Source organism: Anabaena sp. CCY 9402-a (assembly GCF_963920945.1).
Classification (GTDB): Bacteria; Cyanobacteriota; Cyanobacteriia; order Cyanobacteriales; family Nostocaceae; genus Trichormus; species Trichormus minutissimus.
On record NZ_CAWUDL010000004.1, the window covers coordinates 1 to 57671 of the forward strand.

Below are 57671 nucleotides of genomic sequence, written 5' to 3' on the forward strand. Positions count from 1 at the left end.
GTGCTGAGTGCTGAGTGCTGAGTGCTGAGTGCTGAGTGCTGAGTGCTGAGTGCTGTTAGCGGAGCGGGGCGTTAGCCCGTGCTGTTAGTGGTAGCGGGGCGTTTAGCCAGTGCTGAGTGTTTTTTAGTTTACTCAGCACTCAATAGTGAGTCAGGTAAAAGAAGAGTGCTGAGTAAGATACTCATTACTCATTACTCATTACTCAGCACTCACTACTCAGCACTCATTACTCAGCACTAAATTCACTTAGAAGCCAGAGAAATTGTAGCCAACACCTACTAACAAGCCGATATCTGTTTCATCAAAGAATCCGGCATTGACAGCAGCTGTGGCGGTGAATTGAGCATTGAGGGGTACATCAACACCACCAGATACCAGAACGGCAGTTTGGGAGTTATCACCGGTTTTAATAGCTGCACCGACTCCTATATAAGGAGCGATCGCTAGAGCTTCGCCAAATGGATCTGCTTCTTGAAAGGTAAAATCGTAGGTGACAGGAATTAGAATTGTGGTGTTATCCCCAAATATGGCTGAGGGTCTGACGGAGATGGCATTGGTTAGTCCAATCTTGCTGATAGCCGCAAAATTGCCATCACCCAAAGATGAGTCACCACCACTGATACCAATGTTGCCGGCAACCCCGATATAGCTGCTACCGCCACGGGTACGTCTACCGACATTAATATCGGATTGTGCCACTGTGTTAGTAGCTGGTTGGGCAGTCGGTTGTGTCGATTTTGGGGAAACTAGAGTAGCTGATGTGGTTGCTACTGTTCCTGGGATGGGTGTAATTATATGATCTTCGGTGGTAGTGCTGGAAAACTGTTGTAATGTAGTTGCATCATCAGAGGTGGAACTAAGGATTGTTGCACTGGAGAAAGAGAAGTTTTGCTGTTCTGTTTCTAGTTCAGCACTCGATTGTGTGGAAGACATGGCATCGGTAGCAGCTTCAACAGGAGATACTGTTTGAGCGTTAACAGATACACTAGTACCTACAACAGCTACAGCAGCTAAACTAGACAAGCAATAAAAACCTTTACGCACAAAAATAGTATTCACATTCACTCCTAACAAAATGTTGCCACAACAGATAAATCATTACTGTGGGAATTATTCCCCAAAATTTTTTATTTTAGGGCAATATCCAAACTTTAGCACCAGAAAATGGGTTACTACATCCTGACTTGGACGTAAATACTTGACCTGGCTAAGATATTACATTAATAAACCACAGAGGCACAGAGACACAGAGATTGAAAATACTGAAAGGAGAAGCGATAGGCTACGCCTCGCCTTTGGCGATGGCGTTCTGCCCACTTTTGGCGATCACTTCTCCTACCAAACGAGATGTAAAAGGTAAAATCTGCCGATTTTGGGCGTGGTCTTTGCCTTCGGTGAATACTACCAATAAGTAGGGACGTTGATCTGGTAACTCGATATAGGCTGCATCATGACGTACTTGACTTGTCCAGCCAGCTTTTGACCAGATTTGAGCAGCTTGGGGTAGTCCACCACCCAAAAAACCTGTTACTTGGTCTTCTTCCACATTTTTGGGTAAATCATCTCTTTTGAGGCTGCGTTTGAGCAAAGCCATCATGTTTTGCGATCGCCCACTGGAAACTGCCACGCCTCCGACGATACTATGTAACAAACGCGCGATCGCATTTGTCGTCAACATATTGCGATTCTCAAACATCTCCCCATAAAATGCCCTATCCCTTCCATAAGGGCCATCACCCCAAGTTTTTTGACAGACATTAATTGTTTCCATCTCCTCCCACCCCAAAGATTGGAAGTAGCGGTTAATCATATAACGTTGCTGTTTCCAAGTTTCAAAGGGGCCTGGTGGTAACTCTGGGCCGGATGTAGTTCCAGTCAAAATATCGACAACTAAACTGGTAGCATCATTGCTAGAATCAACAATCATATCGCGTAAAGCCCGTTCCAATTCCTTAGAGGTTTGGATCATGCCTTTCTCTATCCATTCGTTGGCTGCTACTAGGTAAAACAACTTAACTACGCTCGCCGGATAAATACATTCCACACCACGATAATTAAAACCGCGTACAGGATGATGCCAAAAAGCATCAGGAGTTAAAGCCCCACCAGTATTAACTGGGACTGGCGGATCATAAACAATCCAAGTCAACGCTATCTGATTACGGGCTAAGGTCGGAAATGCTGACCAAGTAGCCTCTAAAATGCCATTACCCAGATTTTCTAGTTGTTCGTCTTTGCTAAAAAAAACCATTGCAGAATGCTCTCTAATTCAGAATCTCAAATCCTCAACTTGACCTCAAATGAGTACCAGTGTCTAGCTGATTTGAACTTATATGATTCTCCTGAATGTACCCGCCTAGCAACTCAGTCCGCAGCTGGGCGACATTTGCAGGTAACATCAAATCAGCAAGGTACAGCAGTTGAGGTGTATTTATGTGAGGATAACTATCCAGGGTGGGTATCTTTTAGTGATGTTGGTTTATTACAACCTGCTACTGTACTTTATCAGGCTCAGTCACTTTCCGAAGCTGAAATTCAAAAACGGCTACCAGAGGTGATTGCTTTTACTCAACAAGCCATGCAGCAGTCCAATTATTACCTCTGGGGTGGCACAGTGGGGCCAAATTATGATTGTTCCGGGTTAATGCAGGCGGCTTTTGTTTCCGTCGGGGTTTGGTTGCCTAGAGATGCCTATCAACAAGAAGCTTTTACTCAATCTGTTACTATCGCTGAACTAGCACCAGGGGATTTAATATTTTTTGGCACTCCCATAAAAACCACTCATGTGGGTTTGTACTTGGGAGATGGTCATTACATCCATAGTTCTGGCAAAGAACAAGGGCGCAATGGTATTGGGATTGACATCCTCTCGGAACAGGGAGATGTAGTTAGTCGGTCATACTATCAGCAGTTGCGAGGGGCTGGGCGTGTTGTCAGAAGTTATGAAGGTAGGGGATAGGGGACAGGGGAGACAAGGTAGAACTTTTTAACCAATCCCCAATTTTTAATTTTTAATTTTTAATTTTTAATTGCTTATGAGGAGTGGGTTGATTCCAGAAAGGGTGAATGAGGAGCATGGTTTGATTTGTGCCATTGTTCCCGATGTATCGGTGGTTGTGCCTGTGCGGGATGAGGTGGAGAGTTTGCCTTTATTATTAGAGGCGATCGCTTCTTCTCTTACCGCTAGTCAGTTAAGCTATGAAATCATCTGCGTAGATGATGGTTCTAGTGATGGTTCAGCTAACTTTCTCAAAGAACAAGCGCAAATCCGCCCTGATTTAAAGGCGGTGATTCTGCGTCGTAATTATGGGCAAACTGCGGCGATGGCGGCTGGTTTTAAATATGCGCTAGGGAATGCGATCGTCACTTTAGATGCTGATTTGCAAAATGACCCAGCTGATATCCCCATCTTATTAGCCAAGCTAGAGGAAGGTTACGATTTGGTGAGTGGTTGGCGGCAAAATCGGCAAGATGGGGCATTAAATCGGTTATTGCCTTCTAAAATTGCTAACTGGCTAATTCGTCGGACTACTAGCGTCTATATTCATGATTACGGCTGTTCACTTAAAGCCTATCGTGCGGAACTGGTAGCAGATATGAATCTCTACGGCGAACTGCACCGCTTTTTACCAGCATTGGCATACATCGAAGGGGCAAGAATTACGGAAATGCCTGTGCGTCATCACGCCCGGCGTTTTGGACAGAGCAAGTATGGCTTATCGCGGACTTTCCGCGTATTGATGGATTTGCTCACAATTCTATTTATGAAAAAGTTCCTTACCCGTCCCATGCACGTCTTTGGCTTATTGGGGCTAATTTCGATGATTTTGGGGACAGGTATAGGTATTTACTTGACTTTTATCAAATTAGCGATGGGTGAAACCATTGGCAATCGTCCTTTGCTCATTTTGGCGGTACTGCTTTTAGTTACGGGAGTACAACTATTTAGCTTTGGTCTGTTGGCAGAGTTATTGATGCGTACCTACCACGAATCCCAAGGAAGACCCATATATCGTGTCCGGGAAGTTGTGGCAAAAAAAGATAAATAACGTAACAATCTTATGAAGAATCTAGTATTAATGCTTATACATTAGCCTGTGGGAATTTTAGATTTTGGATGGAAAGGCGATGGCGTACCCGCCCACCGGAGGTGATCGCAAATACTCTCTGCGTTTCCTTCTCTTTAGAGACGCTAACGCGAACGGAACGCTCCGCGAATGCTGCGCTAACGTAAATCCAAAATCCAAACAAACTTAAATTACCCAATACCCCATAAACTAAAAAGGCAAAAGTAAGTTGTTAATTTCTTACCCTTGCCTTTTTCTTTTTGCCGTATCAAACGGGCGAGGAGGGATTCGAACCCCCGACACCGTGGTCCGTAGCCACGTGCTCTAGTCCACTGAGCTACACGCCCCTACAAGAAATATATAGTAACACTCTCTTTGGGAATAATGCAAGACAATTTTCTAAAAAATTCTACAAACCTTACTCACCTTGATAACCAGGGACAAGCACAGATGGTAGATGTCTCAGCGAAAGCCTCCACCGTCAGGCAAGCTGTCGCAGCTGGACAGGTGCGGATGCTACCAGAAACCTTAGCGGCTATTCAAGCGGGGAACACTCCTAAAGGGGATGTTTTAGCGACTGCGCGGATAGCTGGCATTATGGCAGCTAAACAGACTGCTAATCTAATTCCTCTGTGTCACCCCCTACCACTGCAAAAAGTCACCGTCGAAATTACACCCGATCCTCAACTTCCTGGTTATCAAATTCAGGCTACAGTCAAAACTAAAGCTGAAACAGGTGTAGAAATGGAAGCTTTAACTGCCGTTTCTATTGCAGCGTTGACTTTATACGATATGGCCAAAGCCTTAGAAAAATCGATGCAAATTGAATCGATTCGATTGATTAGTAAAATCGGCGGAAAATCAGGAGAGTATCTCAACCCTCATTGAAAAAATCAAACTATGTTAAGTAATGTAAAAACTAGGATTGAGTTCGTAGTAAGGACTTTAGTCCTTTTTTGTTCGCGGAGCGTCCCGCAGGGAACGGAGAGAACGCAGAGAGAACTAAAGTTCTTACTACAAACCTTTAATTATTTACCCTGTTCTACTTAATTATGTTCACCCTACTCTATATCACCTATAGCTTTGTTCAGGTCTGTGGGAGTGTCGTACTCCTCATCTTCTGGTAATTTCTCCAAAAGTGAAATTATATTGCGATCAGCACCTTGCTTTTGCGCGTGTTGAATTAATACTTCCTTATTTGCTGGATAGTCAACACCTTTTAGGTGTTTCTGAATTTGCACTGGGTTTGCTTTAGCCATTTTTACCACCACTAGAGGTTGTTAACATCTTCACTGAGGAATTTGTTAGCTCCCTCTATCAACAAGAAGAACCATTTTTGATTCCTAACAATTCCCAAATCACCCAATTGGTTGATGTAATAATTTTTCAAAAGCCTTGGCAACTAGAAGTCGCGTCTACTCAGACAAAAATCACCTGTACGGGTTAAAAACCTTGGTTTTTTACTAGTCCACTACGGGACGCTACACGAATGCTTGTTTAGTAGCCAATTATATTCGCCCAATACTTTTAACTATGACGCCGTAAGTCCCCCACTGAATTTGGTACTCCGAATCAGTGGCGGGATATCATCTGTGAAAAACCGAAATCGTTCTCAATTAATCCGAGGCATAGCCGAGTCAGAGCAAAGAACATTTGAGGTTTTTCCTTCATATTATTGATGAAATAGATGAAAAATCCCCAGGCTTTCTGATAAGATATCGAGTATCTTGACCACCAATGCCGTAAGCGAAAACCAAGCTAATAGGTAAGTGTCGCAACGAAAAGATTTGGGTCTTGGGAATCAGGACTCCTGCCCTTGGAGGGAATGTCAGACCAATAGAACTACGAAGTTCTGGAGGCTATTCCCGATGAATTGGGAAGCCCACACTGTACCTTCAAGTCAGTGTGGGTAGTTCACAATAGTCAGGTGTATTAAAAATCGTAATAAATATTTATGCCTCCTCGTTGGCCTCGCAAACCCGATCGCAATGACCCTGAATTCCGCAAGTTAGACGATCGCATGAATTTCGCGGTTCATGTAGCCGTTACTGCTACGATTAATTCTGGCTTATGGTTCTTCCATATCTTGAAAACAACTACTTGGGAGTGGTTGCCGTTGTTCACGGCTAGTTGGGTTTTAGTATTGTTGGTGCATCTAATTTACATTGTGGCGATCGCCAATTATTCGCCCACACCCCCCAAATCCACCTAAAGAGGTAATACTCAAGCTGGGGCAATTGTAACCTGTGGTTGTATGCTTGCCTGATGAATTGCGCGATAATGTTAATTATTCATGAAACTCCGCGCTCTTTCTTGATATAAGGTATTTTTATGGCTAAGACTAACACCACAGAATTACTAGAAGCCCTAGCAGCCGAAATTGGCGAAAATGTTTATCTAGATATTGCCAAATGGCATCTCTACTTATCTAATGCCAAGCTGCATACCACTGTTGCCGAACAGTTATATCCTTTAATTACTTCCAAGGCTGTCACGGAAGACCGAGTAATACAAGTGTTGGAATCTATCCCGGTGAAAATTGGCGGTGGTAGAAGAGAACTACCTTTGCTCGATTTATTACCACTACAATGTCAAGTTAACTTGGTGGATATTTTAGAGAGATATCAACGCGAGATATAATTATAGGTGCAGGCAGGAAATTATTACACAGTTTGATAGGCAAGGATTTCCATAAAAGTTTTATTTGTTGAGAGTGATTTCCTGGCTTCAGATATTTGTGTTTGCTTGAGAAAGTTTCAGCAAAATTAATCGCAGATAAACGCAGATAAAGCACATTTACTTTTGTGTTATATTGCCGTGGAAATTTTAGCGATCGCTACAAATATAGTTCTCCTAGATACTTTTTAATCGGAGTTAGTGATATGTTTTTACAAATCAAAAATAGCCAAGATTTAGTCAAAATTCTGGATATTCAAGAATTAATTGATCCAAATCTAGATATAGTTCATGCTCAAGACCAAGAAGGTCAAGAAGAACAAGAACCTGATTCTTTTAAAAAAGAAAATCTTGTCTTCCCTTCGGGAGAAGGTCTACCACGTTGTTGGTTAGATGCAAATTACAGGATGGCTAAAGCTTCTTGAATATAAGAACTCCGATTTCTTAAAGAAATCGGAGTTCTGGGTTTGTATGTTTAGCTTAATCTGACAAACCCTTGTACAGCAATGGACAGAAGCGACAGAGTTCTAGACAGATACTAGGCAGCACACAGAACTAGAGGACGTTCATCGTAAGCATGCTAATTAACGATAAAATAATAGTGAATAAACAGCAAAATTTCAGATATTTTAGTGAAACGTGACTCTATTTATTACTAAATTTTTAAACGCTTTCCTGTCGGGGGCTGATAGCTTTTGATTTGGTTTTGGTGGTTAACAGATTTGAATTTCTGCATTATCTAAACTTTTCAGCATGGCTAACCTTGTATCTAGCCAATCATCATCGAACCAACCATAAGGTAAAACATCACCTACAACACTTGTACTAATTCCCATAACCCAGATATGAGCAGTTTGAACAAATACGGGAATTGATGCTAGTTCATCTTCACTCAACTGGCGAATTGTCTGATAACCTTCAATAAAGCTGTTTCTAACTTCAATGTCTATCTTCATCCTTAGTGCTGCGTGTAAAAACTTTGCAATGTCAAAAGCACGCCAGCTATAACCACACTGATCAAAGTCAAACAATGTTAGTTTATTCTGTTCTGTAAAATGAGCATTACCTGAATGTACATCACCTATACAAATTCCATACTCAGGGGCTTTAAAAGGTAGCCTAAATCCGGCTATTTGGCTGGTAATTTTTTTGATTAATTGTTCGAGGTAGTCTAGATCATGTTCACGATGTTTGTAGAGGGATGTAATTGCTAGTAATGACCTATGAAGTAAATATTCACTATTTAATTTATTCCGAGTAAAACTACTCCTGAAGCAGTTTAATTCCTGGTGAATTTCTGCCAGCACTTTTCCCAAAATATAACTTTGGTCAGCATGAAGCTTTTCATTAACTGCACTTCCTGGTGCATACGTAAACACAGCCGCATAACGTATACCTTCCGGTGCTAAAATCTCTGTAATAAAACCACCATTTTTTCTAAAAAGAGGGTATGCTACTGGCTGATTTTTATTATTTAAAAATGCTAGAAGTTCTAACTCAAAACCAATCTCTTCTTGATTTCTCCAACTACATCTATAAATTCGTAAAATATATCTCTCTTGTTCAGTTTCTATTAAATAAGTATCGTTAAGCCCACGTTTATATAACTTACAACTGAGAGGCTTGTTAATTGGGTAGTTATCAAGTACAGTGACAATTAAAGCTGACCCTTCAGGAATTGAATGAACTACAGGAATAAAAGGTGTGTCCATAAAATTAAATAAAGCGGGAGCAATAGAGGCTAAAGAAGAGAAAACCCATGTAGAAACATAGCAATGCTACGTCTCTACTTTTTAGGAGATGTCTATTAAGTCAACAGATGTGATTCTATCTCTGTTGAGTTTAAATTACGACCAATAAATACTAAGCGGGTTTGCCGTGCTTCTGTTAGTTGCCAAGGACGATCATAAAACTTTTCAAAGCGGTTTCCTACACCTTGCATTACTAGGCGCATGGGTTTATTCTCCACGGCTACAAAGCCTTTAATCCGGTAAATTTCTTGTTGGTGTACTAGTGCTTCTAACTGTTTTTGCAGTTTTTCTGGGTCAAAAGCACGGTCTAAAACTACGTGTGTGGAGTTGATTTCGTCGTCATGGTCGTGGTCTTCTTCAGTGTCGTGATGACTAGGACGACTATCTAAGTTATCTTCAACAGCAGATTGCCATCCTAATAGTATAGATGGGTCGAGTTGACCGCGATCGCTCTCTACCATTTTCACAACTCGCGGTAATTCTTGCTTGACTAATGACTCAACTTGTGATTTTGTGGCGGCATCTATCAAATCAGTTTTGGTTAAGACTACCAAATCTGCACAAGCTAATTGGTCTTCAAACAATTCTTGCAAAGGTGTTTCATGTTCTAGACTATCATCGGCTTGACGTTGAAGTGCGATCGCATCCAAATCACTCGCAAACGTCCCGGCGGCGACGGCTGCACAATCTACCACCGTAATCACTGCATCAACTGTAGCGGCGTTGCGAATTTCTTGCCAGCGAAAAGCTTTAACTAGGGGTTTGGGTAAAGCTAAACCAGAAGTTTCAATTACAATACAGTCAATGCGATCGCGCCGTTTGATTAACTCCTGCATTGTCGGATAAAACTCTTCTTGGACTGTGCAGCAGAGACAGCCATTAGTTAATTCAAAAATATTATTCCCGTTTTCCTCATCTTCTGGGCAAACTTGACAGGATTTCAACAACTCGCCATCAATACCGAGTTCGCCAAATTCATTGACTAAAACTGCAATGCGGCGGCCTTGGTTGTTTTGGAGGAGGTGGCGAATTAGGCTGGTTTTACCACTACCTAAAAAGCCTGTAATCACAGTGACGGGAATTTTTGTAGCCATTCTAATCAATTCAAAATTCAAAATTTAAGAACGACGACTTTTAACCCGCCTAGGTGGGTTTTGCTGGTGTGGTTCTTTCTTAATATATAGCAATCCTAAATCATTCGTGAGAGACAAGATCCCCGACTTCTCAAAGAAGTCGGGGATCTGAACGGCGCAAATTCTCAATAAATAGAAATGAAGCCCTAAAAAATAAATTTCTGACTTGTAAATCAAATTTCTGACTTGTAAATTAAGTTTCTGACTCGTAAATTTAAAAAAAAACTGGTATAAATTTATATTCTAAGTTGTTAATTTCTTTTTTTCTGTCGAGAATGAAGAGTGTTTAGACTTAGCCTAAATCTAAATGAGTGACAGTACATGGTCAAAATACTAAAAAAACTGCGTCATTTTCCCAAAGTGTCAACTAAATCTCATCGAGATGAATTTTATCACTATCCAGGAACTGTACCAGGAACAATCATCATTGATGCAGACGCGCCACCGCCGACGATTTTATTGATTGACTATAACCAAACTGATTTTATTCGCCAACAGGTAGCCACCCCAGAAGAATGTATCCCCTATCTAGATCAAGAATCCGTGTCTTGGGTAGATGTCCAGGGTTTAGGTAATCAGGACATTTTAGAGCGCATGGGGCGAGTGTTTGAATTATCGCCTTTAGTTTTAGAGGATGTAGTTAACGTCTCTGAGCGTCCTAAAGTTGAGGATTACGAAGACCAATTACTATTTATTGCACGAATGGTAGTGCCTAAAGAAAGAACTTATGGTTTTTATAGTGAACAAGTAAGTTTAATTTTAGGGAAACAGTATTTGCTGACAGTCCAAGAAGAACCAGAACATGATTGCTTTGAGGGGGTGAGGCTAAGAATTGAAAAAGGGAGAGGGATAATTCGCCGACAGGGGACTGATTACTTAGCTTATGCTGTATTGGATGCGATTATTGACGGTTTTTTCCCAGTTTTAGAACGTTACGGGGAACAATTAGAAGACTTAGAGGAAGAAGTCATAGCCAAACCTACCCGCAAAACCCTACAAAAAATTTATCATCTGCGGCGAGAATTACTGCAACTACGTCGTGCTATCTGGCCGCAACGGGATGCGATTAATTCTTTAATACGCGATCGCAGTGAACTAATTAGTGAAGACGTACAAATTTATTTAAGAGATTGCTACGACCATGCAGTACAAGTCATGGATATGGTAGAAACTTACCGAGAGCTAGCATCTGGGTTGATGGATGTGTACCTCTCGGCTGTCGGTAACAAGATGAATGAAGTTATGAAGCTACTCACGGTAGTTTCGTCTATCTTTATTCCTCTAACTTTTATTGCGGGTATCTATGGTATGAATTTCAATAGTGAAAAATCACCATATAATATGCCGGAACTGAATTGGTATTGGGGTTATCCACTTTGTCTAGCAATTATGGGATTTATCGGGTTGGGATTACTATTTTTATTTTGGCGACGGGGTTGGCTAGAGAATTCTACGGCCATTAAGCGTGATTAAATATTGGCAGTTGGCAGTAGCCACACAGAAAAAAATTTTTATAGGGAGTCTGGACGCTGAATTATGGCTACAAGTAGCGACCAAAATTTAGTGGTATTGACTATTTACATTATTGGCGTTGCTTACGTCTTTAATATGATGGTTGAATCCATCGACGATCGCATTAAATACGACTTTAAAAAAGGAGTTGTGGACGACAAACTCAAAGAACAAGGTCTGGACGACAAGATTGGCATTTCCTTTAAATTCAAATCCTCAGATCCCATAGACGACCTCAAAGAACTATCAATGAGTATCGACAACAAGTCTGAGAATCTAGCCATCTATGTAGACTGGGACAATAGCTCTTTAATCCTCAACAACAAATCATGCCGAGTCATCAGAAAATCACCAGATTTAACCCGTGACTTAGCCTTACCCCAGAGTCCTAGCTTAATTGTTCCTAAAAAGTCACTATCAGAAGCAATTACCGCCGAAGATTTATTTGGACGAGATCAAGACACTGGTATTTACGCAGCAAAAAAACCGCTAGTTAATATCGGGGGGTTAAAAAATGGCGGGCCACCACAGAAAAAGTTGTATGGCGACTTTATGAATAGAGGCAAAGAGTTAGAATTTTCCCTACAACTGGTACTACGCCTATCGGAATTACGAGCAGGTATAGCTCCCGGTTCAGAATATCCTCCCATCTGCATCATTGATTGTCCCTTTACCGTCAAAAAACTACCGTGGACTTATGCCCTCCCCTGGAATAAAAAGAAATAACCAAACCGCACAGATGATATCATCCAGGACTACACTTGAAAGAGGGAGAGAGTAGGCGTAGGTGGTTGCAGATCAGTTAACCCTGGTTTGAGGAAAGTCCGGACTCCCGAAAGACCAGACTTGCTGGATAACGTCCAGTGCGAGCGATCGTGAGGATAGTGCCACAGAAAGATACCGCCAAGACTAGGGAACAGGTGAGAGGTGAGAGGTGACAGTAAATTTCTGCTGTCACCTATAACCTGTAACCTGTCACCTCTCTTGGTAAGGGTGCAAAGGTGCGGTAAGAGCGCACCAGCAACGTCGAGAGGCGTTGGCTCGGTAAACCCCGGTTGGGAGCAAGGCCGTAGGGACTATGGTTGGTCTTTTACCAGTTCCGCCTGAAAAGAGCCGCTAGAGGCGTTTGGTAACAAACGTCCCAGATAGATAACCGCCATCATGTAGAGTAATCTACATAGAGAACAGAACCCGGCTTACTACCAACTCTCTCCTCTTTTAGTCAATAGTCCATAGTCAAAAGTAACGACTATCAACTGTTGACTAATGATTGATACCTGTCAACTATCAACTGTCAACTATCAACTGTTGACTAATGACTAATAACTAATGAGCCTTGTTTATCCACGTCGTCAGCGACAGCTTGAAAGTTTAGTAAGAAAATTAGGTCTGCCAACCACTGCACCGATTAAGTGGGAATTACTAGACTTAGCTTTAACTCATCCTACGGTTTCCGATTCAGCTAATTATGAACAACTGGAGTTTGTCGGTGATGCAGTAGTGCGATTAGCGGCGGCTGTGGTTTTATGGGAAACTTATCCAGATTGCCCTGTGGGAGATTTTGCCGCCATTCGTTCAGTTTTGGTGAGCGATCGCATCCTGGCACAATTAGCTAGAGAATATGGTTTAGAGTTACATTTATTAGTCGCCGGTAGTGCCACCAGCGATAAAATTGGTCAAGAATCACGACTTGCAGATGCTTTTGAGGCTGTTTTAGGCGCGTTTTACCTCAGTACCAATAATTTAGAATTGATTCACTGTTGGTTAGACCCTCACTTTCGCCAACTGGCGGCTGAAATTCGCCTTGATCCTGCCAGGCTCAATTACAAAGCAGCCCTCCAAGAGTGGACGCAAGCCCAATACAAAGTTTTACCAGAATATCGAGTGGTGGAAGTCAATCAAGCCAACCGCACTCAAGAGCGTTTCATGGCTGAAGTCTGGCTGTATGATAAAAAACTAGGTGAAGGTAAAGGACGCTCGATCAAAGCCGCCGAACAAGCCGCCGCCAAAATAGCATTTTTAGCAGTCATTCCCAAGGAAGATCCTGTTTGACACTCCCCAGCCTAAAGGCGTGGGAATTCTACATTCACAGACTCGCCGTTAGACGACAGGCCGAGGCCAATCGCCCAAGAGGGCAAATCTCCTGTAGCGTAAGTTCCGGTATGCCCTACCGTACTGAGTCCTAGTCTCAAAATGTTGATTGCTGCGTTGATATCTCTGTCTTCCACATATCCGCAATGTGGACAAACATGAGTCCTTGTAGACAAAGATTTCTGCACTTTCTCACCACAGTTAGAACAATTTTGACTCGTGTTATGGGGAGGAACAGCAACTGTCACTTTCCCATATTTCTGACCAAAATATTCCAACCACAGGCGGAAAGTTGACCAACCAGCGTCACTAATTGATTTAGCTAGATGTCGATTACGTACCAACCCTTTGACATTCAAGTCTTCATAAGCTACCAAATCATTAGATTGGATAACGGAGTATGCCAATCTCTTGCAATACTCTTTTCGTTGCCTACTTACTCTTAAATGCTTACGAGCATATCTATTTCTAGCTTTGTGGTAATTGTTAGATTGCCTTGCGCGAGCTTTCTTTTTGTCTTTACTGAACTTTTTAGACTTTTTGCGATTAGCACGGTTTAACTGTTTTTCTGACTTGCGGTAGAATTGGGGGGATGGTTCTACATTGCCTTTATTATCAGCAATGAAATACTTCAATCCCAAGTCAATACCCACTAATTGATGTGAGGGTTGAGTTTCTATCCTTGCATCAGTATCAATTGCAAATTGGGCGTAATAGCCATCAGCACGACGTACCAAACGGACACGCTTAATCTGCTTGATGTCGTAGTAATTCAGGTCGTAAGTCCCCTTTAATTTCAGAGTTCCAATACCTTTCTTGTCTGAAAAAGTTATCGACTTACGAGTAAGAGTTAGCTTCCATCCCGTTGATTTATATTCAACTGAACGGCAGTTTCTCTTAAATTTAGGAAACCCCTTTTTACCTTTGACCTTCTTTTTACAGTTGTCGTAAAACCGAGAAATTGCACTCCAAGAACGTTCAGCAGCAGATTGTCTAGCCATTGAGTTAAGTTCCGAGGCGAAGGGAAATTCCGCAGCTAACACAGCACAATACTTATTCAAAGCATACTTATCTACCTTTGAATCCTTGTTATCCATCCAGTAGCGCAAGCACTTATTCTGAATGAATTGGCTGGTACGGATTGCTTCGTTGATTGCCTGATATTGCTTTTCTTTACCCTTAACTTTAAACTCGTAAACAATCATGGCTTTCCTCTGGCAAAGATGCTACGCAAAGCTACTACGTACCACTTTGTGGTATGACCAATTAACCACATTCTTATGCTACCACAAAAGCATAAAGCCGTCCTATAAGGACGGGGTTTTCAACCCAAATTTTCGATAAATTTTGGATTGCCTCTAGTAGTCTATCAAGTTAGTTTTGAGGGTTCGTAGTAAGGACTTTAGTCCTGATTTTTCTAAGGACTAAAGTCCTTACTACGAACTTGCTTATGCCTCAATTCACATTTGATGATCTACTAGGGGTTGACGCTTGATAATTTACCAATGACTATTAACTAGTGACTATTGACTAATAACTCATGATTAACATTGCTGTTATTGGGGTTGGGCGTTGGGGAGTGCATTTACTGCGGAATTTTTTAGCACTACCTCAAGTTAATGTAGTGGCGGTAGTAGATCCGCACTCAGAAAGATTGGCGGTAATCAAACAGCAATTTAACTTAGATGAAAGTGTTGTATTAACGACCCAGTGGCAAGATTTACAGCAATTGTCAGGGTTAACAGCAGTTGCGATCGCAACTCCTGCTACTACCCATTATGCTTTAGTTAAAGACGCTCTCAACTGGGGTTGTCACGTTTTAGCCGAAAAACCTTTAACTCTAGACCCAGTAGAATGCCAGGAACTTTGCCAACTGGCAGAGCAGAAGCAATTGATACTGATGGTTGACCACACTTATTTATTCCACCCAGCCGTTGAGGGCGGAAAAGCTGTAGTCCAAGCAGGTAAATTAGGTGATTTGCGTTACGGCTATGCAGCACGTACCCATTTAGGACCTGTCCGCCAAGATGTCGATGCACTCTGGGATTTAGCCATTCATGATATTGCCATCTTCAACAACTGGTTAGGTCAACTACCCATCAGCGTACAGGCAACAGGTAAGGTGTGGCTACAAGCTGAAGAGAGTCAGCAAACTAACACCTCACCATCAGGTTTAGCTGATTTAGTTTGGGTAACACTCACCTACCCGAATGGTTTTCAAGCTTTTATTCATCTGTGCTGGTTAAATCCTGATAAACAGCGTCGATTAGCCGTAGTAGGTAGCCTTGGTACTTTGGTCTTTGATGAAATGTCACCATCATCACCCTTAACTTTATTACATGGTGAGTTTGAACAGCAGGGAAATCTCTTTTTACCAGTGAATCAAAGTCAAGAAGTGCTGGAATTACAAAAAGGAGAACCTTTACAAAGAGTTTGCCGCACCTTTGTAACCAGTATCCTCCAGAACACCCCCCCAAAAATTTCATCAGGTTGGGTAGGTACAGAGTTAGTCAAAATTCTCTCTGCACTTACAGAGTCTTTGCGTCAGAATGGTCAATCAATTTTCCTCAAAAATCCCTAATAAACCTGAGTTTGGGTTAATCAAGTTGGGATTACTAAAAGCAGGGTTATGGATAAATATTTCATCAGTCAAACTTTTCAGGAAAGCTATCAGGTCATTTTTTTCAGCTTCAGTTAATTCAAAACCGCTAATAAATTCACTTTTGAAAGGATTTTTGCTGCCTACTCCCGCAAAGTTTCCTGTATGAATCGTTCTCCCACCCGCTTTGTAGTGGTCGATAACTGCTTCTAGAGTTGGGATACTACCATCGTGCATATAGGGAGCAGTCAGAGCAATATTTCGCAGAGTTGGAGCTTTGAAACGTCCCATATCGGAGGGTTTGGTAGTAATTTCATAAACGCCAGTATTATCTGGTGGGTAAGCTCCTTTGCCGTCAATATTATATAGCCCAGTGTTGTGAAAAGCGATTTCCACAAAAGCCAGGCGATCGTGCATCACCGAATCACTAAAATTAATTCCACCGTGACAATGAAAACATTCTAGATGTTCGCTGTTGAATAACTTTTCTCCCCGTTTAGCAGCTTTTGAAATAGCATGAGAGTCGCCACCGAAGCGATAACGATCATAAGGAGAGTTTACAGAAATCAAAGTACGTTCAAAAGCTGCTAAAGCTTTAGTCAGATTACTCAAGCTAATTGCTTCCTGACTTTCTCCAAACGCTGCTGCAAACATCTGTCGATATTTAGAGTCATCCCGCAGCATGGTTAATATTTGTTGTTCCCGTCCTACCATACCCATTTCTACCGGGTGTTCCCCAAACATGGGTACTAAAGCTTGAGTTTCCAACTTAGTCATCAAAGGGTTAGCCCAAGTTAATACCGGGTTATAGCCAATATTAGCGAGACTCATGGAGTTACGGGGGTGTTTTTCGCCAGTTGCTCCCAACGCCACCGTTTTTCCATCAGTAAAAGCTAAAGACTGAATATGGCAAGACGCACAAGAGAATTCACCCGTGATTGATAACCGCTTCTCATAGAAAAGATGCCGTCCCAACTCCACTTTTTGCGAACTCATTGGGTTATCTGCTGGGACAATTGGCTTCGGCATCTAAGTTGGGAGATTCCAGTCATATTCTGAAGTCGGTGATGTGCCAAATGCTTTACTCAGTCCCATTGCAAGACAAAGCGACAACAGACAAATCACAGCTAGAGTCAGCAAACGAGTTAATTTCATGGGAGAATTCGGGGCAATTTCAGAGCTAAGAAGAAGCAGGGGGGGCATCTTGCCTAATTCCCATCACTCAAATCTAAAGAATTTCTGTTCAGAAGCAGGTTGATTACCAAAGGGCAGACCAAAATTAGTCATAATGCCCACACAATCGCCATCATCGGGAGATGACATACAACCTGGAGGGGTCTTTGGTTGGTTGATGGTTAAATTTGTGTTTGTTAACAACGCGGCTAGGTCTGCAACCACTATATTTTTGTTGGGATCAAATTTAGTCAAGACAACCTTCGCGGTATTGGGATTTTTACAAGATGAGGGTTTTTGACTACCTGTTTGAGCTTGACAACCAGTGCTACCCAAATGGATGGGGAAACCCTGCGCCTGATGATTTTGTTCACTATGTTTCGCGCCTGGGCTAGTGTGACTATGTTTCTCTAAATCAATGCGAGCAAATTTGTAACCAGACAGCCAGTTCCACCAGAGGGCGGTTAAATTTAGGGGTGATGGGGCGGTGACGGAATCCTCATGATTGAGATGGAAAGGGATACCCAAGGTAAATTGCAGTCCTTGATAATTGCCTTTGGGGACTTTACCAATCACTTGATTACGTGTTTCTACTGTGCCATTAACGCAAGCACCAGATTTATTTTCAAAGTCTAGCAGGGCGGTATTTTGGTATTGCCATTTACCATCCGGGGTTAAGGTGAGGGGTACAGCTTTACCATTGATATCAATTAAAGCTACATCAGACACATAGAAGCGAAAGTCAGAGAGAGTAAATTTTTTGGCTGGTTTACCTAAAGTGTAGGTTTTGCCACATTCAAAGGGCTGTTGAGCAACTTTACTATTAAATCTAATTATTACTTCTTGAGTTTCAGTAGTAGAAGCTAAACTGATGGCGTAATTCCCCAGAATTGCGGTGCAGGGAATTGTTACTAACGTGAACACCGCTAATTTGGCAGACAATTGCATCACTTCACCTATGGGTTGTTTTAAGGTATCTTCCAATTCTCAGTAATGGATGATCTGCTGTCAAATGACCAATTGTCAAACTTAGGGAAGAGTTTAATTTGGTCATCACTAAGACAGGTTGTCTTTTGACTATGGGAAGAATGAACATGAAAATGAAGTTGTTTAGTTGATCGGCTGTTGTTTCTCTTCATTCCATGAACCGATTCATCTTGAGTTTTAGTATTGCTGTGACGTTTGCTGGTTTTGTTTTCGCTGCACCTGCACACTCATTATCTACAGTTAAAAAGCCAAATACAGCAAGTATATTTCTCCAATCAGGAATAGAGAAATTGTTACATGGCAATTACCAAGAAGCTATCGAAAATTTTAATGCGGCGATTGAGTTACGGAAGGATTCTGCGCCAGCTTATAGCGATCGCTGTCTAGCTTATCTACAATTAGCCGATTATCAAAATGCGATCGCTGATTGCAATCAAGCTCTCAAATTAAATCCTGACAATGTGGAAGCACATCTCAATCGGGGTATAGCATATCACAGACTAGAGGAATATGGGGAAGCGATCGCTGACAATAATCAAGTTATTGCTCTCAAGCCTCACGATTTCCGAGCTTACTATAACCGAGGCATAGCCCATGCAATGTTGGGGAATTATCAACAAGCTATCTCTGATTACAATCTAGCATTAATCACGATTCCTCAAACATCTACTTTACGTCTTGCAGATATTTACAATGACCGAGGATTAGCTTGGTTTGAATTATCAAATTTGCCAAGTGCTATGGGTAATTTCTCCAAGGCAATCCATCTCAATCCCCATGACTATAGAGCTTACTATAATCGTGGTTGTGCTTGTGGTAGAAGCGGTGATGACTCTTGTGCCATTAGGGATTTTACCGCGTCACTTCAACTTCAACCTCACAATGCCCAAGCTTATCTGAATCGAGGTATAGCTAATCATCAACTTGGTCATGAACAAGCAGCGATCGCAGATTTACAAAAGGCTGTAGAATACTTTGCCCAAGAGGGAGCAACTACAAACTATGAAAAAACTTTAAACCTACTGAAAAATCTGCAACAACAACTCTCATCGCAGTTAGAAATTGCTCTCATCTAGAATGGTATTGAGAAGTGACAATAACATCAACATCAGCAAAGCCAAATCACAAGTTTCCCTGAAAATATAAATCAAGTTAAGTTTGACAATATGTCGTTTGACATAAGTAGCAGTTTGACTTATTGTCACAGTATTTACTTTGTGGTGTAATTTACCGTCAACGGTCTGAGGAACAAGGGTGAAACAACATAGTTTATTTGCTTATCTGTGGCTGACTTCTACCATATCAATTTTGAATGCCTTCCCTGCATATTCACAAGAACTAGCTATTAAAGACATACCTCAATTAAGCGAAATAAAGCTTCCTCACACAAGCGTTAAAGAATTATTCGCACAGCAACAAAGTCAAGTTATTCAAGTGACAGGTGTACGCCTCAATCCAACTCCTAACACTTTAGAAATCATATTAGAAATTCCTGCATCTGATAAGTTGCAAATAGTTAACAAGAGTGAGGAAAATAACTTCATTGTAGATATTCCTAACGCGCAATTAAGTTTACCTAATGGTAATTTATTTCGGCAAGAAAAACCATTTGCAGGAATTACAGAAGTAGTAGTCACAAATCAAGATGCAAATAATATTCGGGTGACAGTAACGGGTGAAACCGCTATACCAAAAGTTGAGTTAGATGATAGCGATGAAGGTTTAATTTTCGTCGTCACACCAGTTACATCACCTACTAGCGAAACACCAGCAAATGAACCCATTGAATTGACGGTGACAGGAGAACGTGACACCTATTCTGTACCCGATGCTGTCACCGCAACTAGGACCAATACGCCACTGCGAGATATTCCCCAATCAATTCAAGTTATTCCGCGTCAGGTAATTGAAGATAGAAATGTGGTGCGTCTTTCGGAATTAGCAGATAACGTTAGCGGTGTCCAACCAGAACGGGGATATGGGGGTGTGTCTTCCCAAGGTTATAGAATTAGAGGGTTTTTGACTAACTTTGAAACTCTCAGAAATGGGTTTCCCGACTACGGTTATTTTAGTCCTCGTGATGTGGCGAATATCGAAAGAGTCGAATTTCTCAAAGGGCCAGCAGCCGTACTTTATGGAGGTAGTCCCACACAGTATGCAGGTGGAAGTGGGTTAGTAAATACGGTGACAAAAAAGCCACTAGAAACACCTTACTATAACGCTAGTTTGACCTACGGCAGTTATAACTTTATTCGTCCTACTTTAGATATTACAGGCCCTTTAACAGATGATAAATCAGTTTTATATCGGCTAAATATTGCTTACGAAAATGCTGATAGTTTCCGCGATTTTGTGAGAAATGATAGCTTCTTTATTTCTCCGGTTATCGAGTGGAAAGTGGGAGAAAAGACCAAAATAACTTTTGAGTTTGAACATCAAAAATATAATGTGGTATTTGACCAAGGAATACCCATTCAACCAGAATCGTTGAGGCTTCCGAGAAGTCGGTTTTTAGGAGAGCCAAATTTTGCTAATGGTAATTTTACCTTTAATTCGTTTACCTACACTCTTGATAGCGAATTCAGTAAAGATTGGTCATTTCGTCAAGGTTTTAATGTCCTGGGGGCAAAATTAGATGATGCCAAATACACATATTATGGTTCTTTACAAGACGATAGACGCACCCTGAATCGTTTTATTACTGCATCGGAAGAGGAACACGCAAATATAACTTTTCAAAACCAAATCTCTGGTAAATTCTCTACAGGTGCAATTCGTCACAATGTTTTATTTGGTGTGGATTTAGCCTATAACTTATTTAATTATATATTTGCCCCAGATGAGGAATTACCAATAGATATTTTTAACCCTCAATATGGTGGAACTCCCATTTCAACAGGTGGTGAACCATTTGGACGAAAAATTGTTTCTCAAAATGTCGGTGTATTTGCCCAAAACTTGATTGAATTAACACCAAATTTCAAAGTTTTATTAGGTGGTAGGGTCGATTTTAACGAATACAGTCGGGAAGATAGAGTTACGAATGAATTATTAGATGAACAATCTGATAGTAGATTCTCTCCTAGAGTTGGACTTGTATATCAACCTACGAAAACTACTTCCTTGTACTTTAATTGGACAAACGGATTTTCGCCGCAATTTCAAGCACGTGGCCGCACAAATGAGCAATTTGAACCTCAAAATACTGAACAATTTGAAGTAGGAGTTAAGCAGAATTTTCTCAATGATAAGCTTTCGGCGACTTTAGCATTTTTCCAGGTTACTAAGCAAAATGTTTTAACACGAGATCCAGTAGATTCTAGATTTAGCGTCCAAACAGGAGAACAGGAAAGTAAAGGGATTGAATTTGATATTGCTGGGGAAATTTTACCAGGATGGAAAGTAATTGCTAACTATGCCTATATTGATGGTACGGTGACAAAAGATAATAGGATTCCTGTAGGCGATAGATTAGTTGGTGTACCGGAACATAGTTTGGGATTGTGGACGACTTACGAATTTCAAACGGGAAGTCTCCAGGGTTTAGGTTTAGGGGTTGGTTTGTATTATGTTGGAGAACAGGAGGTAAGATTACCCAATACTTTTGAAGTTCCTAGTTATGTCCGCGCTGATGCTTCTGTTTTTTATCGGCGGAATAACTATAGATACGCTCTCAATTTTAAGAATATTTCTAATGTGAAATATTATGATTTAGACGGTTATAATATCGATCCAGCCGCACCATTTACTGTTTTGGGAACGATATCGGTTGAGTTTTAATTAACAGGCTGTATTCACCACAATTTTTTGATCATGGGAATGCAAAGACATTTTTTGATTGTCCTGGTTTCGCTGCTGTTGGGGTCAGTTTTTGGTTGTGAGGGAAAGGTTGTCTCACCTAATGTCACAACATCTATAGGTACAGAATATACACCTGTAACTATCAACAATTGTGACTTGAATATTACTTATAAACAACCTCCCAAACGAGCTGTAACCATGACTCAATCTGCAACTGAAGTGATGCTGGCTCTAGGGTTAGAAAAACAGATGGTGGGTACAGGTTATTTAGATAATCCGATTTTACCAGAGTATGAACAAGCATATAGAAAAATTCCTGTATTGGCGGCAAAGTATCCCTCGCGGGAAGTGTTTTTAGGTGTTGAACCTGATTTTGTGTTTACTACTGAAGATAGTGCATTTGATAATCAAACCCTTGGCGCACGTACAGAGTTATTAAAGTTAGGGATTAATTCTTATTTATTACCTATTGAATGTGAAAAACTTGAACTCAGACCAGATAGGGTGACAATGGATAATCTCTATCAGGAAATATTAGATATTGGGCGGATATTTGGGGTGGAAGCACGGGCGCAAACGCTGATTAAAGAATTGCGATCGCAATTACAAATAACCCAAGGAAGGCTAGGTAAAATTACTACGAGAAAGCGGATATTCTGGTATGATTCCGAAAATCCTCCACTGACTGTTTCTAACTGGGGAATGCCCAATCATATTATTGAATTGGCGGGTGGGGAAAACATTTTTAAAGATATTCAAAAAAAACAAGCTTGGGTAACAGTTAATTGGGAAGATGTGATTAACCGTCAACCTGATGTAATTGTGTTGATTGATGCTACTTGGTCATCGGCTGAAGAAAAGCGACATTTACTAAAATCTAATCCTGCTTATGCCAAACTCAAAGCTGTGCAGGAAGATAAATTTATTATCCTGGGTTTTAGTTATACAATGCCGGGAATTCGTAATATTGAGGGGGTGAGTAAGTTAGCAGAGGCTTTGTATCCAGAGAAGTTTAAACAGTAAGATTACAGTATGTCACGAACAAATTCAATTAGTAAACCTAATTAGCTAACTATGGAGCAAATAACATTACCAGATGTTCTCACCCTTGAGGAAGCCTCAGCATACTTGCGTCTACCCATAGAAGCGGTTTTGCGTCAAGCCTCCCAAGGAAATATTCCTGGGCGCAAAATTGAGAATGACTGGAGATTTTTGAAGGTTGCAATTGATGACTGGTTACGTTCTCAAACTGGTCGTTCTGTTCTCCTAACTCAAGTCGGTATGCTTGCTGATGATGATTCTCTGGCAGAATTGAGAACAACAATTTATCAACAGAGGGGACGAACTGAAGTTGATGCGGAGTCTGATGTTTGATGCTTTTGCTTGATACAGACACTCTTACTCATCTTTATGCTGGACAGTCAAATGTAGTTAAGCAGTTAAAGTCAACAGAAGATCCTGATGTTGGTATTACCATTATTACAAAAGTTGAGATGTTGCGGGGACGAATTGATTACCTCCTCAAAGCAGAAACAGGAGTTGATTTACTGAAGGCACAAGAGCTTTTATTTCGGACAGAGGAATTGCTACGTCCGCTTTTAATTGTTGGTGTAAGTCAAGCAGCATCAGAACAGTTTAACCGTCTGCGTGTGATTCCAAAGTTACGCAAAATCGGACGGGCAGATTTGTTGATTGCTAGTATTGCTTTAGCAAATCGACCTAAGTTAGTAACACGAAATATTCGCCATTTTCAACAAATTCCTGGTATCCGAGTTGTGAACTGGGTTGACTGATAAAGTTCTTGTTTAACCAAAAGAATGAAACTAAGGAGATTCCAAAAAACACGCTATCAACTACTAATAATTAGCTTAATTATTATACTTATTAGCTCAATCACCTTAGCTGTGATGATTGGCCCAGTATCAATTCCGCCTTTAAGAGTTTGGCAAATAGCACTTGCCCAATTATTCCCCAATTTAACAGGAGATTGGACACCTGCACAGGTGCAAATTGTGTGGTTAATTCGCTTCCCGCGTGTGCTGTTGGCTTTTTTTGTAGGTGCGGGGCTGTCGGTGGTGGGTGTGACGATGCAAGCTTTGGTAAGAAATTCCCTGGCTGACCCTTATATCCTTGGTGTCTCCTCTGGTGCGTCGGTGGGGGCTGTTTTAGTCATTCTGTTTGGGGTTTTCGCTTCTCTGGGGATATATGCGGTATCTGTGGGGGCGTTTCTGGGGGCAATGTTGTCGTTTGTCGTGGTTTTTTTGTTGGCGCAGCGTCAGGGAAGGATTTCTTCGACTCGGTTAATTTTAGCTGGTGTGGCGGTATCTTACTTATTCTCTGCTGTCACCAGTTTTTTGACGTTGAAAGCGGGAAGTGGTGATGCGGCGCGGCGAGTATTATTTTGGTTGTTGGGGGGACTGTCGGGGACAAAGTGGACTGATTTGATTTTACCGATGGTATCTCTGGGAATAGGGATGGTTTACTTATTATTGCAGAGGCGATCGCTTAATGCTTTACTAATTGGTGAAGAAACAGCCATGACTTTGGGAACAGATAGCGATCGCTTCCGTAAGCAGTTATTTTTGGTAACATCACTATTAACTGGTGTGATGGTTGCAGTGAGTGGGGCTATTGGTTTTGTGGGTTTAATGATGCCCCATAGCGTCCGTTTATTTGTGGGTTCAGATCATCGCCGTGTCTTACCTGTAAGCCTGTTACTAGGGGGAATTTTCCTGATTTGGGCAGATGTATTAGCACGCACCATCATCGCCCCAGAGGAATTACCTATTGGTATTATTACGGCACTTTTCGGTACTCCTTTTTTCATTTGGTTAATGCAGCTTTCTCCAAAAACATTGGGAGGGGGACGATGAGGCTGGTAGTGGAGAATTTGTCTTGCCGTATTGAGAAAACGCCGATTTTGCGGGATATTAATCTGGAAGTCGCATCCGGTGAGTTTGTCGGATTGATTGGCCCTAATGGAAGTGGGAAATCTAGCCTATTGCGCTGTATTTACCGCGTTCTCAAACCGGATACAGGACGAATTACTCTTAATGGTCAAGATATTTGGCAATTGAGTCCCCGTGAGATGGCGCAACAGACAGCAGTGGTTTTACAGGAGACACCAACGGAATTTGATTTCACGGTTGAGGAAATGGTGTGGATGGGTAGGAATCCCCATCAAGGAATGTTTGAGCGAGAAACAGCTAAAGACCGAGATATCGTCAGGGAAGCACTATATCAGGTGGGAATGCTGGAGTTTTGTGAGCGTTCCTTTGTTTCCCTTTCTGGCGGTGAGAAGCAGCGAGTATTGGTAGCAAGAGCTTTAGCACAACAAGCACAGTTTTTGATTCTCGATGAGCCGACTAATCATTTAGATATCCGCTATCAGTTAGAACTTTTGGAGTTGGTGAAGGGGTTGGGTGTAACTACGATAGCAGCGTTACATGATTTGAATTTAGCTGCTAGTTATTGCGATCGCATTTACGTGGTAGACAAAGGAACAATTAGGTCTGCGGGATTACCGAAAGAATTGCTCCAACCTGCTTTAATACGAGAGGTGTTTGGTGTGGGGTCAAAAGTGGAACACGATCCCAGCAATGATAAATTGCGTATCAGCTTCTTCCTGGATGGGAAAATTGAGAATAAAAAATAAGTTTAGGTTGAGGCTGAGACAACGGTGAATCAAGCTTTTTGGCATTTGAGACTTCCAGTTAAGTTTGACACTCTGTCTTTTGACATCAACAGTAGTTTGACTTAATTTCGCAGATAATAATTGAAACATCTGGAAAACCAGCAAATCAATTAATTGTTGGTGTGAGATTGAGGAACTAGGGTGAAACAATATAGTTTAACTGCTTATCTATGGCTAATATCTACCATATCAATTTTTACTGCATTCCCTGCATATTCAGAAGAAATAGCTATTAAAGACATTCCTCAATTAAGTGAGATACAGCTGACTCACACTAGTGTTAAAGAATTATTCGCACAGCAACCAAGTCAAGCTATTCAAGTGACAGGTGTACGTCTCAATCAAACTCCTAGCAGTTTAGAAATAATATTAGAAACCCCTACATCTGATCAGCTGCAAGTTTCTAACAAAAGTGAGAGAAATCAATTTATCGCAGATATTTCCAACGCTCAATTGCGTTTACCTAGTGGTAATTCATTTCGTCAAGAAAAGCCATTTACAGGTATTACAGAAGTAGTAGTCATAAATCAGGATGCAAATACTATCCGAGTGATCGTTACAGGTAATGTAGATATTCCCAAGGTCGAGTTAGATGACAGCGATGAAGGTTTAATTTTGGTCATCACCCCAGCAACATCCTCAACACCACAAACACCGGATACATCTCAACCTAGTAGCGAAACACCACCCACACAACCATCATCTAACGCCAATGAACCGATTGAATTGGTAGTCACCGCCCAAAAACGCCCGGAAGCATCACAGGATATTCCTCTGAGCCTCACGATAATTCCTCAGCAGGAACTCATAGATGGACAAATCAATTCTTTGCAAGCGATCGCTAACAACACACCCAATTTTACTTTTCTTCCCACCACAGCAGGGAGTGCTGATTTTAGTTACTACAGCTTGCGGGGGCTAAATAACTTTAACTTTTTAGCCAGTCAAGACACTGTTGGCTTTTATATTGATGATGTTCCCTTTGATTACGGCGGTTTTATAGACGTTGCTTTAATTGATTTAGAACGGGTAGAGGTGTTACGTGGCCCTCAAAGTACCCTCTATGGTAGAAGCAGTCCGGCTGGGGTAGTGAATATTATTTCTCGTTCCCCTAGCAATCAGCCAGAAATTGGCATTACCGCAGGTTATGGAAGTTACAACAGCCGAGAATTTCAACTCTCGCTCAGTAATGCCATTATCCCCGATCAACTTTCGTTTCGACTGGCGGGAGCATACAATGCACGAGATGGCATATTTAACAATATCTTTCTTGACAAGGCAACAGGAGAGCGATCGCAAGTCACTGGACGCGCTCAAATTCTCTGGACACCTACCCCAGAATGGAACATATCATTTAACGCCTATGCCAGCGATAACGACAATGGCAGTCCTACCTTTTCACGCCAAAATGCCGCCGATCCCTTCACCATCTCTCAAGAAGTCGATGGTTTTAATCGCCTCAGCACTAACACCCAGGCTTTGAAAGTGAGCTACAACGGTAATGGCTTTAGGGCTACATCTATCACCACACGGCGATTTAGTAATCAAAATACCTTAGTCGGTGATAACTTCCCCGGTGACTTATTGCAGCAAATTATTGGGATCAATTCTACCTTGTGGTCGCAGGAGTTTCGCCTCCAATCTCCGGAAAATGCGGAAAGGTTTCGCTGGCTGTTGGGTGGATATTACGAGTCACGAGATTTTCAAGTTATTGATGATACTTTTAAATATAGTGAAGCTGGCGCGGTGGCCTTTGGCGTACCAGCACCGGGAAGCGATCGCGTGTCCGCAGAACAATATCGCAATACTTACGCCATCTTCGGACAAGTTGATTACAAGCCAGTTACACCTCTAACTTTGTTTGCTGGTTTGCGCTACGAAACGGCTGATACTGACCTCGACCGTCGTCGTGTGTTTGAAAATACAGACGGTAGTGTAAATCCCCCCACGGCTGAAGTACGCGGTGCGACCCTAAATAATGATGAATTCATCCCCAGGTTTGGCTTACAGTATCGTTTCAGCCAGAATGTTATGGCATATGCCACCATAGCCAAAGGCTATAGACCAAGTGGATTTAACTACCGTGCTGATACAGAAGATACACGGCGATTTCAAGAAGAAACCTCCTGGACTTACGAAACAGGCTTAAAATCTTCTTGGTTAGATGACCGTCTCACGGCCAATCTCTCGGTTTTCCAAACAGACGTAGATAATTATCAAGTGCTGCTTACCGATGATTTTGGCTTTTTTAGAAACGTCACTAATGCCAATGTGAAAGTCACAGGCTTAGAATTTGAACTCACAGCCAAGCCAGTACAAGGATTGAATTTAATCGCTGGTATTGGCTATGTAGACAGCAGATTTAAAAACTACAGAAATCCCCTTACAGGCGGAGACTTTAGCGACAATCGCGTTCCTTTCGCGCCAGAACTTACCTATAATCTAGCGGCGCAGTATCGCAGTAGAGGCGGATTTTTTGCCCGTGCAGAACTACGTGGTTATGGTGTGACTTATTTCGATGATGCCAACCAAGTCAAGCAAGACCCCTATGTCTTGGTCAATACCCGCATTGGTTACGAAGGCGAACAATACGGTATTTATTTATATGCCAATAACTTGTTTGATACTCGTTATATTACCTCTGGGTTTCTGTTCCCAGCACCAAACGTCACAGCCGGATTTGGCGACCCTGTAACTTATGGTGTTCAGGTGCGGGCGCAACTGTGATGATTAACCGATCGCCTCTGGGACGAATAGCGATCGCACTCAACCAACGACTTTTGAACACACCCGTTCTGGCTGCGTAACAGCAGAATCGTCAGAATTAACTGCCAAATTTTCTGAACTTTCTGGTGCTGGGGTAAGCTTTGATATCTCAATTAGAGGTAAAGTAATTTTCACCGACGTTCCCTTGTTTAGACCAGCACTTTCTAGGGTGATCGTACCGCCCATAAGTTCAATTAAGTTACGGGAAATTGCCAGACCCAAGCCTGTACCTTCATGTTTACGTGTGTTGTTTCCATCTACCATCACAAAGGGACGGAATAGCTTTTGTTGTTGCGTGGGTTCAATTCCTAAACCTGTATCTGTGATAGTGACGGTGACTTGAGATTTGCCACTAGTATTATGCAAAGATGTGGAAATTGTAATACCACCTTCATCGGTGAATTTAGTAGCGTTACCAATAATATTGATTAATACTTGTCTGAGTTTGGCTGCATCTGCCTTGACAGGAATTATTTCCGTACCTAAATTAGTTTTTAGCTGCAAACCTTTGTGTTGAACATTCACTGACTGCAAATTGATCACTTCCAGTAAGATTTGCCTAAAATCAAGCGGTTCTGTGACTACAGAGAGTTTACCTGCTTCAATTTTGGAAATATCTAGTAAATCATTAATAATTCCTAGCAAGTGGATAGCTGTCTCATCAGCACGTTCTAGAAATTCGAGTTCTTCTTCCCGACTATCACACATATCATCTTTAACAAAGCGGATAGAGTTGATAATAATGTTGAGTGGATTGCGTAATTCGTGGGAAGTTGTTGCTAAAAATTGACTTTTAATTTGGTTGGCAGTTTTTGCTTCTTTCCAAGCAGTTTCTATTTCTTCTGACCAAGCTTTTAGCCTATCAACCATTTGGTCTAGTGCTTGTGCTAGCTGATTAAATTCCCGAATTTTGAAGTTGTGGGGTATGGGATTGGCGACGTGGTGGCTATGAATATTTAAGGCGTAGTCTCGTAATGTTTCTACAGGATTGGCTAAGTAAGGAGCTAAATATAAAGATGCCAGTAAGCTAGCACCAATTAAACCCACTGTTAACACAATCAAAATCAGTTTGATTTCTTCTAAACCTAATAGGGCATTATCTACGCTTGTGACAGCCAGCACTACCCATTTTTGTCGTTTCTGGATGGTGATGGGGTCATTAATGGCTGTATAACCGACAACTAATTCTCTACCATCTCGAAAATACAAATTGATCGACTCTCTTTTACCTGCGATCGCATTTTTGATAATACTTTTGAGTTGAGCTGCATCTGGGTGTTCTCTAATATTACTCCCCACCAAGTCCACTAATGGGTGTGCTAATATCGTCCCATCTTCAGCAATGACCAGGGTTGAACCAGTTAGCGACCCAGGTTTATTTTTAGTTTGTTGGTATAAGGCTGATTGTAAACTCAAAGCATACCGCAATTGCCCAGAGCCATTGTAAACAGGTGCTAAAAGAACTAATCCTAGTTGTTGTTGGGTTTTTCTTTGACCAGTAGTTCCTGACTTTGGTGGAGGGATGGTTCTGATATCTACCCCGTTACTGGGGAAAGAGAGATTAATTGGCGTAATGGCTTGATTACCGCAGCTACTGGCAACGATGTTATCACTTTGTAAGTTAGTTAATTGTAAACACTCAACGTAGTTGGGTAATTCTTGTGTTAACTGGGTGAGAAATTCTTGAATTTCCGTTGCTGACCCCGACTGGACAACCGTTGTGCGACTGGCAAGTGATAAATTAATTTTGAGATTAGCGATCGCATTTAAAATTTTCTCTCCTTTGATCACAGCACTGTCCGTCAGATTTTGACGAGCTGTGTTCAATAAGCTAGAACGTGCCTTATTCAAAGCCGCTATTTGGCCAATCAATAACACAGGCACAAACAGCAACAAAATTCTCGTTACTAAAATACGTCTAAAGGATGATTGACGGGGATTAGCCATCGAGCGCGTCTCACTTCACAACTGAAAAACCACAACAGTCTAGATATGCAACTAAACCAGCTAAAGGAGACATTTTATAAATTTACCCATATTTTATAATTAGCCCCCAAAGGTATCAAAGATTTAATCCACAAAAAGCAATGTGCTATACCAAAAATTGTAGTGGGTAGATGTGAGATGGACTTGTGCTGCATATTGATCAACTATCGCGGGGAAGAATTTAAAATGAAAAATTTTCAACAGCCATCTTGATGGCAGGCAGAATGTTTATGAGTTTTTAAATGTTTTTGTAACTGAGAACAAAACTATGCGAAAAATCTGAAATACGATATGATCCTATTCCTTAACTGCCTCCTGTCTTCAGTCACACAATCAGACTAGCAACCCAACCTAATGGTGCAAAATCGTCCATATACGACAGTAATTTTAGCCATGAGTGCAGATGGCAAAATAGCAGATTTTAAGCGATCGCCTGCTCGATTTGGCTCAGATGTAGATAAAGCGCACCTAGAACAACAAATTGCTGCTGCTGATGCTGTGTTATTAGGTGCAGGCACTCTGTGCGCCTATGGTACAACACGGACAATATCACAACCGATACTTTTACAGCATCGACAACAAGAAGGTAAAACTAACCAGCCGATTCATATAGTCACTACACAGTCTGGCAACCTCAATCCGGAAATTAAATTTTTTCAGCAAGGAATTACACGCTGGTTGCTGACAACTACGGTAGGCGCACAATCTTGGCAAGGACGATCAGAATTTGACCAGATTTTAGTTTTTGAAACACCAACGGGAAAAATTGATCCTATTGCTGCCTTAAAATATTTAGCCCCTCTAGGTATAGCACGCTTGGCTGTTTTAGGTGGAGGAGCATTGGTAGCTTCTCTGCTGGAGTCAAATTTAATAGATGAATTATGGCTGACTGTTTGCCCTTTAATCTTAGGTGGTGTAAATTCACCGACACCAGTAGACGGTCAAGGGTTTATGTCACAGTTAGCTCCTCGGTTGGAACTTTTAGAAGTTAAAACAATAAACCAAGAAGTTTTTCTCCATTATCGTCTGCAACAACCAATAGATTAGATTACGCTATTCATTGGGTATCAGGGAAAAGGCGAAAGGGTAAGGATTATGCTTTCCCCAATTCCCAATACCAACTTTTGAATTTTGAATTGATTTGTCCCCACTCCTCATCCCCCAACAATGGTAGAACAACTCAAGCCGCGTTATTCTAGCGTTTGGATCAACAAAGTTGCTGAAGTACCCCAAGATGCCTGGGATGCTTTAGCTTTACCCCTCAAAACTCCTTTTTTAGAGTGGGATTGGTTGCATAATCTGGAAAATTCCCAGAGTGCTACAGCTAAAACTGGCTGGCTACCAAATCACTTGACTTTATGGCGAGATAAAACGCTGATTGCTGTTGCTGTGTTATATCTCAAAGGTCATAGTTATGGCGAATTTATCTTTGACCAGCAGTGGGCAGAGTTAGCGGAACGCATCGGGGTGCAATATTACCCGAAACTTTTGGGGATGACTCCATTTACTCCAGCTGAAGGTTATCGGTTTTTAATAGCACCTGGGGAAGATGAGCTGGAAATTACAGCGATGATGGTACATGAAATTGATGCTTTTTGTCTCAAAAATCATATTTCAGGCTGTCATTTTCTCTATGTTGACCCCGATTGGCAACCGGTTTTGGCACAAACAGGTTTTACCCCTTGGTTACACCATAGTTATATTTGGGAAAATTTAGGATTTCAGAGTTTTGATGATTACTTGTTGGGTTTTAATGCTAACCAGCGTCGTAATATCAAGCGAGAACGCAAGGCTGTAGAAAAAGTAGGTTTAAAACTACAACCACTAACTGGGGATGATATTCCTAAATCTTTGTTTCCTTTGATGTACCAGTTTTATGCTGACACTTGTGATAAGTTTGGCTGGTGGGGTAGCAAGTATTTAACCAAACAGTTTTTTGAGCAGTTACACAATAATTATCGTCATCGAGTTGTATTTTTTGCTGCCTATAGCGAACAAGATGAACGTCAACCGGTGGGTATGTCTTTTTGCTTGTTTAAAGACGATAGATTATACGGTCGCTATTGGGGAAGTTTTCAAGAAATCGATTGCTTACATTTTGATGCTTGTTATTATGCACCGATTGAGTGGGCGATCGCTAACGGCATCCAATCATTTGATCCCGGTGCTGGCGGACGGCATAAAAAACGTCGCGGGTTTCCTGCTGCGCCTAATTACAGTCTGCATCGCTTCTATAATAGTCGTCTATCACAAATCTTACTTCCCTACATTAAGGAAGTAAATCAACTCGAACAGCAAGAAATTGAGGCGATTAATGCAGAGTTACCTTTTAGTAAACAAGAGTAGTTGATATTTGGTAAATGATAGCTGAGAAAGATTTACACTTGATATGGAGTGTAAAAACCTTGAATAAATAAATTTAATTTTGAGAACGTTTATGGATTTGATACTGGAAAATTTGGCGGCTATTGATGATAGACTTTCTCACCGTCACATCGAGCTTGATCCTGATGGATATTTTATTATCTATTTGGATCGAGCAGAGGGTTTAATTTATGCTAAACATTTTACAAATGTCATTGATGACCGTGGTTTAGCCGTAGATCCAGAAACAGGAAAAGTTATTCCTGCTAAGGGTAAAGTGGAACGCACCCACACAACAGTGTTTAGCGGTAGAACAGCTAAAGAACTATGCGTTAGGATTTTTGAGGAAACTCAGCCCTGTCCTGTAAGTCAGCTAGACCACGCAGCTTATTTGGGTCGTGAATTTGTCCGCGCTGAAGTAGCTTTAGTCGCAGGGCAAGAGTACATCCAAGATTAAGGATATGGGGGGATTTAATGAGTGGATTTTGGATTCAGTTTCAATCTAAAATCCGTCTTGAAAAGTTTCCTACGGCGGGAAACCCGCCTACAGAACTTTCCGCAAAATCTAAAATTTCCATTTTCCACTCCCTAATTACCCTTCCGATGATGGTTGAACTGCCAAATATATATAGTAAGTCGCCATTGGAATAATAGTGGCAGCGATTAAAAGTCCGACTACCCAAGCAGTGGCGTTACCTTTGTCAGTTTCTTCCGCTTTTTTGAAAGTGCCTTCTACCTGTACTTTGTCAACGATTTCGGGAGGACCGGGATCAGGTTGACCAGAGAGAACCGCAACTAGGCGATCGCTCGTATCCAAAAATGCCTGATTATATTTATTACCATCCCGTAAGGGTGCAGCTAATGTTTCATCAGCCACACTCTTAGCAATATCATCTGTTAGCAGAGATTTGACTTGATCTCCAGAAATAATTGCCGTACCGTTAGTGACTGTATCCAGCACTAACAAAGTTTGATTTGCTTTAGCTTCCTCAGTAGGAAACCATTGGTCAAATAGTGCCTTAGCAAAGCTTTCTGGGGTTTCCCCATAATCTAAGCGGCGAATTATCACAAATCTGACTTCATTACCTGTTTGCTTTGCCAATTCCTCGAAGGTTTTGCTAATCTGACCTTCGTTGATACGGCTGATAACTTCACTTTGATCTACAACCCAGGTAGAATCACCTGGTGTGAGGTTGGGTATCTGATATACACCTGTCGCTAATGCAGAGGTGGTAAATAGCGAAGAAGCTAGAATCACCGTCAGCAAAGGTAAAATCAGCCGGATGAGAAGTTTTTTCATCCTAAAAACTTGGTTGAGGAGCTGTTCCATTTGATGATCCTATAATACCGACTAGCATCAAAAATACTATACAACTAATGTCAAAATCTCTTCTTGTATCGATTTATCTAACTCAGGACTTACACATGGCTTAATCAGGTTTTGAGTGGTACTGAAACTACTTACTCGCCCCACTTTTTAACCTGGAATGGTGGGGGTGAAAAGGCGATGGCGTACCCGCCCACCGGATACTGTTGGCGAATGTAATACATTTTTGTATTTTAAAATATTACGCAAGCTCAAACCTTCAATCTGTGGTTGCGGCTTTTAGTTGTAACACCTTTGTTTATCCGTTTGTAACACTTTCGCCAACAGTATCCCCACCGGAGGTGATCGCAATGACGATGTATATTTAATCGTCAATTCGATGACCTTTCCCTCTCCTGCGAGGACTACGGTGTACACACATCTGGAGTGCTAGGTGCTAAATGTGGCTTGATCCCCCTAAATTCCCCGTTTCCAAGCTATCCATTACCCGGAGCTTTCTCAACAAAACGTAAAAATACTTAGATAAAGCCAAAGGCGTTTTTGTGCTTTAATTCCAACATTCTCTCATTTAAAGTGGATGTTTGAGTGGTTTATCCGAAACACTACGTTTGATTTTCTGTCTCTCCAGATGTACGGAGTTTTTTCAGAAATCAAATACTAGTCCTATAGCAGCGAATGCTATTCATTCAAGCATTTCTATTAGATTGTAGATTTTGAATTCTTACACAAAAACCAGTGATTTTTCCTAGAATAAGAATAGGTAAATTTGTAAAATTACCTAAGTTAAGATTGTGACAACATCTGCTGAGATACTATCACTGGTTAAAGACCCGGAACGCCTGGAAGTGCGTCTGGCAGAAATTCCCCCAGAACCGGGGGTTTATTTTATGCGAGACGGCAACGATCGCATTATATATATAGGTAAATCGCGCAAATTGCGATCGCGTGTCCGTTCTTATTTCCGGGATGGTTACAACAAAACTGAACGTATCGCCACAATGGTGAAACAGGTGACGGAAATTGAATTTATCGTCACTGATACTGAAGCGGAAGCCTTGGCGTTGGAAGCAAACTTAATCAAGCAGCATCAACCATACTTTAATGTGCTGCTGAAAGATGATAAAAAATATCCCTACGTCTGTATCACTTGGTCAGAAGACTATCCCCGCATTTTCATCACTCGCAAACGTCAACTAGGCAAAGAAAAAGATAAGTATTACGGGCCTTATACTGATTCAGGTCTATTAAGAGGCATACTGCACCTATCTAAGCGGATATTTGCCTTAAGACAACGACCGCAACCACTGTTTAAAGACCGTCCTTGCTTAAATTATGATATTGGTCGCTGTCCAGGTGTGTGTCAAAAGCTGATTTCGCCAGAAGAATATCGTAAAACTGTGCAGAAAGTCGCAATGGTATTTCAAGGACGGACGCAAGAACTGATCGATATTTTGACTGAACAAATGCAAACAGCGGCCGAATCCCTTAACTTTGAGTCAGCTGGGAGAATTCGTGATCAAATAGCTGGCTTAAAGTCTCTGAATGCACAACAGAAGGTTTCCTTACCCGATGATACCGTTTCACGGGATGCGATCGCTCTGGCAGCCGACGCACAACACGCCTGTATTCAATTATTTCAGATTCGCGCCGGTCAATTGGTCGGACGTTTAGCTTTTGTGGCTGAATCTCAAGCTGAACCAGGCGCAATTTTACAACGGGTATTAGAGGAACATTACCAAACTGCTGACTCGGTGGAAATTCCCGCAGAAATTTTGGTACAGCATGAATTACCAGATGGGGAAATGTTGGCGGAAGCTTTGACGCAACACAAGGGAAGAAAAGTCACAATTTTAACTCCTCAGCGTCAAACTAAGGCAGAATTAATTGAGATGGTGGAACGTAATGCCCAATATGAATTGCAACGGATGCAAAAATTAGGCGATCGCAATCACCAAGGGATGCAAGATTTAGCAGCGATTCTCGATTTACCCGACTTACCCCACCGCATCGAAGGTTATGATATCTCCCACATTCAAGGGTCAAATGCTGTCGCCTCCCAAGTTGTATTCATCGATGGGATACCCGCCAAACAATATTATCGCCACTACAAAATTAAAAATCCCACAGTCACCATAGGACATTCAGATGATTTCGCTAGTTTAGCGGAAGTGATTCAACGACGGTTTCGCAAGTATGCAGAAGATCCACAATTACCAAGAGTAGATAATCCTGACTGGCCTGATTTAGTGATGATAGACGGCGGTAAAGGACAACTATCTTCAGTGGTTGCTGTTTTGCAGGAGATGAATTTATTAGAAGACTTGCGCGTGGTGAGTTTAGCCAAGAAGCGAGAAGAAATTTTTTTACCGGGAGAATCAACACCTTTAGCTACTGATCTTGAACAACCAGGGGTACAACTGTTGCGACGACTGCGAGACGAAGCGCATCGTTTTGCTGTGAGTTTCCATCGTCAGCAACGGAGTGATAAATTAAAGCGATCGCGTTTAGATGAAATTCCCGGTTTGGGACACCATCGTCAGAAGCTGCTATTAGGACATTTTCGTTCTGTTGACTATCTCCGACAAGCCACACCCACACAAATCGCAGAAGTTCCAGGTATTGGAACGAAGTTGGCGCAAACAATCTATGACTATTTTCATCCCTCATGAAGAAGCTGACTTGATATCCACTTGATTAATCAATCATTAATCTACTTAAAATTTCATTCCATTTCTCTTTGTGAATTTTTTTAAGTTCCGTATCTGATTTTATTAATTTAGAATAACCATCAATGAAATCTGTGATAGACATAATTAATCTTAAATAATATTTAATTGTGGAAATAATTCCATTAAGAATTACTTGACATCCATGTTCTGATGAAATTTCTTTAATAAGTATATTAATCTTATCTGCTTCTGATTGTTTAATATAGTTTGAAGCAAAGATATAATACCGCCCAGGATGGTATTTAAGAATCTTTTCTTTAGCACGATAAACTATTTGCAGAGTTATTTCTTGACCATGTTTTACTTCTATAGATTCAACAAGATGATTATTTTGATCAAATATTTCAATATCTCCAGAAGTTTTAGAAGTTCGGTCAGAAGCTGTATGACTACCTAAGTCTCTTAGTGTACATGAATTATATCTGGAGATTTCTTTAAGTAAAATTTGATAAATGGCATAAAAAGCAATAACAGGCAATTTTGAACCACCATCAGTTTTATAGTTGTAATTAAAATGTTCCTCTAAAGCATTGACTAAACTTTTTATATCTAACTTTTCTGGATTTGTTAATTTAATAATTTCAACTACATTAGCATCCTTAGCTGATTTTATCAACTTAAGAAGCAATTTTAATACATCTTCTGATTTATCAGGATGTGTCTGTACAAAATCAATAATATTGAGAAATGCGGTTTTTAAAGGTTTAGGACTTATATTGCCGTTATAATCTAATGTATAAGGATAAGGTTGCTCAAAAGAACGAGTTAACCAACCACTTTCAGCCATTGCTGGTAAGCCTAACTCTGTTAATGTAGGAGTAATGTACTTTGTATCTATACTCCTCCCAGAGAAACCATTTGGCATTTCGGCTTGGTGGTATCTAATATCTTGGGTTGGATATAAAATTTTATGTACCAAAAGAGTAATTAGTACCGTACAAATTGCTTTTCTTGCAAAGCATTTTTTGGCGATTTCTACAATATAATCTTGATATTTTTGTGGTAATTCAATTTGACTAATTTCAAATTCAGATGTGCTTTGATAAATCTGTATAAGTTTTTCTCTATGACTGTTCATAAACGGAATTTCTAATTGAATAGATTGCTTAACATGACAACTTTGTGTAATATTGATCATGCCACTCATTATCTCTTGATGGTAAAAAACTTGTTTTTTAATTTGATTAGCAAGTTCATACATCACTGGGATAGAGACTGAATTGCCTATTTGCTTATAACACTCTGCTAAATTACTATGGGTTTTAAAACTATCAGGAAAACCCATAATTCTATAACATTCTCTAATGGTTAATTTCCTAACTGCATTTTCTTCTGGTATGTAAATAAAAAATCTCCCTGAAGTCTCTTGAGATGGTATTGTTGGATGCACCCCTTCTATGGAATAGATTCTATTTGGTTGATGATGAACTCTGGACAAATGTTCTGTGTTTGGCCGAATACCTGTTTTCCAAATATTTTTATTACGATATCCTACAAAAATTAAACCTGATTCTTGTTGCTTCGGATTATCTATCATTGTGTATTCTTGAGGATTTAAGTATTCAAATTCTCCTGAAGTACACAAAAATTCTTTTAGATTAGGGAACGGATAAGTTTTTTTGAGCAGTCCAAAATCAAATTTTTTATTTTTCGTAGCAACAAATACTACTCTTTCTCTATTTTGTGGCAAGCCAAAATCCTTAGAGTTAAGTATTTCGTAATTAACTACATAACCTATATCTTCTAAAGAATATAAGATTACTTCTAATGTTCTACCTTTATCGTGATGTAATATATGCTTAACATTTTCGAGAATAACTACAGGCGGATTAATATATTCAATAATTTCGCAAATATGGAAAAATAGAGTACCTCTAGTGTCATAAAACCCTTTTCTTCTGCCGCAAATACTGAAAGGTTGACAAGGAAATCCTGCTGTTAAAACATCAAAGTAAGGTAGATTCCATCTGTCAATTTTTCTGATATCATTTGCAGGTATGTCTCCAAAATTATTCAAGTAAACCTGTTGACAAGCCTCGTTAATCTCACAGGAGAATACACACTCATAGTCAGCTTTTTCAAAAGCTAATCTAAAACCTCCAATACCAGCAAATAAATCAGCAAATTTGAGTTTTAATCCCTCCATAAAAATTCTTAAAATATTTCCTTGAACGACTAAGTTAAACATTATAACAGAATATAATGAGTAAATGAATATACGTATCTTGTCTAGTACAAAATTAAGTGTTTCTAAAATTTCCACACTATTTTTTTCTCGCTAATAAGTAGAACAAGGCGAAAAAACAAACCTGTGTAAAGATAAATAAATACGTATAATGTGTCTACCAAGGAAACAGGGATATGGGAAGCCGTTTAAGAGTGTTTCTGACTCCAGAAAAAGGTAAAATTCTTTTTAACTTGAGAACGGCAGATGTACCCCAGAAAGTGAAAGACGGAGCAGAAGTGATTAAATTGAGTGCAAATGGTTGGTACGGAGAGAAAATAGCGACTCACTTTCATTTGACGGCAAAAACGGTACGAGAAGTTTTGCATAAGTGGGAAAAGCTAGTTATGGAAGGATTTTGGGAGAAACCAGGCGCGGAGGAAAACCAAAGTGGAAAGAAGCTAACATAGTAAATACCGTTAATTGGCAGTTCACCTTTAGTCAGATAAAATTGCTATATTTTAATTGGCTCATATGAAAAGAATTGAAGTTGAAAAAAGAACTATCTTCATTGGTTTAGCAGGTAGTCACGGCTATGGGTTAAATCGTCCTGAGTCTGATTGGGATTTTCGAGGTGTGTTTATTGCACCTAAAAGATATTATTTGGGGTTTGACCGCATTGAACAAAAAGATGCTGGTTGGGATGAACCCGGTATTTTTCCTTTTATTGATGGTAATAAAGACACCGTTATCTATGAATTAAAGAAAGTCCTTCATTTATTAGCAGGGGCTAATCCTAATGTTTTAGAATTGCTGTGGTTGCCTAACTATCCTGTGTTAACATCTGTTGGACAGCATCTCATTAAGCATAAAAAATTATTCTTGAGCAAAAAAGTTAAACATACTTATTCTGGCTATGCTTTTGCTCAAATTAAAAAGATGGAAACTCATCGTAAGTGGTTATTACATCCGCCACAAAAGAAACCACTACCATCTGATTTTGGCATAGAAAATGAAGAACCTTTAATTAAAGATGAATTAAATGCTTTTTTAGAGTATCTTTATATCTTGATTAGGGGCAGAATAGAATTTTTAGAAGAAGCTGAAGAATTATATAAATTACTCACGGCTGATATTGATTTTAAAGGTGTGCTAAAACAGTACGCTTTGCCTGATGAAGTTTTAGATTACATCCAGAAATTAACCAATAGTCGGAAAGATTTTATTCGCTTATTACAAAAAAGTCAAAATTATCAAATAGCCTTAAGAGAATGGAAGGCTTATATATCATGGCAAGAAAATAGAAATCCGGCTAGGGCGGAAATGGAAAGAAAGTCAGGTTTTGACCTCAAACACGGGATGCACTGCATTAGATTACTACGCAGTGGGTTAGAAATATTGCAAACAGGAGAAGTAATTGTAGATAGGAGAATAGCAGGTGATGTTGAGGATTTAAAAGCTATTCTCAAGGGTGAATATTCTTATGAACAGGTGATGCAAATGGCAGATGATTTAGTGGCTCAAATGGAATCTGTCTATGCAACATCAGCTTTACCACATCAACCAGATTTAGAGCAAATTAATGATTTGTGTATGGAATTAGTGGAAATGGAAGGGTGGGAGTAATAGTTATCATTAAAGAGTGTTGATTAAGTCGGCGAAACCGTAGAAACTGATGAGGAGTAATAATATTGCGGTGAGTTGGGTGAGTCTGGTTTGAGGTGAAGGCGCGATCGCTTCTCGCACTAATATAGAAATAGCCGCACCTACTACGAAACTTAAGCCCAATACTAAATAGGGTTCGGCTGGTACAATGATCGCAACGCTTAACATAGCGATCGCTAGCATCAACATTACTAACTCTACAAACCGAGGCGGGTTGTATTGACTAGCTAAAATGAAGCTGTTTAACCAAAATTGACAAAATCTCATAAACAGTTATGAGTGCTGTTAGCGGTAGCGCGGCGTTTAGCCGGTTGTGAGTTGTGAGTGAACAGTAATTACTACAGCTTTTTGTAACTGAGTCAGGAATGTTAAATCAGTTATCACTCACTGTTCACTGTTCACTGTTCACTGTTCACTGTTCACTGAGAATGATTACCGGACACCTGTCTTCATTTGACCTGTACCATTTTTTTGGGTAGTGTCATCTTCTGGTAGTTCTACACCAAAGACACGCGCAAAAGCTTTTTCAACTTTGTAACCAGAGTCTATTGATTCTAGGGGGTCTTTCCGCAGACGGTGACGCAGACATAAGGTAATGACGCGGCGTATATCATCAATTGTAACTTCTGTGCGACCTTCAAAAGCTGCTAAGGCTTTGGCGGCTCGGTTGGTAACGATATCACCCCGCAAGCCGTCTACATCTAATTCTGAACAAACTTCAGAAATTTTCACCCGTGAGTCATAGTCAAGTTTGACTTCTGGTAATAGCTTTTGAGCGTTGACGATTTTTTGTTGCAGTGCTTCTTGCTCAGTTTTATGATGCTCTAGAAATACTGGGGGATTTTGGTCAAATTCTGACCTTTGTTCTACGATTTGCACCCGCAAAGCTGGTTCTTTGACGGTGTGAATTTCGGCGTGCATTCCGAAGCGGTCAAGTAGTTGGGGACGTAGTTCACCTTCTTCTGGATTACCAGAACCTACCAAGACAAATCTTGCTGGGTGGCGAATAGAAATACCTTCCCGTTCTACGGTGTTCCAGCCACTAGCAGCAGAGTCGAGGAGTACGTCTACTAGGTGGTCATCTAGCAAGTTGACCTCATCCACGTAGAGGATACCCCGGTTAGCTTTAGCTAGCAGTCCTGGTTCAAAAGCTTTTACACCTTCAGATAAAGCTTTTTCGATGTCAATAGTACCGCAAACCCGGTCTTCTGTAGCTCCTAGGGGTAAGTCTACCATTTGAACTTTTTTCAGTTCTATAGGAATTTCGACTCCTTGGCCTGTCCTTTGGCGGACTTCATCGCTCATCAGGTCGGGGTCGCTGGGGTCACTATTGAAAGGATCATTGACAACGACGGGGATTTCTGGGAGTAGGTCAGCCAGCGCACGGATAGTTGTGGTTTTACCTGTGCCGCGATCGCCCATAATCATTACACCACCGATTTTGGGATCAATCACGTTCAACAGCAGAGCCAGTTTCATTTCTTCCTGGCCTACAATTGCCGTAAATGGAAATACCACGCGACGCACACTTGCCGTGGATTGAGCAGTTGGAGTCACTAAATTACCTTAACAATATTTTTCTTATTACAGTTCTTTATTGTGCCACAGTTGGGGGTTCGGGGAAGATTAAATCAATTCGCAATACCGCAAGCTGAAGGCTAACGCCAACGCAATTCGCCCCCTTTCTCTTGTGGGATGGGCTTTTAGCCCGTCCTGTGCGGGCTGTCTGTCCCACACCACAAGAGAATTTTAATGCAACATTTCAGTCGTGTTAGTCCACTACATGGATTTGCTTAGTGGATGGATAATTTTTTGGAAGTGCATCGTCATACACGGTCAATGGTATTAAGGTACAGGCTATCATACATAGGAAGTGCGATCGCCTCCGGCGGGCGGTTACGCCATCGCTCTTGTTGGGTGGGGTAAACTCTACAATAGCAGGCAAAGATAAAGATAATGGCTGAACTTAAACTTAGGTCAAAAAATCCAGATTCCCTTAGACGAATTATTCAAAGTGCTTTGTCAGAAAGATTACAAAGTGTAACCGCAGGAATTAAAAGAGCAGAAGAACGTCTTCAGGAATTTGAAACTAAATATCAATTATCGACTGAGGAATTTATCATCCGCTTTAATAATGATGAATTTTCTCATAGTTTTGACTTTGATGAATGGGTCGGAGAAGCTCAAATGTTGGCACATTTACAACAAACAAAAGAATCGATAGAGGAGATTCATTTTGTTGATTGAAGACTATTTTCAGCAGGTTCAGATTTTAATTGAATCCTCGCAAATAGTTCAATCATCTAATATTGAAACCGAAAAAAGAGGAATGTATGAAGGTTTTATCAGGGGAAAGCTCGAATTTCCAGATAATTCATTGCTTCATTTGAGAGAATTTGTTTATGTGGAAATATCTATAGACAGAAAAATGTATAGTTATCAATATATGAGTTCAGAGAATAATCTAATTTTTCGCTATGACAATACTGAGCATCACCGGAAGTTAAATCTTCCTACTTTTCCTCATCATAAACATGAAGGAAGTGAGGATAACGTTGTTAAATCAATTGCTCCTTTTTTAGCTGATGTGCTAAAGGAAATTGAAAAAATATTAGTTCGATCGCCTTCTTGATTATCATACAAAATGCGATCGCCACACACGGTCAATGATTGTAAGGTACAGGCTATCATACATACAAAGTGCGATCACTTACGGTGCAGCGTAGCTCATCGCCTCCGGCGGGCGGTTACGCCATCGCGCTGATCTCACTGTTACAACATTCGCCGGCGTTGACGCTTCTTTTCAAGTTGGGGTCTTCTTAAAGGTACTACCTCGGCTTCGCTACTTTCCCTGGCTACCCGAATTAGCAAGGCTGAACCTATCAAGCTAGCAATCATAGAATTACCACCATAGCTAAACATCGGTAGGGGTAAGCCTGTTGTTGGTAATGCACCTGTTGTCACAGCAATATGGAGCAGTGATTGTCCAACCATGATAGTGGTGATACCAATTGCTACCAATCGGTATATAGGGTTTTTCGCCTTCAGTGCCACAATTAACCCTAGGGTGGCAAATGCAGCTAACATGAGCAACAGTAAAATACTGCCAACAAAGCCAAACTCTTCCGAAAATATAGCAAAAATAAAATCTGTGTCTTGAATTGGTAAATGAAACCGCTTTTGTTGGGACATCCCAAACCCTAAACCCCAAGTTTTGCCAGAACCTACGGCTAAGAGACTCTGTACTAACTGATAGCCATCTCCTGTTGCATCCGCCCACGGATTCAGGAATGACATCACCCGCTTGCGTTGATATTCTTTAATACTGATACTGAGTAACCCTAACGAAAATCCTCCTATTGCTGTTCCTCCTAAATATTTGTAAGGTAAGCCACCTGCTAGAGCAATCATCCAGATAGTCATACCGCAAAGTGCAGCTGTACTTAAGTTAGGCTGGGCGAGGATTCCTAAAATTACTAAGCCAAAAATACCCAGCCAAGTTAAACGCACCCGCCAAGTTAGTCTTTCCCATTGACCGAATAATCGCGCACTTTGCAGAACTAAAAAGGGTTTAATTAATTCTGATGGTTGTATGGGAATCGGCCCAATGGCTATCCAACGGGCTGCATCAAAGGCTTTTTTACCAAATCCTGGAATGAGGGTTACAAAAATTAAGGCTAAAAATATTCCTAGTAACCAATGGGATACGCCGAGAATTTTCTGCAAGGGTTGATTCACAATGATGTTGAATCCAATCAGGGCTGCGAAAACCCAAATAATTTGTCGTTTAAAGTAGAATAAGCCATCGCCTTGACGAACATCAGCTACTACATAGGAGGCTGAAAACAGGATAATCAAGCCGATAAATAGCCAAGTAAATGTTAACCAGCGTAACAACCGCGCTTCTAATGCCCAGCTGGAGACGGAATCATCAAAAATTGGAATTAGGCTGCGTAGATTCACGATGCAGTACAGGTAAAAGTTAGGAATTAGATGATTACCACAGTCATCTTACCCCACCCCTTAATCCCCTTCCCGCAGGCAGGGAGGGGAGACTAAGCGTAGCTTTGGCGGGGTGGGGTTCTTCGGGTTGAATGAGTAATCAAGCAGAAAGAATATTAAAGGTGAGGAATTACACTTATAACTTATAACTCAAAATTCATTATGTGATGCACTGCTGCGATCGCCCCGTTGGTGTAAGTTGGTCTTAACTGACTCTGAGTAACTGTGTCTAGGATTTTTTTCACAGTGAAGAGTGCATCTGGTATGTTGCACACCTGGTTAATTTTGCTAGCTCTTTTGAGTTGGCGATCGTACAGTCGTGGTAGTGCTAATGCTACTAAAGGTACACCCACAGATGCACATTCGTAAACAGTGTTGTACCCCGCACCACCTACAACTACATCAGCTACGGCTAAACATTCTATCCCTGGATGGTGAGATACCCATAAAGTCTTGAGTTCATCTTTAGGGCAATGAGGCGATAAAATTCTCACAGCATATTCAGGAAAGGCTTGATTTAGTTGCAAAGTGAGTTGAGTAAATAAAGGTAACTCTGAAGTTTGCCCAGCTGCACATACTAGGATAATTTGACGATCATTATCAACTTTGAGAATACGCGATCGCACAATTTTTTGAGCCAGTAATTCCTCCGCATTGCGAATTAACCACGGTGCGGTATGTATAACACGAGGTAAGTCGGACAAAGGTAAATCTGTTCCTTCCCCTGGTACAATCACAGCATCGAAATTATTAGTTACAAATGATCGCAAATCTTTAACTTGCACATAACGAGGGTTGATATCTCGATGAATTAAAATTCGGGGTATAGCCTGTAATTGCGGTAATATATTAGCCAACTCACCCCCCAACCCTCTGGGAAAGGTATCAACAATTAAGCAATCATATTCAGTATTTAATAAAATTTCTCGTACTTGCAGACAAGTTGCAGCAAAATCAGCACTATCAGGAATCCAATGTAATAAGCACCCTTCATCACTGATCTGTTTTGCATAAGGACTATTTGTCATAATCTTCACTTTTCTTTGGTTAGCTGCAATTCTCCCCAAAGACAAAGCACGAGTTATATGTCCCCAACCGCCACCAAGGGCGTAAATTAACCAAGTTTTAGTCAATATTCAATACTTCAAATACTCTTGTTGTCGGATTTTGAATTAACTTGCTCCCATATTGCTTTCAAAATCACTATCTCGTTCGCTTTCTAAACTCATAGCGTCAGCTTCTGTAAAGTCTACGTTACCAGTTTCCGGGTCATAGGAATAGCGATCGCGGTTAGAGTAATAGTCATTACCCCAAGAGCTAGACCGATAGTTTCCATAATTAGAGTAATAGGCGTAGTCTTCTTCGTAAGATTGGTTACAGTAAGCACAATCAATGGTGTCAGTACGTCCACAGCGACGTTTGAATAAGAAGCCGATCATGCGATCGCACTCCGCGCCAGTTGTAGCTATAAAATTGATCATGATTTCACAGTTGCCGATTTGGATGCGATCGCCATCTGTGAGGCTACCCGTTGTTAACGGTAAACCATTAATTTGCATCCCATTGCTGGTATTCTGGTCAATAATAACTAATTCTTGATTTTGCCAATTAATCAAGGCATGATAACCTGCAACTAGATCATCTTGAATTGTGGCTCTAGAAACTCTTTGCTCATCAACTTCTTGTGGCATGGCTGCAAATTCTTTACCAATTGCCACTGGTATCTGTAATAATGGTTCGCGGCGATCGCCTGTATTGGGATCTACCCAAGTTAATTTAATTTGCAAAGCCTATCAACCTCCTGTTAAATTCACAGCATAAGCTAAAGCCGCTTGTTGTTCACGGGTGAGTGCATCTAATCCAAAGCAAGTAAATGCTAAGGGAGATATATTTGATTTAGTTGAAAAAACTGTATTTCCAGAGGTATTTCTTAATGATATTTTGCCCTCTTTAATTCTTACTTGATAAACTAATTTTTGATCTGGCGTGGAAATGTCTAATCCAGTTTTATTGGTTTTAATTTGATAAATTTTTTTCTTGTTAACATCCTCTAATTGATAATTGCTATCACTGTTGCGTTTAAGAATATATACAGATTGCTTTTCTGGGTTCTCTATTGTCCAGTACCCATGAGATGTTAATACATATCCCAAAACTTTATCCTGAATATTTTTAATTTTAATTTTCCCAGCTTCATCTGTTTTGATTCTGGCTATTTCTTGTTCATTAGCATTAACTAATTTTGCACCATCTGGAAGTTGTTTGAGAGAAAATAAATCTGAACCTCCTTCAGTTTTAAACTTGATTTTATCTGTGCGATCATTAATTTTAAGTACAGTTGTTTCTGTCGGTTGATTATTTGTGCTAAGTGCGCTATGTGTTGCTTGATTAGCTTGATTACTACTACAACTAAAAATAGATGTTAGTAACAAACCAGAAATTAAAAAATTTAAGAATATTTTTTGCATATCTTTTATTTAGAAAGTGTTTTAGCTAAATTAAGTACCTGATAAATGCTCAAAAACATTGATGCAATTGTTTGATAAACTTTATCTTGACTTTCTGCAAACTGTGGTTCAATTCTGACCCCAAGATACATAACTTTATCTGTAACTCTTAGTCTTTTTAAAGTTGATGATGGGGGTAGCTTTACTGCATTAATCACATCATTTTTCAAAATTTTAACTGCCCCATACCGACGCAAAGGATAGGTTAAACTTAAACTTGCTTCTAAACCAATAGACTTAGTTTTTGATTTATACTTACTCTTGCCACTACTACCACGTTTCCAGCCATATTGTTTTTTCAATAGCTCAGTAGTAGTTAATAAAAATTGACTATTATCTAAAAAACTTCCTTGGATTTTCAACCATTCATTTTGGTAAATATCTATTTTCCATCCCGATTTGTATGGGTGTGGTATCGTACCTGTTTTATTCTCCTTAATTTCGCCTTTATTAAAATCTAACTTTATAGAAATTAAAGCTGTTTCATTCACGTCCCTAGCCAGCATTTCTAAAATTTTTTTACTTACATCATATCGATTATTACTAATATTTAACTTTTTGAATTTAAACATCATAACCAAGGCATAAATCCAGCCGCCCATTAACCCAACACAGCCCAAAAGTAGCAAAATAATAACTACACTAAGGAATCCTATTCCTGGACTTAATGTAGATAACATTATCATCAATATACTGAAACTTAATACCCCTAAAAAATAATAAAGTGCTTTTTTGCCATATTTATTTTGTTTCAATTCTGCGAGTTGATCAAGTGCTGCCAAATCATCTAAATCAGTTTTAATAACACTAATTGGTGCTGTTTCTTGATAAATTAGCTGCTTACGAAATTTTTGTAATTCAATAGGCATATTATCTAAATTCCCTCAACTCAATTTTTTAGCTATGTTTTTGGCTTTTATATAGTTTTATTAATTTTTTTGAATACTAAGTTTTGTTTAAATATATTTAGACAGAACTAATACAAATCGCCGCTAGTATATCAAACAAAAAAAATAGTGTCAACGAAATTAAACATTTATGAATAAGTCAAAAATAGCTTACATTTCCTTTGATACTGTACCCGCACCAAAGGGGGCTGCTATCCATATTGAGGCTTTTTCTGTGGCCTTAGCAGCAGCTTTCAGTCATATACATTTATTAACGGTTTCTCCGACAACAGATTTGATTGATTCTGTACAAATTCATGCACAAGTTATGCAAACAATGTTGCCAGCTTTGGGTGAGAATTTAATTCAGCGAATTTTGTACTTTCGTCGTATATTAAGAGTATGGTTGCAAGGAAAGCAATTTGATACTATTCATATTCGGTCAATTTATGAAGGTTTGGTTATTGCAATTAACAAAAATCTATATTGCGACAAGTTGATATTTGAAGTGAATGGATTACCTTCTATAGAGCTAAAATATCGCTATCCTGCTATTGTTGATGATCAAGAACTTTTACATAAGTTGTATTCTCAAGAGCAAATTTGCTTCTCAGTCGCAGATTTAATCGTCACCCCTAGCGCAGTCACCGCTAAATACTTACAACAACAGAGGAATATCCCAGCAGATAAAATCCGGGTAATTCCTAATGGTGTAGATTTAGATGTGTTTACCTGTCGGTTAGCTCAAAATGCGAATGATTTACCCTTGCAGATGTTATATTTTGGGACACTTTCTCCCTGGCAAGGTGTGAATTTAGCTATCGAGGCTTTAGGGCTGATAAATCGAGATTTTACTGCTTATTTAACCGTAATTGGACAAGCCAGGGAATATCAAATTAAAGCTTTAACACAACTAGCATTAAAGTTAGGTGTGGCAGATAAATTAACTATCTTAGAACCAATGTCACAAAAAGATTTGGTGACAAAAATCCATGACTCAGATATGATTTTATCTCCTCTCACAGCCAACGATCGCAATTTAGTCCAAGGTTGTTGTCCTCTGAAGATTTTAGAAGGTATGGCAACGGGAACGCCTGTAATTGCCAGTGATTTACCAGTAGTACGGGAATTAGGAGAAGATGGGGTTCATTTTTTGTTAGTCAAGCCAGGTTCAGCCAAGGCGATTAAAGATGCGGCGTTACGGTTACATTATGAGAGAGAATTAGCGATACAACTAGCAGTCAACGCCCGTCAGCGAATTGAAAATTACTATACATGGCAACAGGCTGGTGATGCTTTAGTAAAAGCCTATCAAGAATTAGGCATTAAGCGGTCAATCACCGTTTGAAGTTGCTGTTTTTCTTGAGTGATAGAATGGGTAGTTAAGATGCGATCGCGTGCTGCTTGCTGAACTCTATTTTGTTCCTCTAATGGCATTGCTAAACATTCCAGCACAGCCTCGCCCAACTTGTGCAACTGAGAACGAGACAGTAAAAATCCGTTTTCCCCATGCGAGATAATTTCTGGAATCCCACCCGCATCACTAGCAATACAGCAACAACCGCAAGCCATAGCCTCTAACAACGCATTGGGCATTCCTTCCCACAGTGAAGGCTGAAGATAAAGATCACACAACCGCAGATAGGCAGCTACTGTTTCCGGATTAGATAAATGTCCAGTGACAATCACTCGTTGAGCATCTTCTGGCTGATGACTAGCATACAATTGCAATACAGATTCTTGAGCAGCCCTAATTTCACCAATAATTAGTAGACAAGCCGGACGTTGTTGGCGAACCGTAGTTAAAGCATTTAATAAAAACTGTTGCCCTTTCTTTTCCCTCAATTCCCCACAAAACCCCAGTACGACTTCATCAGGGGCAATTCCCAAACTATTCCGAAGATTATCGTTCCCTGTAAACACCTCTTCCTTTGTAGCCGTGGGATTCTGCGAACTCTCATTCCAGGGAAAAAATATTTCTGTATCAACAGTATTTTTCAACACCAACACATCATCACGCCCACTCAATAGCTGAATCTTCCGACCTATATCAGCACTTACCGCCGTGATTACATCGGTATTTTGCAACGTCCACTGCAAACGCGCAAAATCTCCAGGTGGAAACATTTGTCTGTCAATATCATTACCCCGCGCACTAACAGTGCTGACTAGTCCCTGAAGTTTGGCAAACCAAGTGGCTATAAAACCACTAGGAAAAAGATAATGCCCCCATACAGCATCATAATTACGAGTTTGATGTAACCATTCTAGGAAATTTAATGTATGAGGCATAGTCATATCCCAATGCCGATATAACCCTATGCGATAAACACGAGGCTTAATCTCTAAAGATTCTGGTGGCAAAACTTCACCCGGTTGTAAGTAACGACTCCAGGTAATAACATCAACTTCTATACCTAGTTGACACAGTATTCCAACAAGTCGTGTGGCACTACTAGCCAAGCCTCCAAGGTCTGGTGTATATCTTTCTGTAATTATCAATAGTCTATTCATATTAGGGACAAGTAATCTCTTAAACAGTAGTCTCAATATGAGTGTAGAATAATTTTTTAACCTACTTTTAAGAAAATGACTATTAGCTGCCTACATTAAACTTGATAATTAATGTCAGTTCTGGTTAAGAAAATTTATTCCGCGTTGGTTAACTGAAACAACGCAAACACATTGACATATCGCAGAATCAAGCAACGGTACAATCAAGGTTTCATCTTATCCCAAACTCAGGTTAATTAAGATATTTATCCCACAAAAATCAGCGATTTATCTTCGTGAACGACATAGCTACTTATAAATAAGGGAATTTCAATACAGAACTCTGTCCCTTTACCAATTTCTGATGAGCATCTTAGTTTTCCCTTGTGCTTTTCAACAACAATCTGATAACTGATTGACAAGCCTAATCCTGTACCTTTACCTACAGGCTTCGTTGTGAAAAACGGATCAAACAGTCGTTCCTTAATTGCTTCTGTGATTCCTGAACCATTATCAGCAATTCTAATGGACACACAATTTGTTTCTAAGACTTCTGTCGTAATTGTAATTTGATTGTGACTAGCACATCTTTCTATAATAGAACGTTCACTGTAGCAAACATCTAAGGCATCAATTGCATTACTGATAATATTCATGAAAACTTGATTGAGCTGCCCAGGATAGCACTCTATTAAAGGTAAATTCCCGTAATTTTTGACTATTTCTATTCTGGGATGATCAGCTTTTTCCTTGAATCTATTTTGCAAAATTAATAAGGTACTATCAATTCCTTGGTGAATATCAACCTTTTTGATATCTGCCTCATCAAGACGAGAGAAATTTCTTAGAGATAAGACAATCTCCGTGATACGTTCAGTTCCTACCTCCATAGAGTTTAATATTTTTGGTAAATCATCAAGTAGGAAATTTAAATCAATTAATCTAATATAATCTTGAATTTCTGGATCAGGATTGTTATGAAACTTCTGATAAAGATTTACAAGCTGCATCAGATCGTTGATATATTCCCTAATATACTTTAAGTTCCCGTAGATAAAGTTAACTGGATTATTAATTTCGTGAGCTATACCAGCGACTAACTGCCCTAAACTAGACATTTTTTCGGCTTGAATTAATTGGGCTTGAGTTTGCTTTAGCTCTTTTAGGGATTTTTGCAATTCCTTAGCTTGTCTTTGAGCAATTTGAGTTAAATTATCCTTAATTTGCAGCGCACTCCGTAACTGTGCGCGTTGCTGAGTAAGTTCTGCTGTTAACTTTTCAGTATCAGCTAGAGAAGTATTCTTGGCTTGTAATAGAAATAGAAAATCAGCAATTGGATCGTGAATTGCAAAATCTTTTAGTTTAATGCCAAGAGGAGGAAGACTGGCTGTATCAGTAATCCAAGGAGAACCTAGAAAAAATATGACATCCTGTTCTTTATGATACATTATTTGTCCCTTCAGGAGCATTCCATTCTGAATAAACTCCAAAATGAAAAGAGAACGGGATTTTTTGTGAATATTATCGAAATCAACTGGAATATTCGGACGATTAATCTGGAAATGTTGCTCAATCTGACTACCAATCAGTGGTTCAGAACTGATGCGTTCTAGAACATCACCAGCCTGTAAAATTTCTCGCTTCTGGTTAAAAACAAAGTGGAATGGAAAAGCTTGAGCAAAAAGTTCTGGTGAGAGACTTAAGTAAGGAGTAGCCATTCATATATTGCTCAGTTTGGTTTATATTTCACTAAAAATTCATCATGTTCAGCACCATCATCTCGACTCTGAGTTTGGGTAATATCTACTTCTGTATCAAACCGCGTTCCTAATCCCTTAACTAAACCAAGAATCATAGGAGCTAGTCCTTCTCTGTCAGATCGATAGTGTAGATTTAAAGTAGTTTCTTCCATATCACTACACTCAAATGATGGGGGTTGCAATTTAGGAAAACTAACACCCACACGAGCATGAAGATTATCCAGATTTTCTAAAAACTCAGGTAGTGTATCCCCACTCATATCCATCATTTCCCCATAGCCTTCCTCAGATGTGTATTTCACCCAAAATTCTCCAAAAGCTTGCATAATCTCTGATGGAGATAAATTGAGAACAACACTAGCAGCTTTTACTAGCTTGTGGGTAAGGTCATCGGGGTAGCCTTCCATGCTAATGAAAACGTCTACATCTACCTCAGCTTTCTGCTTAATTTCTTTCCATATCTTTTCACCAAAGCGACTACACACCATATCTTGAATTGCCTTGTTCACTAATCCATACATAGAAGCCGCCTCTAAAAACTGTACTTAGCTCATACTTAGTGCTGTTGTCATTACCTACAAAATTTGTTGAAATAAACTAGTTGTCCTCCATCAAAACTTGACTTGATTTAACGAATACATAATTTGATGCGTATATACACAATTGTTAGAGTATGCTCCCCTGAAAGACTAATGAGTGCGATTAAAGTAGTGGGCAGTAAGCTTGTGTTCAACAAAAATTACGAGCCTTGAGCCTCAATCCCCCTTTTTGATACTTGGTGATGTACTAATAAATTAATCAGGGCTGACTAAATTCTAGTGCTACAAGTTGCTATCTCGGCATCAGTGTTTACACCCTTTCTATTCATCTATAGTTATGAGTTAAGAAGAAGTAATGAGTCAGGAAAGAAACTATATTGAGAGTATTTAGAGATTTGACGCTGAATTCCATTGAAAAATTGAACACGAGCATCCATCGCTTCTACAATAGCTAGCTTAACTTTGATATCCTCCTCACTCATGGCAACGATATGAGGCTCAATTACTGCTGCTAGTTTTGCCGCATGACTATCATCTACATCAATATGGACTTCAAAAAAAATGAGTGCTTCTTTCGGGAAAGGAGCAGATCCTACAATTCCCGTATATAGTTGCGTGTACAGAGAACTAACAATCCCTTCAGAAGCATAACAGACTGCACCCAATGCAGCTAAGTAGCCATACTGATGTGGGATTCTCAAGTAAGTTTCTATTAAAGCCAGAGTTTCCGGTGCAGTTGGCAGTGCAGCTAGAGTTTTGTCATCAATTCCTAGTGCGCGGGTAAATCGACGAAATAATTCTGGGTGAGACTGGTTTACATCTCCTTGTCCCATTTCGTCAAATAAGTTTTCTAGGATAACCAACTGAGTGGCTTCATCTTGGCAACAAGATAAGATACTGGCCAGAATGCGATTAAATTCCTTAGAAAATTTGTACATTTGAACAGCTAGTATCTGCACGTCTTGGAGGCACAAGTTACTAGTACGACACCGAGTTAAGAACTCATGCTTCCATAGCGAATGATTAACCGTAATTTCGCGGAAAGAGTTTTTTACTAAAGATGACATAATGTTTTATTTTGATACTTGTATTGCTAGATGTAGGGGTAGGTCAAGTAAAGGGCTAAAAAATGATTCATCTAATGCTATATGCTCCGGGGTAACACGTAATTCCTTTATAACTGGCATCGTATTGAAGCCTGCAACGTTAAGGGAATTAAAGTAATCCTCAAAAGTTTTATGAATCAATTGCACATTTAACCAAGAACCATCTCGTTTCCAAATACGTCCGGGAAATTGCTGATCTCGCTTGCTGAAGTAGCCATTACCATCAACTTGAAAATAGAAAGGATATGTGGCTTCCCGCATATAGGGAAAGGATGGATGAGGAACGCTAAATATGAACCGACCGCCAGGACGAAGAATGCGTGCAACTTCTGCCATACATTCCTGGGTTTGAGCAATAGTCAAATAATTAAATAAGAAAACAGCAACAACTAAGTCTATTTCACCGTTACCAAACTGCTTGAGGTTGGTAGAACAACCGATTTCGTAGTTAATACCGAGAGGATTTTGTTTTTCTTGCAGGCGTGCTGCTTCAATCATCCCTTGGGAAATGTCTATTCCATAGACTTGTGCAGCTCCACGCCGACATAATTCTCTAGTGCAGTAACCTTCACCGCAGCCAAGGTCTAGTACCTGCATTTGATTAATTGGTTCGCAAAGCTCTAATACGAAAGGGCGTGCTGTAAAGTCTGAGAGAGAAATAGGTTGTTCTCTAATCCAATGAGAGGCGGTGTTATTGTATAACTCTCTCGTGGATATTTCATTATTTAGTATTTTCATTTTTGAACATTTTTATTTTAGCTATTTACACAATGCTGGGTGCTTACCTTCAGGGTATTTATGTTTTATCATGGTCTAATTTTATTTTTAATGTTGATATTGCTGATTTTTAATTACTTGATCCTTAGAAAACCCAGAACATGGATATTTTCAAGATTTAAATATTTAAAAGTATTGGCAGCAATGTCTTGCTTATTATTTTCTTTAAAAATCCCATCTAATTTAAATTTAACTTTATGAATTTTTATCTCTTTAATTATATTGTTAGCTTCATATAATATTTTTTATTTAGAAATAGAAAATATTGAATTTTGCTCTTTATCTATAATTTAAAATCTGGTGCAGTCTTTTCTTTTTCTATCAAGATTATGGCAATCTAAAAACAGTATATTTTACGAAGTTAAATAATGAAAAATTTTGGTAGTTTTTAATGAGAGGATTCGTTCAAAAAACGAAATAGCAGTAAGAATACAAGTTATTGAAATAGTTTGATAAAAATAAATGATGCAAGGACTATTAACTGAATCATTGCTACAAGCTCAGTCAGAATATGAACAGGCGATCGCATTTTCCGAGTTGGGCGATCGCCTCTTCGATGAACTGGCTGATAAAATGGCGACAAGGCGAGATTACCGACTGCTGTTTGAACACACATTGCCGCTTGAATTATTCCAACAAATTCAATTTGCTGCCGCAGCTTATATTTCAGCTTGTCTAAATAGTCCCATCATTCTTTCTGAAGCGGAAATGCTGCAAAGGCTATTAGACGCTAGAAACAATCTGCCCAACTATATGGGTACTGGTCTGTTAATGCCCAAGAAAGAACACACTCTAGCTTTTAACTTGTTTCAAAAGACTGTAGCTGAGGCTTTTTACACTCTAGGAGGAAATGACCTGATTGATGCAGTAGATTTACCAGTAAATCTACGCATGGTTTATGGACAGACTGATGCGGAGAAACTGCGTTTGCCCTTTACTAGTTCCAAGTGCCATAGCGACGTGTGGGCAGGTGTTCCAGCAGATGCGACTGTAGTTGTTTTACCGCTATTTGGTGACATTGAGAATATCACCATTGAAGCAGGTGAAATGCCCCACGAAATGGAACTACAGGCGATGCGAGTGATGTCCGACTTTGATGAAGGGCGAGATATTCCGATGGTCGTTTCTTACCAGGAAGCAAAACTACAGCACGGTACTATGTATTTCAATGATGCTCGTGGATTGCACCAGACAGTCAGAAGAAAATCTGAAGGGTTGAGAATTTCCGTTGATTTTCGCTTCCGCAGAAAATTTAATGAAGCTTATCGGGCGATGGTTGCACCCAATGTTGGGGGTGTAGAAGAAGATATGAGTGTACCTTATGAAGACTGGCTAAAGGTTGGTCACGACACTCTCATTGTCTTTGATGAAACTGTTGAGCAGGCGAAAGAGAAGCTCAATCTAGTATCTCCTGTCCCCCTTTATACTAGAGGATATCGCCTTGTAAAGATGTTCGACTTTTAACTTTCAAAACTTTGTCAGCAAGCAAAAATAAAGAGGTCTAATTAGACCTCTTTGACAACTTCTTCTTATAATAAATTTTAAAACTATAGCAATTACAGCAAACCCGCATTAGAACCTTGCTTACCAGTGGCGAGTTCCACCTTAACGATTTTGCCACCCATTTTTTGAATCCGTTGCTGTTCAGAGAACCAGTTTTCGTAAGGAACAAGCTTAGTAAAGTAGGTGTTTTGTAGTTCGCGTTGGGTACGAATCCGGGTTTGGCTAGGAACGCAAGCTGTAATTTTAAATAAGCGAGCCATATCTTGATTCTCCTGTGGTGAGTATGAAAACTTTTTTATTTCAAAAATGGGATGATGAATTTTACCCAGATTTCTAATTAATCTTTCAAAGGCTGGAAATCAAACATCAATACTAGACAGCTAACACTCATAACTCATATTTAGTTAAATAAGCGTCTAGATGTTCTAGCACTCACAGTTGATTTCCAGACCTTAATATAAGCGCACTTAATGACTTAAGTGCAATCTAACTCTTAGCTCAAGCCAGAGGAGATGTAGTCGAAGTAAACGCCCATTTCTTTACCAGCGTCAGGACCAACCAAGCTAGCAGTTACTTCTTTAATTGCTTGGATAGCTTGAACGGTAGCTCCAACTGGTACACCCAAGGAGTTGTAGGTTTCTTTCAAACCGTTGAGTACGCGCTCATCCAAGATGGAAGGATCGCCAGCTAGCATAGCGTAGGTAGCGTAGCGTAGGTAGTAATCCAAGTCACGGATACAAGCAGCGTAGCGGCGGGTGGTGTACATATTACCACCGGGACGGGTGATATCAGAGTACAACAAAGATTTAGCTACAGCTTCTTTAACAATTGCAGCTGCGTTTGCGCTGATGGTGGTAGCAGCACGTACACGTAGTTCGCCAGTAGCGAAGTAGCCTTTGAGTTTTTCTAAAGCTGAGGTGTCAAGGTACTTACCTTGAACGTCAGAGGAGTTAATTACAGAGGTAATTGCGTCTTGCATGTTGTTATTTCCTTATTTCCAACCTTATTGCAATAGATTTCAGTTTCGTGCTTTGGAAACGGTTTCCAACTACTGCATTGCACCAACAACGTAGTCAAAGTAAGCACCAGCTTCGCCAGCGTCTTCAGCAGACAACAAGCCAGCAGCTACGCTCTTCATAGCGGCAACACCACCAGCAACTGCATCGATGGGTGTACCGAGGGATTTGTACATTTCACGTACACCAACGATACCGATTTCTTCGATGGGGGTAACGTCACCAGCAACGATTCCGTAGGTAACGAGGCGGAGGTAATAGTCTAGGTCACGCAGACAGGTAGCTGTCATTTCTTGACCGTAAGCGTTACCACCAGGGGAAACAACATCAGGACGCTTTTGGAAAAGTTGGTCGCCAGCTTGCTTAACGATACGCTCGCGGTTTTCGGTCAATACTTGAGCGATGCGGAGGCGTTGTGCGCCACCAGCAACGAAGCTCTTGATCCGACTTAGTTCGCCAGGGCTGAGGTAGCGGGCTTCTGCGTCAGCATTCACGATGGACTTCGTGACGATACTCATTAATGGATTCCTCCAGTACGAAATAAAACCAGAATTTGATTAAACTGGTGCGACTTTAAAGTTGGTCGGGCTGAGATT

Annotated in this window: 56 protein-coding genes, 1 tRNA gene, 1 other RNA gene and 1 pseudogene; 31 read left to right on the plus strand and 28 right to left on the minus strand. The window is 40.2% G+C overall.

Going from position 1 to position 57671, the window contains the following annotated elements; genetic code table 11:
* Window positions 1-246: 246 nt before the first annotated feature.
* A complete protein-coding gene (locus ACM0OR_RS02550) occupies window positions 247-1059 on the minus strand; it encodes a hypothetical protein (protein WP_414574876.1) in 813 nt (270 codons plus the stop codon).
* Between the two features lie 223 nt (window positions 1060-1282).
* A complete protein-coding gene (locus tag ACM0OR_RS02555) occupies window positions 1283-2251 on the minus strand; it encodes a serine hydrolase (RefSeq protein ID WP_414574877.1) in 969 nt (322 codons plus the stop codon).
* Between the two features lie 6 nt (window positions 2252-2257).
* Between ACM0OR_RS02555 and ACM0OR_RS02560 the strand changes: the two genes are divergently transcribed.
* Both ACM0OR_RS02560 and ACM0OR_RS02565 read left to right on the plus strand, forming a co-directional pair.
* Window positions 2258-2959: an NlpC/P60 family protein gene (locus ACM0OR_RS02560; protein ID WP_414574878.1), complete on the plus strand. Its 702-nt coding sequence runs from the start codon at window positions 2258-2260 to the stop codon at window positions 2957-2959.
* Between the two features lie 76 nt (window positions 2960-3035).
* Window positions 3036-4049: a glycosyltransferase family 2 protein gene (locus ACM0OR_RS02565; RefSeq protein WP_414574879.1), complete on the plus strand. Its 1014-nt coding sequence runs from the start codon at window positions 3036-3038 to the stop codon at window positions 4047-4049.
* A gap of 291 nt (window positions 4050-4340) precedes the next feature.
* On the opposite strand, the gene ACM0OR_RS02570 is transcribed toward ACM0OR_RS02565, so the two are convergent.
* Window positions 4341-4414 (minus strand) — tRNA-Arg (locus ACM0OR_RS02570).
* 37 nt (window positions 4415-4451) lie between these two features.
* Here ACM0OR_RS02570 and moaC point away from each other — a divergent pair.
* Entirely contained in the window at window positions 4452-4955 is a 504-nt protein-coding gene (gene moaC, locus ACM0OR_RS02575; protein WP_190708490.1) for a cyclic pyranopterin monophosphate synthase MoaC, read from the plus strand.
* Window positions 4956-5128: 173 nt separating this feature from the next.
* Here the strand turns inward: moaC and ACM0OR_RS02580 are convergent, their stop codons facing one another.
* Window positions 5129-5326 carry a DUF2795 domain-containing protein gene (locus ACM0OR_RS02580; protein WP_414574880.1) on the minus strand — a complete coding sequence of 66 codons (198 nt, stop codon included), beginning with the start codon at window positions 5324-5326 and terminating at the stop codon, window positions 5129-5131.
* A gap of 695 nt (window positions 5327-6021) precedes the next feature.
* On the opposite strand from ACM0OR_RS02580, the gene ACM0OR_RS02585 reads away from it, so the two are divergent.
* From ACM0OR_RS02585 to ACM0OR_RS02595, 3 genes are all read left to right on the plus strand, one after another.
* Entirely contained in the window at window positions 6022-6279 is a 258-nt protein-coding gene (locus tag ACM0OR_RS02585; protein WP_323265064.1) for a hypothetical protein, read from the plus strand.
* Between the two features lie 119 nt (window positions 6280-6398).
* Entirely contained in the window at window positions 6399-6707 is a 309-nt protein-coding gene (locus tag ACM0OR_RS02590; protein WP_323265065.1) for a DUF3181 family protein, read from the plus strand.
* A 242-nt stretch (window positions 6708-6949) separates the two neighbouring features.
* Window positions 6950-7168, plus strand: coding sequence for an acetyltransferase (locus ACM0OR_RS02595; RefSeq protein WP_414574957.1), 219 nt, complete (start codon window positions 6950-6952; stop codon window positions 7166-7168).
* Window positions 7169-7456: 288 nt separating this feature from the next.
* Here ACM0OR_RS02595 and ACM0OR_RS02600 read toward each other — a convergent pair whose 3' ends face one another.
* On the minus strand, window positions 7457-8455 hold the full coding sequence (locus ACM0OR_RS02600; RefSeq protein WP_414574881.1) for a phosphotransferase enzyme family protein: 999 nt from the start codon (window positions 8453-8455) through the stop codon (window positions 7457-7459).
* A 95-nt stretch (window positions 8456-8550) separates the two neighbouring features.
* A complete protein-coding gene (gene cobW / locus ACM0OR_RS02605; RefSeq protein ID WP_414574882.1) occupies window positions 8551-9588 on the minus strand; it encodes a cobalamin biosynthesis protein CobW in 1038 nt (345 codons plus the stop codon).
* 369 nt (window positions 9589-9957) lie between these two features.
* On the opposite strand from cobW, the gene corA reads away from it, so the two are divergent.
* The 4 genes from corA to rnc all read left to right on the plus strand — a co-directional run bounded on the left by corA (window position 9958) and on the right by rnc (window position 13191).
* Window positions 9958-11100 carry a magnesium/cobalt transporter CorA gene (gene corA, locus ACM0OR_RS02610; protein ID WP_414574958.1) on the plus strand — a complete coding sequence of 381 codons (1143 nt, stop codon included), beginning with the start codon at window positions 9958-9960 and terminating at the stop codon, window positions 11098-11100.
* 63 nt (window positions 11101-11163) lie between these two features.
* A complete protein-coding gene (locus tag ACM0OR_RS02615; protein WP_414574883.1) occupies window positions 11164-11865 on the plus strand; it encodes a hypothetical protein in 702 nt (233 codons plus the stop codon).
* 47 nt (window positions 11866-11912) lie between these two features.
* Window positions 11913-12354, plus strand: an RNA gene (gene rnpB, locus ACM0OR_RS02620) — RNase P RNA component class A.
* A gap of 114 nt (window positions 12355-12468) precedes the next feature.
* Window positions 12469-13191 (plus strand): ribonuclease III, encoded by a 723-nt coding sequence (rnc, locus tag ACM0OR_RS02625; RefSeq protein ID WP_323265069.1) that lies wholly within the window; start codon window positions 12469-12471, stop codon window positions 13189-13191.
* Between the two features lie 11 nt (window positions 13192-13202).
* Here rnc and ACM0OR_RS02630 read toward each other — a convergent pair whose 3' ends face one another.
* Window positions 13203-14435, minus strand: a complete 1233-nt coding sequence (locus ACM0OR_RS02630; protein ID WP_414574884.1) for an RNA-guided endonuclease InsQ/TnpB family protein — start codon at window positions 14433-14435, stop codon at window positions 13203-13205.
* A 335-nt stretch (window positions 14436-14770) separates the two neighbouring features.
* On the opposite strand from ACM0OR_RS02630, the gene ACM0OR_RS02635 reads away from it, so the two are divergent.
* The gene (locus ACM0OR_RS02635) at window positions 14771-15811 is read left to right on the plus strand and encodes a Gfo/Idh/MocA family protein (protein WP_414574885.1); all 1041 of its coding nucleotides are present in this window, start codon (window positions 14771-14773) and stop codon (window positions 15809-15811) included.
* Here the strand turns inward: ACM0OR_RS02635 and ACM0OR_RS02640 are convergent.
* The 3 genes from ACM0OR_RS02640 to ACM0OR_RS02650 form a co-directional block, all read right to left on the minus strand.
* On the minus strand, window positions 15788-16858 hold the full coding sequence (locus ACM0OR_RS02640; protein WP_414574886.1) for an MbnH family di-heme enzyme: 1071 nt from the start codon (window positions 16856-16858) through the stop codon (window positions 15788-15790). The genes ACM0OR_RS02635 and ACM0OR_RS02640 overlap by 24 nt on opposite strands.
* Window positions 16859-16984, minus strand: a complete 126-nt coding sequence (locus tag ACM0OR_RS02645; RefSeq protein WP_414574887.1) for a hypothetical protein — start codon at window positions 16982-16984, stop codon at window positions 16859-16861.
* A gap of 63 nt (window positions 16985-17047) precedes the next feature.
* A complete protein-coding gene (locus tag ACM0OR_RS02650) occupies window positions 17048-17986 on the minus strand; it encodes an MbnP family copper-binding protein (protein ID WP_414574888.1) in 939 nt (312 codons plus the stop codon).
* A gap of 158 nt (window positions 17987-18144) precedes the next feature.
* Here ACM0OR_RS02650 and ACM0OR_RS02655 point away from each other — a divergent pair, with 158 nt between their 5' ends.
* The 8 genes from ACM0OR_RS02655 to ACM0OR_RS02690 all read left to right on the plus strand — a co-directional run bounded on the left by ACM0OR_RS02655 (window position 18145) and on the right by ACM0OR_RS02690 (window position 28211).
* Window positions 18145-19065, plus strand: a complete 921-nt coding sequence (locus ACM0OR_RS02655) for a tetratricopeptide repeat protein (RefSeq protein WP_414574889.1) — start codon at window positions 18145-18147, stop codon at window positions 19063-19065.
* Window positions 19066-19243: 178 nt separating this feature from the next.
* The gene (locus ACM0OR_RS02660; RefSeq protein WP_414574890.1) at window positions 19244-21769 is read left to right on the plus strand and encodes a TonB-dependent siderophore receptor; all 2526 of its coding nucleotides are present in this window, start codon (window positions 19244-19246) and stop codon (window positions 21767-21769) included.
* Between the two features lie 33 nt (window positions 21770-21802).
* Window positions 21803-22813, plus strand: coding sequence for an ABC transporter substrate-binding protein (locus tag ACM0OR_RS02665; RefSeq protein ID WP_414574891.1), 1011 nt, complete (start codon window positions 21803-21805; stop codon window positions 22811-22813).
* A gap of 51 nt (window positions 22814-22864) precedes the next feature.
* On the plus strand, window positions 22865-23164 hold the full coding sequence (locus tag ACM0OR_RS02670) for a helix-turn-helix domain-containing protein (protein WP_414574892.1): 300 nt from the start codon (window positions 22865-22867) through the stop codon (window positions 23162-23164).
* A complete protein-coding gene (locus ACM0OR_RS02675; RefSeq protein WP_414574893.1) occupies window positions 23164-23583 on the plus strand; it encodes a type II toxin-antitoxin system VapC family toxin in 420 nt (139 codons plus the stop codon). Before ACM0OR_RS02670 ends, ACM0OR_RS02675 begins: the two co-directional genes overlap by 1 nt.
* Window positions 23584-23607: 24 nt before the next feature.
* A complete protein-coding gene (locus ACM0OR_RS02680) occupies window positions 23608-24663 on the plus strand; it encodes a FecCD family ABC transporter permease (RefSeq protein WP_414574894.1) in 1056 nt (351 codons plus the stop codon).
* The gene (locus ACM0OR_RS02685) at window positions 24660-25445 is read left to right on the plus strand and encodes an ABC transporter ATP-binding protein (RefSeq protein WP_414574895.1); all 786 of its coding nucleotides are present in this window, start codon (window positions 24660-24662) and stop codon (window positions 25443-25445) included. The genes ACM0OR_RS02680 and ACM0OR_RS02685 overlap by 4 nt, the downstream gene beginning before the upstream one ends.
* A gap of 180 nt (window positions 25446-25625) precedes the next feature.
* Window positions 25626-28211 carry a TonB-dependent receptor domain-containing protein gene (locus tag ACM0OR_RS02690; protein ID WP_414574896.1) on the plus strand — a complete coding sequence of 862 codons (2586 nt, stop codon included), beginning with the start codon at window positions 25626-25628 and terminating at the stop codon, window positions 28209-28211.
* A 39-nt stretch (window positions 28212-28250) separates the two neighbouring features.
* Here ACM0OR_RS02690 and ACM0OR_RS02695 read toward each other — a convergent pair whose 3' ends face one another.
* Window positions 28251-30197, minus strand: a complete 1947-nt coding sequence (locus ACM0OR_RS02695) for an ATP-binding protein (RefSeq protein ID WP_414574897.1) — start codon at window positions 30195-30197, stop codon at window positions 28251-28253.
* 393 nt (window positions 30198-30590) lie between these two features.
* Between ACM0OR_RS02695 and ACM0OR_RS02700 the strand changes: the two genes are divergently transcribed.
* From ACM0OR_RS02700 to ACM0OR_RS02710, 3 genes are all read left to right on the plus strand, one after another.
* Window positions 30591-31283 (plus strand): RibD family protein, encoded by a 693-nt coding sequence (locus ACM0OR_RS02700; RefSeq protein WP_414574898.1) that lies wholly within the window; start codon window positions 30591-30593, stop codon window positions 31281-31283.
* 120 nt (window positions 31284-31403) lie between these two features.
* Entirely contained in the window at window positions 31404-32582 is a 1179-nt protein-coding gene (locus tag ACM0OR_RS02705) for a GNAT family N-acetyltransferase (protein ID WP_414574899.1), read from the plus strand.
* Window positions 32583-32673: 91 nt separating this feature from the next.
* Window positions 32674-33057, plus strand: a complete 384-nt coding sequence (locus ACM0OR_RS02710) for a DUF4346 domain-containing protein (protein WP_414574900.1) — start codon at window positions 32674-32676, stop codon at window positions 33055-33057.
* 135 nt (window positions 33058-33192) lie between these two features.
* Here the strand turns inward: ACM0OR_RS02710 and psb32 are convergent, their stop codons facing one another.
* On the minus strand, window positions 33193-33930 hold the full coding sequence (gene psb32, locus ACM0OR_RS02715; RefSeq protein ID WP_414574901.1) for a photosystem II repair protein Psb32: 738 nt from the start codon (window positions 33928-33930) through the stop codon (window positions 33193-33195).
* Window positions 33931-34459: 529 nt separating this feature from the next.
* On the opposite strand from psb32, the pseudogene ACM0OR_RS02720 reads away from it, so the two are divergent.
* Both ACM0OR_RS02720 and uvrC read left to right on the plus strand, forming a co-directional pair.
* Window positions 34460-34588, plus strand: a pseudogene (locus ACM0OR_RS02720) (IS630 family transposase); the annotation flags it as partial.
* Window positions 34589-34718: 130 nt separating this feature from the next.
* Window positions 34719-36596, plus strand: a complete 1878-nt coding sequence (gene uvrC, locus ACM0OR_RS02725; protein ID WP_414574902.1) for an excinuclease ABC subunit UvrC — start codon at window positions 34719-34721, stop codon at window positions 36594-36596.
* A gap of 25 nt (window positions 36597-36621) precedes the next feature.
* On the opposite strand, the gene ACM0OR_RS02730 is transcribed toward uvrC, so the two are convergent.
* A complete protein-coding gene (locus tag ACM0OR_RS02730) occupies window positions 36622-38919 on the minus strand; it encodes a DNA cytosine methyltransferase (protein ID WP_414574903.1) in 2298 nt (765 codons plus the stop codon).
* 98 nt (window positions 38920-39017) lie between these two features.
* Between ACM0OR_RS02730 and ACM0OR_RS02735 the strand changes: the two genes are divergently transcribed.
* Together ACM0OR_RS02735 and ACM0OR_RS02740 are read left to right on the plus strand one after the other, a co-directional pair.
* Window positions 39018-39290, plus strand: a complete 273-nt coding sequence (locus tag ACM0OR_RS02735) for a hypothetical protein (protein WP_414574904.1) — start codon at window positions 39018-39020, stop codon at window positions 39288-39290.
* Between the two features lie 64 nt (window positions 39291-39354).
* Window positions 39355-40446 (plus strand): DNA polymerase beta superfamily protein, encoded by a 1092-nt coding sequence (locus ACM0OR_RS02740; protein ID WP_414574905.1) that lies wholly within the window; start codon window positions 39355-39357, stop codon window positions 40444-40446.
* A gap of 9 nt (window positions 40447-40455) precedes the next feature.
* Here ACM0OR_RS02740 and ACM0OR_RS02745 read toward each other — a convergent pair whose 3' ends face one another.
* Window positions 40456-40752 (minus strand): hypothetical protein, encoded by a 297-nt coding sequence (locus ACM0OR_RS02745; RefSeq protein WP_190702167.1) that lies wholly within the window; start codon window positions 40750-40752, stop codon window positions 40456-40458.
* A gap of 165 nt (window positions 40753-40917) precedes the next feature.
* Window positions 40918-42042, minus strand: coding sequence for a magnesium chelatase ATPase subunit I (gene bchI, locus ACM0OR_RS02750; protein ID WP_237989711.1), 1125 nt, complete (start codon window positions 42040-42042; stop codon window positions 40918-40920).
* Between the two features lie 243 nt (window positions 42043-42285).
* On the opposite strand from bchI, the gene ACM0OR_RS02755 reads away from it, so the two are divergent.
* Genes ACM0OR_RS02755 through ACM0OR_RS02765 form a run of 3 tightly spaced genes read left to right on the plus strand, consistent with a single transcriptional unit; the run spans window position 42286 to window position 43117 of the window.
* Window positions 42286-42411, plus strand: coding sequence for a hypothetical protein (locus ACM0OR_RS02755; protein WP_414574906.1), 126 nt, complete (start codon window positions 42286-42288; stop codon window positions 42409-42411).
* A 30-nt stretch (window positions 42412-42441) separates the two neighbouring features.
* Window positions 42442-42732 (plus strand): hypothetical protein, encoded by a 291-nt coding sequence (locus tag ACM0OR_RS02760; protein ID WP_414574907.1) that lies wholly within the window; start codon window positions 42442-42444, stop codon window positions 42730-42732.
* The gene (locus ACM0OR_RS02765) at window positions 42722-43117 is read left to right on the plus strand and encodes a toxin-antitoxin system TumE family protein (protein ID WP_414574908.1); all 396 of its coding nucleotides are present in this window, start codon (window positions 42722-42724) and stop codon (window positions 43115-43117) included. Before ACM0OR_RS02760 ends, ACM0OR_RS02765 begins: the two co-directional genes overlap by 11 nt.
* A 140-nt stretch (window positions 43118-43257) precedes the next feature.
* On the opposite strand, the gene ACM0OR_RS02770 is transcribed toward ACM0OR_RS02765, so the two are convergent.
* The 5 genes from ACM0OR_RS02770 to ACM0OR_RS02790 all read right to left on the minus strand — a co-directional run bounded on the left by ACM0OR_RS02770 (window position 43258) and on the right by ACM0OR_RS02790 (window position 47863).
* Window positions 43258-44448: an FtsW/RodA/SpoVE family cell cycle protein gene (locus ACM0OR_RS02770; RefSeq protein ID WP_414574909.1), complete on the minus strand. Its 1191-nt coding sequence runs from the start codon at window positions 44446-44448 to the stop codon at window positions 43258-43260.
* Window positions 44449-44630: 182 nt separating this feature from the next.
* Window positions 44631-45620, minus strand: coding sequence for a UDP-N-acetylglucosamine--LPS N-acetylglucosamine transferase (locus ACM0OR_RS02775; RefSeq protein ID WP_414574910.1), 990 nt, complete (start codon window positions 45618-45620; stop codon window positions 44631-44633).
* A gap of 39 nt (window positions 45621-45659) precedes the next feature.
* Window positions 45660-46274: an FHA domain-containing protein gene (locus tag ACM0OR_RS02780; protein WP_414574911.1), complete on the minus strand. Its 615-nt coding sequence runs from the start codon at window positions 46272-46274 to the stop codon at window positions 45660-45662.
* A 6-nt stretch (window positions 46275-46280) separates the two neighbouring features.
* Window positions 46281-46955 (minus strand): hypothetical protein, encoded by a 675-nt coding sequence (locus ACM0OR_RS02785; RefSeq protein WP_323268258.1) that lies wholly within the window; start codon window positions 46953-46955, stop codon window positions 46281-46283.
* 5 nt (window positions 46956-46960) lie between these two features.
* Window positions 46961-47863 carry a hypothetical protein gene (locus tag ACM0OR_RS02790; protein ID WP_323268259.1) on the minus strand — a complete coding sequence of 301 codons (903 nt, stop codon included), beginning with the start codon at window positions 47861-47863 and terminating at the stop codon, window positions 46961-46963.
* Between the two features lie 169 nt (window positions 47864-48032).
* Here ACM0OR_RS02790 and ACM0OR_RS02795 point away from each other — a divergent pair, with 169 nt between their 5' ends.
* Window positions 48033-49229 carry a glycosyltransferase family 4 protein gene (locus tag ACM0OR_RS02795; protein ID WP_414574912.1) on the plus strand — a complete coding sequence of 399 codons (1197 nt, stop codon included), beginning with the start codon at window positions 48033-48035 and terminating at the stop codon, window positions 49227-49229.
* Here the strand turns inward: ACM0OR_RS02795 and ACM0OR_RS02800 are convergent.
* The 5 genes from ACM0OR_RS02800 to ACM0OR_RS02820 all read right to left on the minus strand — a co-directional run bounded on the left by ACM0OR_RS02800 (window position 49193) and on the right by ACM0OR_RS02820 (window position 54517).
* Window positions 49193-50395, minus strand: a complete 1203-nt coding sequence (locus ACM0OR_RS02800) for a glycosyltransferase family 4 protein (protein WP_414574913.1) — start codon at window positions 50393-50395, stop codon at window positions 49193-49195. The genes ACM0OR_RS02795 and ACM0OR_RS02800 overlap by 37 nt on opposite strands.
* 245 nt (window positions 50396-50640) lie before the next feature.
* A complete protein-coding gene (locus ACM0OR_RS02805; RefSeq protein ID WP_414574914.1) occupies window positions 50641-52092 on the minus strand; it encodes a sensor histidine kinase in 1452 nt (483 codons plus the stop codon).
* 11 nt (window positions 52093-52103) lie between these two features.
* Window positions 52104-52655, minus strand: coding sequence for a heme NO-binding domain-containing protein (locus ACM0OR_RS02810; RefSeq protein ID WP_414574915.1), 552 nt, complete (start codon window positions 52653-52655; stop codon window positions 52104-52106).
* A gap of 353 nt (window positions 52656-53008) precedes the next feature.
* Complete coding sequence (locus tag ACM0OR_RS02815; RefSeq protein WP_414574916.1) at window positions 53009-53740, minus strand: TenA family transcriptional regulator; 732 nt, start codon at window positions 53738-53740, stop codon at window positions 53009-53011.
* Window positions 53741-53746: 6 nt separating this feature from the next.
* Entirely contained in the window at window positions 53747-54517 is a 771-nt protein-coding gene (locus tag ACM0OR_RS02820; protein WP_414574917.1) for a methyltransferase domain-containing protein, read from the minus strand.
* A 501-nt stretch (window positions 54518-55018) separates the two neighbouring features.
* Here ACM0OR_RS02820 and ACM0OR_RS02825 point away from each other — a divergent pair.
* Complete coding sequence (locus ACM0OR_RS02825) at window positions 55019-56020, plus strand: hypothetical protein (RefSeq protein ID WP_414574918.1); 1002 nt, start codon at window positions 55019-55021, stop codon at window positions 56018-56020.
* 92 nt (window positions 56021-56112) lie between these two features.
* Here the strand turns inward: ACM0OR_RS02825 and ACM0OR_RS02830 are convergent, their stop codons facing one another.
* The 3 genes from ACM0OR_RS02830 to apcA form a co-directional block, all read right to left on the minus strand.
* Entirely contained in the window at window positions 56113-56319 is a 207-nt protein-coding gene (locus tag ACM0OR_RS02830; protein WP_190702125.1) for a phycobilisome linker polypeptide, read from the minus strand.
* A 233-nt stretch (window positions 56320-56552) separates the two neighbouring features.
* Window positions 56553-57038, minus strand: a complete 486-nt coding sequence (gene apcB / locus ACM0OR_RS02835; RefSeq protein WP_237989691.1) for an allophycocyanin subunit beta — start codon at window positions 57036-57038, stop codon at window positions 56553-56555.
* A 69-nt stretch (window positions 57039-57107) separates the two neighbouring features.
* Window positions 57108-57593 (minus strand): allophycocyanin subunit alpha, encoded by a 486-nt coding sequence (gene apcA / locus ACM0OR_RS02840; protein WP_237989690.1) that lies wholly within the window; start codon window positions 57591-57593, stop codon window positions 57108-57110.
* Window positions 57594-57671: the final 78 nt, after the last annotated feature.

Bases quoted from the DNA above. Each gene is read 5' to 3' on its own strand.
- ACM0OR_RS02670 (WP_414574892.1), top strand. From the start codon at position 22,865: ATGGAGCAAATAACATTACCAGATGTTCTCACCCTTGAGGAAGCCTCA.
- ACM0OR_RS02590 (WP_323265065.1), top strand. From the start codon at position 6,399: ATGGCTAAGACTAACACCACAGAATTACTAGAAGCCCTAGCAGCCGAA.
- ACM0OR_RS02745 (WP_190702167.1), bottom strand. From the start codon at position 40,752: ATGAGATTTTGTCAATTTTGGTTAAACAGCTTCATTTTAGCTAGTCAA.
- ACM0OR_RS02825 (WP_414574918.1), top strand. From the start codon at position 55,019: ATGATGCAAGGACTATTAACTGAATCATTGCTACAAGCTCAGTCAGAA.
- apcB (WP_237989691.1), bottom strand. From the start codon at position 57,038: ATGCAAGACGCAATTACCTCTGTAATTAACTCCTCTGACGTTCAAGGT.
- ACM0OR_RS02795 (WP_414574912.1), top strand. From the start codon at position 48,033: ATGAATAAGTCAAAAATAGCTTACATTTCCTTTGATACTGTACCCGCA.
- ACM0OR_RS02555 (WP_414574877.1), bottom strand. From the start codon at position 2,251: ATGGTTTTTTTTAGCAAAGACGAACAACTAGAAAATCTGGGTAATGGC.
- ACM0OR_RS02790 (WP_323268259.1), bottom strand. From the start codon at position 47,863: ATGCCTATTGAATTACAAAAATTTCGTAAGCAGCTAATTTATCAAGAA.
- ACM0OR_RS02805 (WP_414574914.1), bottom strand. From the start codon at position 52,092: ATGGCTACTCCTTACTTAAGTCTCTCACCAGAACTTTTTGCTCAAGCT.
- ACM0OR_RS02565 (WP_414574879.1), top strand. From the start codon at position 3,036: ATGAGGAGTGGGTTGATTCCAGAAAGGGTGAATGAGGAGCATGGTTTG.
- ACM0OR_RS02585 (WP_323265064.1), top strand. From the start codon at position 6,022: ATGCCTCCTCGTTGGCCTCGCAAACCCGATCGCAATGACCCTGAATTC.
- ACM0OR_RS02680 (WP_414574894.1), top strand. From the start codon at position 23,608: ATGAAACTAAGGAGATTCCAAAAAACACGCTATCAACTACTAATAATT.
- ACM0OR_RS02755 (WP_414574906.1), top strand. From the start codon at position 42,286: ATGGATAATTTTTTGGAAGTGCATCGTCATACACGGTCAATGGTATTA.
- apcA (WP_237989690.1), bottom strand. From the start codon at position 57,593: ATGAGTATCGTCACGAAGTCCATCGTGAATGCTGACGCAGAAGCCCGC.
- ACM0OR_RS02655 (WP_414574889.1), top strand. From the start codon at position 18,145: ATGAACCGATTCATCTTGAGTTTTAGTATTGCTGTGACGTTTGCTGGT.
- ACM0OR_RS02635 (WP_414574885.1), top strand. From the start codon at position 14,771: ATGATTAACATTGCTGTTATTGGGGTTGGGCGTTGGGGAGTGCATTTA.
- ACM0OR_RS02830 (WP_190702125.1), bottom strand. From the start codon at position 56,319: ATGGCTCGCTTATTTAAAATTACAGCTTGCGTTCCTAGCCAAACCCGG.
- ACM0OR_RS02810 (WP_414574915.1), bottom strand. From the start codon at position 52,655: ATGTATGGATTAGTGAACAAGGCAATTCAAGATATGGTGTGTAGTCGC.
- ACM0OR_RS02735 (WP_414574904.1), top strand. From the start codon at position 39,018: ATGGGAAGCCGTTTAAGAGTGTTTCTGACTCCAGAAAAAGGTAAAATT.
- ACM0OR_RS02645 (WP_414574887.1), bottom strand. From the start codon at position 16,984: ATGAAATTAACTCGTTTGCTGACTCTAGCTGTGATTTGTCTGTTGTCG.
- ACM0OR_RS02685 (WP_414574895.1), top strand. From the start codon at position 24,660: ATGAGGCTGGTAGTGGAGAATTTGTCTTGCCGTATTGAGAAAACGCCG.
- ACM0OR_RS02600 (WP_414574881.1), bottom strand. From the start codon at position 8,455: ATGGACACACCTTTTATTCCTGTAGTTCATTCAATTCCTGAAGGGTCA.
- ACM0OR_RS02695 (WP_414574897.1), bottom strand. From the start codon at position 30,197: ATGGCTAATCCCCGTCAATCATCCTTTAGACGTATTTTAGTAACGAGA.
- ACM0OR_RS02640 (WP_414574886.1), bottom strand. From the start codon at position 16,858: ATGCCGAAGCCAATTGTCCCAGCAGATAACCCAATGAGTTCGCAAAAA.
- ACM0OR_RS02665 (WP_414574891.1), top strand. From the start codon at position 21,803: ATGGGAATGCAAAGACATTTTTTGATTGTCCTGGTTTCGCTGCTGTTG.
- ACM0OR_RS02580 (WP_414574880.1), bottom strand. From the start codon at position 5,326: ATGGCTAAAGCAAACCCAGTGCAAATTCAGAAACACCTAAAAGGTGTT.
- ACM0OR_RS02815 (WP_414574916.1), bottom strand. From the start codon at position 53,740: ATGTCATCTTTAGTAAAAAACTCTTTCCGCGAAATTACGGTTAATCAT.
- moaC (WP_190708490.1), top strand. From the start codon at position 4,452: ATGCAAGACAATTTTCTAAAAAATTCTACAAACCTTACTCACCTTGAT.
- ACM0OR_RS02675 (WP_414574893.1), top strand. From the start codon at position 23,164: ATGCTTTTGCTTGATACAGACACTCTTACTCATCTTTATGCTGGACAG.
- ACM0OR_RS02630 (WP_414574884.1), bottom strand. From the start codon at position 14,435: ATGATTGTTTACGAGTTTAAAGTTAAGGGTAAAGAAAAGCAATATCAG.
- ACM0OR_RS02800 (WP_414574913.1), bottom strand. From the start codon at position 50,395: ATGAATAGACTATTGATAATTACAGAAAGATATACACCAGACCTTGGA.
- psb32 (WP_414574901.1), bottom strand. From the start codon at position 33,930: ATGGAACAGCTCCTCAACCAAGTTTTTAGGATGAAAAAACTTCTCATC.
- ACM0OR_RS02705 (WP_414574899.1), top strand. From the start codon at position 31,404: ATGGTAGAACAACTCAAGCCGCGTTATTCTAGCGTTTGGATCAACAAA.
- ACM0OR_RS02710 (WP_414574900.1), top strand. From the start codon at position 32,674: ATGGATTTGATACTGGAAAATTTGGCGGCTATTGATGATAGACTTTCT.
- ACM0OR_RS02740 (WP_414574905.1), top strand. From the start codon at position 39,355: ATGAAAAGAATTGAAGTTGAAAAAAGAACTATCTTCATTGGTTTAGCA.
- ACM0OR_RS02820 (WP_414574917.1), bottom strand. From the start codon at position 54,517: ATGAAAATACTAAATAATGAAATATCCACGAGAGAGTTATACAATAAC.
- ACM0OR_RS02560 (WP_414574878.1), top strand. From the start codon at position 2,258: ATGCTCTCTAATTCAGAATCTCAAATCCTCAACTTGACCTCAAATGAG.
- ACM0OR_RS02615 (WP_414574883.1), top strand. From the start codon at position 11,164: ATGGCTACAAGTAGCGACCAAAATTTAGTGGTATTGACTATTTACATT.
- ACM0OR_RS02760 (WP_414574907.1), top strand. From the start codon at position 42,442: ATGGCTGAACTTAAACTTAGGTCAAAAAATCCAGATTCCCTTAGACGA.
- ACM0OR_RS02785 (WP_323268258.1), bottom strand. From the start codon at position 46,955: ATGCAAAAAATATTCTTAAATTTTTTAATTTCTGGTTTGTTACTAACA.
- ACM0OR_RS02595 (WP_414574957.1), top strand. From the start codon at position 6,950: ATGTTTTTACAAATCAAAAATAGCCAAGATTTAGTCAAAATTCTGGAT.
- rnc (WP_323265069.1), top strand. From the start codon at position 12,469: ATGAGCCTTGTTTATCCACGTCGTCAGCGACAGCTTGAAAGTTTAGTA.
- cobW (WP_414574882.1), bottom strand. From the start codon at position 9,588: ATGGCTACAAAAATTCCCGTCACTGTGATTACAGGCTTTTTAGGTAGT.
- ACM0OR_RS02700 (WP_414574898.1), top strand. From the start codon at position 30,591: ATGGTGCAAAATCGTCCATATACGACAGTAATTTTAGCCATGAGTGCA.